This window comes from Paenisporosarcina sp. P4_D4 (assembly GCF_056401835.1).
The window spans coordinates 1-40,502 of record NZ_JBFUIO010000019.1 but is presented as its reverse complement, the minus strand read 5'-3'; the positions used below and the strand labels follow the sequence as shown (position 1 = coordinate 40,502).

The following is a 40,502-nucleotide window of genomic DNA, read 5'->3' as shown; positions in this document are numbered from 1 at the left end:
TTTTGTTTGTTCGTTACACAATACACACCCGCAATTGTCTTCTCTTCCTTCACTTGCTGCTTTAATTCTTTCTTCCGGTCAATATCCGCCCCTTCTTTTTCTTTTCTCCAATAAGCGGATCCATCCGTTTTTCTTGCCAAAAAGTGATACATCACTAAATATCTTCTTACAAATGTATGGTCATCAAACACTTCTTTAATAAGTGCGTTTACTTCTCTTTCCGTATAGATTTTTCCTATTTCAAACTTCTTTACGATTTCACATAAGACAATGAATCGATGCTTTTCCTGTAATTTAAATGTTCGTAACTTTCCATTCGACCAGTTCTTCTTCAATACTTCCTCGTATTCTTTTTCTGTTATTTCGAATGGTTCCTCAAATAATAGGGAATCTTCTTTATTTTGAGCGCTAAGTTTGTGTCCCTCTTCCATCAAGCTCATTAAGGTTAAATATACTTTCGCTTGCCGTTCTTTCTTTTTTAAAGAAAAACGGTGATTCCTAACTGTAGATGCACTCCCGATTTTCAAAGAATCTTGTATATCACGGTCTGATTTCCCTTCAAACAGAAGGTGAAGCACGGCCTTCTGCTGATCGGATAACCCTGTAATTTCTTTATTTTGTTCCATTAAATAGGAAAATACTGATACATGCTTTTCTCTAATATGTAATTGCATATACTTTGAAGCCTCGTAAAACTGTTCACCTACAGGGTATATCAGACCTTTCTCAATAGATTTGTGACACATTAGACACTTATATGATTCTTCAGTTTCTGTAAATCCATTTTTCATTTCATATAAATTTGCATCAATCAACGAATGCATATAAACACTTCCTTGTTTTGTTTTATTTATTATAGACAATAATACTTATTGTTTACACAGAATGCAAGTTGTATAATTCTTGAATTGTAATGAATAATAAGGTTTACGACAATCAAAGCTGAATGTTCACTTAAAATTTTTATGTTACGGGAATGTAAAGATTCTCAATCTTGAGTAAAAAGTGTTTAGATTTAGTATAGATTTTGATATGATGTTTGAGGTTATTTATATAACCTATCTTATTTAAAGTCCAGGAGGCTTTCTATGTTTAGTCCAAAAAAACAAGACCCATTCTTCGCTGCTTTACTCGGAATCGCAGAAACAGTAAGAGAAGCTACTCATTACGCGGATGATTTTAAAATTGTCAGTGTTTCGGATTTGAAAGAGCTTAGCATCAAGTTGAAAAACTATGAAACAGAAGGCGATAAATTAATACATGATTTGATTCTCAAGTTGAATAAATCTTTCATGACTCCAATTGAGCGAGAGGACATTCTTTATTTAGCTAATAAAATGGATGATATTTTAGATGGCGTGGAAGCTTTCGCAGCTTATTTGGAGATGTATTCTTTGATTGACATCGACGATTCAATGCGTACTTTCCTACATTACATTGTGAAAAGTACTGATGAAATCGTTAAAGCAATGGAGTTATTGGCAAACAAGAAACTGCTTCAAATGCGTGAGCATGCAATCTTGATCAAAGACTATGAACGCAAATGTGATGAAGTATTACGTACTTCAATCAAACAACTTTTCATAAACGAAAAAGATCCGATACGTATTATTCAGTTCAAGGATATTTACGAGCAGCTTGAAGACATCGCAGATTACTCTCAAAACGTGGCAAACACGATTGAGACAATCATCATGCGTAATGCATAGGAGCTGAAAAATACATGGATGCAGTACTCATATTAACAATACTAGTCGTCATTTTCGCACTGGGATTTGATTTTATAAATGGTTTTCATGATACAGCAAATGCGATTGCAACTTCAGTTTCTACACGGGCACTTTCGCCACGAGTTGCAGTAATACTAGCAGCTACCATGAACTTTATCGGCGCATTAACTTTCACTGGAGTTGCTAAGACGATCTCGAAAGATATCGTAGATCCGTTCACGCTTCAAAACGGCTCACTCATTATTCTAGCAGCACTATTGTCCGCAATTGCTTGGAACTTAATTACATGGTATTTTGGTATTCCTTCCAGCTCATCACATGCATTGATTGGTTCGATTGCGGGTGCGGCTGTTTCGGCTGCTGGTTTAGGTGTATTAAATTACGAAGGATTCATAAAAATTCTGCAAGCACTACTAATCTCACCATTCTTAGCTCTTGCTGTCGGATTCTTGATGATGTCGTTGTTTAAAGTATTATTCAAGAAAAACACTCTCTACAAAACGAACAAAGGCTTCCGTATTTTCCAAATCGGTACAGCGGCATTACAATCATTTACTCACGGTACAAATGATGCACAAAAAGCAATGGGTATCATTACGATGGCTTTAATCGCTGCTGATTTACAAACAACAGACGATATCCAAATGTGGGTACGTGTTTGTGCTGCACTTGCAATGGGACTTGGAACATCTATCGGTGGATACAAAATCATCAAAACTGTTGGTGGTAAAATCATGAAGATTCGTCCAGTTAACGGGGCGGCAGCTGATTTATCATCCGCATTAATTATTTTCGGAGCGACGACGATTCATTTGCCAGTTTCAACAACTCACGTTATTTCTTCTGCGATTATGGGTGTTGGTTCTGCTCAGCGTGTAAAAGGCGTTAAATGGGGCGTTGCACGAAAAATTGTATTAACTTGGGTTATTACACTTCCAATTTGCGCAGTCCTTGCCGGTATCTTTTACCAAATTCTTAACTTATTCTTTTAAACTTAAAAAGCTGTCCACTCAAGTTACGAGTGGACAGCTTTTAGTGTTTAACGATAAGACCTAGAGATTTTGCAAAACCGAGCGCTTGTTCAGTTGAAACGGTACAGCCCGATAATTTATCAACACTTACTGTTACTTGTTCGTATGTACACGTGCTGAGATCCACATCCGCTAAACTTGTATCAGTAAAATTAGCACCGTCCAATTGACAATCATTGAACAAAACCTTATCAAATGTACAATTAAAAAAGTCCGCTTTATTCAATGCGGTTTGTTGGAACTTCACTCGCTTCATTTTACTAAAACTAAATACTGTGTAGTTGGCTACACAGTTATTGATCACAGTATGTCCGAAGCGGCTTTCCGTGCACTGCACACCGACTAGTTTTGAATGATGAAATTCTACTCGATGAAATACCGAATCTCCAAAATCAACGTTGGATAAATCACATCTCTCGAACTTACAATCAATGAATTCCACTTGATCGAAACATACCCCTTCAAATGAAACATCCTTGAAATGCACTTGATCAAAACTAACTTTGCTCTCAGGTAATTCCGCTACATTCCAAGACGAAACCATTCCCCGGGAAATAAATCGTTCTTCTTCGACTTCAATTAAAGTTGCAATGTCTAATTGTTGTTCGAGTTGTTCAGGTATTTTTGGCTTATCAATTTTCATTCTTGCGCCACCTTTCATCAGGCTTAACATATAATTTTTACGCTTTAATGTTGAGACTCTTCATCCAGGATTCGAACACTATTAGCACTTGCTTTGCCAGGATAAGATTCCGACACATGGTTATATGAAATTCGAACTTTGTCGAACTCACTCACGTTTTTCACTTGATCAATCGATAATGAAAACCAAATGGCATCACTTGCACCTTCCACCATTTCTTCCTCAGTTAAACCTTTTAACTCAGTTTCATCTTTTCCGCTGACGACCAAAATACGTGCAGCTTCTTTTTTAGCTACTGTTCCTTCTATCCAAATAGCATTTTTGTTTTGCGTTTGATTACTTTGGAAAAACATGGTAATGGATATTACAACGGCTGCTATAGCTACGACCGCTGTCGTGCTAATTAATATGACGGCTTTCTTGCCTTTCATAACTTTATTCCTCCTGTTTATTAATGGCCAAGGTATAAATACGCCCTTTACGTTCCCCTTCAGCTACCAGTAAATTCTTTGTCACCATGTCACGCACGATTTGTGTCACACGAGATGGGGAAACGCCTAAGATTTGTTGAAAATCTACATTTTTCGCTTGGTTGTTTTCCAGCAAGTAATTCATGATTGCTTCTTCATGAGTCAACTCAAGATGTAACTTTGTTCGGTTGTTTACTTTTTCTATTTGTTCTATACGCGGAAGCTTAACGATTACACTATCTTTTTGGACAGAAACTTTTGGCTTCTCGTCTCCATCGTGATAAGTATCGAAAATACGACGGATTCCGTTGCCACGCCCATCCGTTAAACCCAAATCGACAAACATTGCATGCAAACGCGGATTTCTGCGAACAATTCGAGATCCTTTTTTTATAGACTCTATCGACAAGCCCTCAACTAGTGTTCCTGGTGAAGCTACTTCAATGCGGTTAGCAAACCGAACAATCGATACGTCACCCTCCATCGAGTAATCTCGATGAACGAATGCATTCACTACACTCTCCTGAAGTAATACATCTGGATAAGATGATTGAATTTCCCTCAGCCCGGCCATAATTCGACTGAATTGGGTTACAATCGACCCTGAAAAATCACTCGCTTGCTTGCAAAAAGAAGTAGATCGATCTCCACTGTATTGTAACAAGACGCCACGGGTTTGAGAAGAATCTGACAACCACGTACCCAATCGTGTTAAAACAAATTCACCATTATTCCAACGAATTGCATTGTACGAGGCCAATACATCTTCCAGGTTTTCTTCCACATTTTCAAATCTTGGCATTTTACTTTTCAAGGTTTGTACAAAATCGACAAATCCCAAAAAATCTTCACGTTGGAACTTGATAGTAGTTAGCGCATTTTCAGTTTCATCAAGTTGGCGCAAGAGTATAAAACGTTGCACTTCTTCTGCTGTTCTCAATAAGCGTTTTTTCGAACCATACCGAACATAAAGCTCCTCGAACAATGTAGATCGTTTACGATACACATGTTCAGTTGCTTTCACTGTTACCTCTAAAATTACTTTTCCATCTATAATTACGTGTTTGACATCAATCAACGGCAAAGGTTCGACCATTTTACTTAACTGATCATATAAGGCATTTTCCTCTGCTAAAGGATTTTCCAATCCCATGATGCTCATTTCGTCTTCCATTCCTATTTTCAGCGTACCACCGGTTCCATTGGCAAATGCGATAACTTCCCGATACAGCTTGTTCGTCACCTTGTCTTTATATTCAATATTCAACCTCGTACACCACCTATCGATAATTGTTTCTACTAGTATATCGATAAAAAATAAATACTTCCAAAGCAAAAAGAACCAGGAAATAAAATCCTAGTCCTCAAATGTGTAACATAGGCGAATCATATCGCGACACAACAAACCATTTTCAACTATCGGTTCATCATAATTACGTGTAAAATAATCGAAATCGATGCCGATTATACGAAATCCACATTGCTGATATAGCTTCAATTGGAGAATACTAGAATTGCCAGTCCCGATTTCAACTTGAGCGTATCCTCGTTTAGAAGCTTCACTTATTGCGTGAGAAATTAGTTGTTTGCCGTGTCCTCTTCCTTGGAAGTCTTCATGGACAGCAACATTCATAATTTCAACGACAATTTTCCCCGTCTCTTTCAGAACATATACAGCGATGGCTTTGCCTGACTCTTCGCCAACATAAACATTTCCACTCTTTACGTATTCTTCTACAACTGCACGGGAAGGATCCGCCAAAAGCAATAATGCCCACGGCGGCGTTTCCCCTTTTGTTATTTTTCGGATAATCATCATTTAGTCGATGTGCGGAATCCTTCACTCAATAAATACTCTTCTGCTTCTTCAAATGAACCGTAGCTTTCTTCCAGGTTGTGCGTGTGATAAATATTCCACAATGTATCTTCCTGAACAAGCTTCAATTCCTGTCCTTCGCGATTTTTCCATACTTGCTCTACGTTGAGTACTTCTTCTTCATAATGTTCTTCTTCAGATAAAATCCCAATGGAATCTGTAATCATTTCGCGTAACTCAGCTTCCGTCGCTTCACGAATGTTGATCATGCCTTTACTATCTGAATCATATTTTTTTAAATCCCCAACAAAAACAAAGCCGTTGCCGTTTGGGTGCAAGTGATATACGACCGTTTTTTTGTCATATAGGCTGTCTTCGAAATGATAGTTCAAACGTTTTAATGATACTTCTTTTTTTGTCAGCTCAGGGTACGATTCAATGATTTCTTGTTTTTGTTCAAATGTTAGCATAGTGCGCCTCTTTTCATAATGTTTCATTGGCTCATTATATCACATGAGCCCAAAATAAATTTGTTGACACTTTAAAACTTTACCCGATATAATCACAGAAATAGTTAAACAACGTTGAGAAGGACCAGTAAAGAAACGTGTGTTTTTTTAGAGAGGGAGTTGTACGGTGAAAGACTCCTAAAGACCACTTCTTGAACCTACCTTTGAGTTCGATTTCGAAAGATATTCGCGGCGACAGTCGTTAACATGTATGAGTGTGAAGCTTTGCTTCAAATGAGGGTGGTACCGCCATGGAGACATGGTCCCTCGTTTGTTGCAGAGCTTTTTTGTTTATTAGGCAACTTTTAATAATGATTTTCTTGTTGGCTCTTGTGGAATATGCAGCTAGCGCAAATGTACGATAAACAACAATAAAGGGGTGTTTTCAATGAAAAAAGAGTTTGTGCAAAGTGTGACGGCGATGGATGAAGACTTCGCTCAGTGGTTTACGGATGTTGTGACGAAAGCGGAACTGGCCGATTATTCAAGCGTGCGAGGTTCGATGATTATCCGTCCTTATGGTTACGCAATCTGGGACAATGTAAAAGAAGCGCTGGATGCACGTATTAAAGCAACCGGCCATGAAAATGTCTATATGCCACTGTTCATTCCAGAATCTTTATTGCAAAAAGAAAAAGACCATATAGAAGGATTTGCACCTGAGGTCGCATGGGTGACGCATGGTGGAGACGAGAAATTAGCTGAACGTTTATGTGTACGACCAACTTCAGAAGTATTATTTTGTGAGCATTTCAGCAATATCATTCATTCTTACCGTGACTTGCCTAAGCTATATAACCAATGGTCAAACGTTGTCCGTTGGGAGAAAACGACACGCCCGTTTTTACGCACGCTAGAGTTCTTATGGCAAGAAGGACATACTGCACACGCGACAGATGAGGATGCACAAGTTGAAACCATCCGCATGTTGGATGAATACGCACAGTTATGTGAAGAGTGGCTTGCTATCCCTGTCGTGAAAGGGCAGAAAACGGATAAAGAGAAATTTTCCGGAGCGAAATCCACGTATACGATTGAAACATTGATGCATGACGGAAAAGCTTTGCAATCCGGCACTTCACATCATTTCGGAGATGGCTTTGCCCGAGCATTCGATATCAAATATCTAGATAAAGAAGGCAAGCAACAATATGTCCACCAAACATCATGGGGATTCACTACTCGTATTATCGGGGCCATGATTATGGTGCACGGTGACGATCGCGGCCTTGTCATGCCTCCAAAAATTGCACCTACACAAGTGATGATTGTGCCGATTGCACAACATAAAGAAGGTGTATTGGATTATGCGTACGACCTAAAAGAGCGCTTATCTGGCAGTGCGCGAGTCGGTATAGATGCATCGGACAAAAAACCAGGTTGGAAATTCAATGAGTATGAAATGAAAGGAATTCCAATTCGCCTGGAAGTTGGACCAAAAGATATAGAGCAAGGTCAAGTCGTGCTGGTTAGACGTGACACTGGTGAGAAAATTGTGGTGTCTGCGGATGAGCTGGAAGCTAAACTGACGGGATTACTTGAAGACATTCAGAACAATTTGTTCAACAAAGCCTTGTCTCATAGGGAAGAACACACGTCTGTCGCGAAATCATTTGAAGATTTCAAGCGTGTGCTGGTTGAAAAACCAGGCTTCATCAAAGCCATGTGGTGTGGAGATGTGGCATGTGAAGAGTTCATTAAAGAAGAAACTTCCGCGACGTCACGTTGCATCCCATTTGAACAAGAAAAGTTAAGCGATACATGCGTTTGCTGCGAAAAACCAGCTGACAAGATGGTTTACTGGGCAAAAGCGTATTAAAAGTAGTGAAAAGCCTTCCCTGCTAGGTTGGGAAGGCTTTTTTCATGTCATCATTTGAAGTTATTGGGGCAACTTTTGGTGTTATAGGGGCAACTCTTGGTCATATTGGGGCAACTTTCCACCTTATAGGGGCAACTAACCAATTATCTCCTAATTCAACTTTCAGTCGCCTTAACCAGCAGTTCCTTCAAGAACGCCACGTCCTCGGGATAACTCATTTCTAACGAATCCAATTCATCGGCAGATTTCCAGGCTATCTCTAAAATAAAATCATCAGGGTCCTGCAAGGTCAACTCCCCACTTACTTGCTCCACCAAAAAGTATTGCAAATCATAAGAAATCCCATACTGTGCATTCACTCCGTTTTTGTCCTGAAGTTTCGACACAATTTCAACAGTCAAACCAGTTTCTTCTTCGAACTCTCGTATGCAAGCTTCCTCATACGTCTCCCTACCTTCGATTCCGCCTGAAGGAATCGTCCATTTCGGCTCTTCATCTGGTGCAGCTTGCAACACCATCAATATTTGATTGTTTTCATTGATGCACACACCCGCGGCACCTTTCCAATGAAACATAATAAACCTCCTCTTACATCCAACTTAATGTTCGTAAATCATTTTGCGCGTCATGCCACCATCCACAACCAAATTAATGCCTGTGACAAAATCGTTTTGAGGATCGGTTAAATACAGACATGCTTTGGCTATATCTGATGGCTTGCCCACTCTCCCAGAGAGATGCTGTTTGTGGTCAACATCTCGAAGTTCGTTGTAATCCCCTGTCTCTATCCAGCCTGGAGATATTGCGTTCACCGTTATATGATGCTCCGCAAGAGATGCTGCGAGCGCATGAGTGATAGCGACGATTCCACCTTTTGTTGCCGCATATGCTTCTGAATTCGGTTCGGACATGGTTGCGCGCGTAGAAGCGATATTGACGATTGAACCTCCACTTTCCTGCTGACGCATTTGCATTGCGGCTTCACGTGAACACAAAAAGACACTGCGTAAATTCGTGTTGATAACTTCATCCCACTCCGTTATCGATAAATCGAATAATGGTTTGAAGTTGCTCTTCCCTGCATTATTAATCAAAATATCGATACGACCGAATTTTTTTAATGTTTCTTGCATTAAATTTTTGATGTCGGCTTCTTTTCTTACATCTGTTTTAACAAAAACACTGCCAACAAGCTGTTTGCTCACTTCTTTACCTAGCTTCTCTTTCACATCAGCCAGAACTACTTGTGCACCTTTTGCCACATAAGCTTCCGCAATTCCGCGTCCAATGCCTTGTGAAGCGCCAGTTACAATAACGACTTGTGCTTGATTCATGATTGAAAACCTTCTTTCACACTATAATTCAACGAGTCCACCATTCCGTGAATACAACAATTCCTATGACCACGGCAAATGCTAATATGTAAAACCACTCGGGAACGCCACCAAAACTCATCATCGTCCACATCCTCTACTCATTCAAAAAATTCACACAATAGAACTATTTAAATATGATAACATGGTTTTAGTTAAAACTAGGAGGATGAGCCATGACGTGTATACATAGTGATTTACAACGCTTCAACCCCGTGACAGTAATTGGGGCAGGAACGATTGGACTTTCGTGGGCAACTTTATTTTTAGCACACGGATTGACGGTAAGATTATACGATCCTAGGCCAGATTTGAACGAAGTATCAGAACAGCATTTCAAGTCAATTGGCTCTACGTTAACTTTACTCAACCTGCCGGCAACAGGTTTCGAATCACGTTTGACTCTTACATCCAACTTACAACAAGCCGTAACGGGGGCAGCAGTGCTACAGGAGAATGGACCTGAAAAATTGGCTCTGAAACAGAAACTCTTCGCTGAAATCGAAAAATATGTGGAAGCACATACTTTGTTACTGTCTTCTTCTTCAACAATCCCTGCAAGTGATATTTCGGCATTCATGAAGGACAAGTGCCGCATGTTAATTGGCCATCCATTCAATCCTCCACTTGTAATGCCTTTAGTTGAAGTCGTACCAGGTCAATTCACATCAAATGAAGCAGTAGAAGATGCGCTCGTGTTTTACAAAACACTGGGCAAAGCCCCACAACATATCCAAAAAGAAGTTTTTGGTTTTGTAGCGAACCGATTGCAGTTTGCTATGCTGAGGGAAGCTATGTATTTAGTTGATGAAGGCGTAGTTGCAATGGAAGATGTGGACGAAATCGTCAAAGATTCAATCGGGTTAAGATGGGCAGCAACCGGACCGATGCTCGGCATGCATCTAGGTGGTGGTCAGGGTGGTATGGAATCATTCATGCGCCATCTCGGTCCGACTATGGAAAAGAGCTGGGATGCACAAGGAAATCTCAAAATGGACGAGGAAACCATTTCCCGTTTATCGACGAAATCACGCGAATCCTACGGCCGTTCAACCATTGATGAACTTGCGCAAATGCGTGACGAAAAGCAGATGGCCATATTAAAAACAAGAGATAAATAAGTAAAAGGCTGTCTCGAATTCATCGAGACAGCCTTTCTATTATTCCAATCCGGTTATCTTCATTTCTTTAACAGGCAAGAACATTTCGCCAGTATTCAAATAAGTCACGTTCACTTGATCTCCCTCTTTCAAGTAGACCGCCAAAGGCTCCACTTCTGTGGATACTAAGTAATTGGTACCGTCCGTTAACATGAACGAAACAAGTGTGAAATCTCCTACTCGTTCTTTGTAGACGCGCTCGACATTACCGGTAGTTGTAGCTTCCTCTGAACTAGAACTTCCATCTACACTGCTGCCACCACGTTGCAATGCTGTTTTATACAACTTCAATGCTTCGTTTGGTGTATTGGCAAAAGCGGAAATTTCGGGATTTGCCGCAGACACGATAAAGTAGTTTTGCAAAAATCCGTTGGCATCAAGAACCGGCGTCAACCAACTTGCTTCCCCGTAGAAATTGTACAGAATCGGCATCTCACCAAACCATTTTTTCTCGATGAATTTCTTTTCAACGATTTGAAGTGCACCATATGAATCCATATAGGACTCTTCCATATTACCTGTATAATAAGTGGCTTCGCCTGTTCGTGCATCCGTTAATGAATACCCAAGCATGGAATCCACGCCTTCTTTTGGACTTGTGAAATCAGTGAAGTAATACATTTCCCCATTCTCATTAAAAACAGGGCTGACATTCGCTTCTGTTCCTTCATCGGAAGGGAGCTTCACATCTTTTTTACCAAACTTACTGTTCCAGAATCCATGTACGTAGTTTCCGAAATAACTATTTTGCAAACTCACCACTTCTGGCGATACAGCTCCATCAATGAAGTCAGGGACTTCGTTCAATGCATACGTTTTGACGTCACCGGATTGTGGATTCACCACAGCTACTCCTGTCACTTCAAAACCATTACGTGCAGATACGAACTTCCCGAATGAACGGATATAATGTGGCTTTCCTTCGTCATCAATTTCAAGCTGCATATCACCATGGAAAATTGTTTCTGACAACTCCAGACGTAAATGGCGTGCAACATTTTTTTGGAAAAATGATGATGGTGTATACGACATTTCTGCTTTTACAAACTTCGGATTGTCCGTTGAATCGGTTGCACTCATCATGAAATATCCTGGGGTGGTGTCCCCATTCACCCATTTAAAGAAACCGGAAAACTCAACTGGTGCAATGTAAACAAAGGCATCATCCACTTTTTGAATTTGCAGTCTACCTAATTCGTAGTAACTCGTATTCGGTACTTGACCGAATGCTTTTTTCATTTTATTGCGTGCAAATTTTGGTGGAACACTTGCAGGCGTTTCCTTTTCATCAAAGGCTTCGATTTCAACTTCTTGCTTCATTTTTGCGGAATCGAATTTTTCATCTGCATTAAACAACTGAGCGCTTAACATGTAGCCCCCAAATACGAGGGCAGCAAGGAAAAGTACTCCTTTAACTTGACGTTCTTTACCTGTTGCTGAAAATACGCCAAGACCTGTCGCCAAAATGGCAAGCGGCCAAAGAGCAGATAGATTTCGATCAATATTCGTTACGTAATAGAATGTGAAGATAATAATTGCCAAGCCAATTGCAGTTCCAATAATACCAGCGGCAATTTCTTTGCGTTTTTCTTTAGGCAATGTCAGCGGCATGATTAGAACTGCAACAACGATTGCAATGATGATGCTATAAAGGAAAGTTAATCCCATTTGAATTCCTCGTTTCTTAGATGTTTTCTCCTCTTAATACGGGTGAAACTGTTAAAAGTTTCACCGCATGTGAATTTACATACAAAAAAGTGACTGCTAACTGGTAGCAATCACTTTTCGAATATAGTTTTTGAAATTGTTTGAGGTAATCCCCCGAACCTCTTCTTCCGTAAAATGTCCACTTAAAGTCTTAACCACATTTTGTGTATCACTCGCATCACACAAACCTTCGACAAACACACTAATGCCATCAAAATCTGAGCCAAGTCCCAAATGCTGAACACCTACTAACTTTGAGAAATGAGTAAGGTGTTGCATCAAGTGTTCAAGAGTAACTGGATTACCCTCGTTGTGGATAAACGGTGGATAATACACGACGTGGATGTGTCCTCCTTTATCGACCAATGCTTTGGCTTGTTCATCGGTTAAATTCCGCGGGTGGTCACAAAGGCTTCTTGCATTCGAATGACTGGCAATTGAGTGTTTCGCTTGTGCAACCACATCCCAAAATGACTGTTCGTTCAAATGGGATACATCGATTAAAACATTATGTTCATTCAACATTTCCACCACTTCGTACCCAAATGGCGTCAAGCCTAAATGGGATGGTTCATCCGCTCCATGCGCCAATGCATTCGCATGATTCCATGTAAGCCCTACAAGCTTCACCCCAGCATCCAGCAAAGCGCTCAACTTGCCAAGGTCTTCGCCAAATGCATCTGCACCTTCAAGTGTCAGCACAGCACCGATTTCATTCTCTCCGAGATGTTCAATCTGGGTCCAATCTGTAATGTGGACAATTTCTGGATTCGGTGCGAGCACGTGTGTATGGAACAATTCAACCTGACGAAGGGCAGCCATGAACTTTTCATTCTGAGGCACTTCAGGAGAAATGAATATGGCAAAAAACTGCACTTGGACTTCTCCAGCAATCAATCTATTTTTATTCGCTTGCAGACAGTCTGCAATTTCATATGGAGGTAATTCATCCATTATCGACAATTTATACAGAACATCACAATGTAAATCGATTACTTTCATATTATGCCTCCTTTATTGGATTGCCTTCAAGACTTGCTTCATATAGTCACCGCCGTGAGGTACGAAGTCTTCAAGTGACACCTTGATTTCTAATCGATCTTTATTAATTGATAGTATGCACCCCAAAGATATTTGATCAACTTCACGCTCGTATAACCTTACCACTTCAGAAATAGGTGCTGAATAAATGGCACTGACTTCTTCTTCCTGTAAATGGAAGGAAGGACTACCGCCTACCATCATGTAGACATACGTGTGTGCAAATTCATTATCAATAAAATTCCTTTGCACAATGCTGTCTTTCAAAATGCCGATGGGTCGAAGGTCTTCCATACTAAGATTAACACCGAGCTCTTCTTTCACCTCTCGGATTCCTTCGTTTACCGTTTCAGTAGCAAGGAGATGCCCAGCAGCTGTTATGTCAAAATGGCCTGGGAAATCTTTTTTGGCATTACTTCTTTGTTGAAAATAGAGGTGCGGCAGGCCATTAATCTGTTGGACAAACCAGCAATGAAATGTCACATGCCATAGCCCCTCTTGATGAATAAAAGCTCTCGTGTTTTCCCCGACCTTTTGATGCTTTTCATTAAAGACTGTCAGAAGTTCATGTTCCAAGTCATATCACCAAGTTTTATTTAATTTGTCTTTATAGAAACGAATGGCATTTACATATCGTTCGATGTCTTTATCTCGAGTTGTGGTTGATACCACGCATAGCAATGTTTCCATAGCAAGGTCATATTCTTTTAAATTATGTAACGTCATAGCAAAAAACACCGGCATTGCTTTATTTTCCGGAAATTCAGCCATTCCTTTTTCAAATACGTTCCGTGATTTAGCGTATTCTCCAATCACGCGATAAGTACTACCAAGTCCAACAAAAGCTCCTTCTCTCTCGTGTCCTGTCAATCCATTATCAAGTGCTTGTTCATAATAGGGAACCGCTTCTCTTTCCATGCCTTGGACGTCGCAAGCCCATGCACATTGGTAGAGAATAGCTGGATTATTTGAGTCATTCAATAATAAACTCTTTAATATAACCAATGCTTCCAGAGCATGCCCATTTTCTCTTAACTGAATAGCCCGTTCTAAATTAGTCACTTTAATCACCTACCACTCCAGGCTCATATACAATTTGTCCACATACTTATGACCCGCTTTCATTGCATGATGCTCGTGACCGAAAGTTTTAAAACCGACTTTTTCATACAACCGAATCGCAGAATCATTTGTTGATACAACCGTTAAATTCATTTTTTCTACCCCCTGCCATGTCTTGGCATGTTCAATCGTTGCTTCCAATAACGCCTTTCCGATTTGCTTACCACGTACTCGGGGTGTCACATAGACGGCAAACAAGTTCACTCGGTGGCGTAATTTGGAAGCGCCTTCACCTGATACGGTCATCACACCAACCAATTCATTATCGATAAATGCTCCTAGTGTCGAACTTCCTTCTGCATCTAGATTGTTTGCTACTCGCTCCACTGGATTTTTACGGGCGATTGCATCTTCGTAAGTCGTTGCAAAAGCATCAGGATCTTGCTGCAATGCTTCCAATCTTAACTCCCAATATTTAAACGCATCTTCACCTGTCAATTTACGAATTTCCATTTGGTTTCCCCTTTATTTATCCACACTCATTTTTTTCTCCATCCATTTTGCAATGGCTTTTTCATCAGACTTATTTGTTTCCCGAAGCGCTTCAACTACGCGCTCCACACGAGCTGTTGGATGATTTTGACTTAGTTTTGCTTTCCCTTTGATATTATCGATAGAAATCGTAAAACCCATTACTCCTTTCGATAAAGAAGAAATATAGGAGGGGTCCACACCCATTAAATTGTATGTGCTAGTAGGCTCCTCGTACTTTTCTGTTAAAGCAACCATAGATTGCCATAATCGCGAATCGCCTTCTTTTAGGAGTTTCACTTTTCCTGTAATCTCAACCGTTACATAATTCCATGTCGGGACTGTATTTTGCGTCTCATACCATGATGGTGAAATATAACAATGTGGGCCCTGGAACAAAACCAATACTTGCTGATTCTCAATATCTACCCATTGTTTATTTCCTTTTGCAAAGTGCCCAATGAGCTCCGTTTTATCCTCACTCAATAACAGCGGCAGTTGTGAAGCCGTCAATGAACCTTCATGAATTGAGGTAAGTGTCGCAAATCCATAGGTCTCTATTACTTCATTTATTTCTTGTCGATCAATCATTTCAAAATATGATGGAATGTAAATAATTTGTCCCTACCTTCTTTTAGCAGTGCCCACTATTTCACACCTAAATAGTGAGTGGTTAAAATTGCTTCTTTTTCTTTGTCTACTCGATACCCTTTAGCATGAACACGTGAGCTTACAATTTTATGCAATTCTTCATCGATATAGTGTAAAGCAACCCCATCATCGGCAGCATAACCACTACCGATTTTCCCTTCCAGGATAAATTTCTGATAAGCTGATCGTCTATCTTCTTCCCCGTCATAATGTGGACAGTGACTACCTCGCAGAATACCTAAACAGGAGATCGGTTCCAGTCCTGAACCATAGGAATCGGTGATCCCATCTTCAAACCAGCAAAGAGACCCCGCACTCAAACCGGCAAGAATCGTCCCTTTGTCATAAGCTTGTCGAATGGTAACATCAAGTTCCCACTCGCGCCACAATGCCATTAGATTTTTGGTATTGCCTCCGCCAACATACAAGATATCTTGATTCATTATGAAGTCATTAATATCGCGTGTATGTGGTTTGAACAAGGACAAATGATTAGGTTCACACTCTTCCATGCGGAAAAAATTATAAAATCGTTCGACATATCCTTCCGCATCACCACTGGCTGTTCCAATAAAACAAATTTTCGGATTCTCTTTTGGACTTTGTTCAAGAATGTATCGATCCAACAAAGGGTTTTCCGGCTCCATTGAAAAGCCTCCGCCACCTAAAGCAATTACCTGTCTCATAACGACATCCCCCATCCTGCAAGTTGGTTGTTTCTACGATTTGGTGCTTTGGCAAAAAACAGTAGAAATCAATTCTTCAATCGACCCTTCGCAAATCTGAACGTCTGCCAAATGGTAAAACGTACTGGTCGTATCCATATCCATGGCTTCTAAGTTCGGCGAATACAAGAAGGTTTTCTTTTGCCAGGCAATGGCCAGTCCAAGTTCGATATGACTCCCTTTTCCACCAGGTAAAATCACAATCACCACATCGGAATCAGCGACTGCCTGTTTTTCAAGAATTCCTATTCGCTTTAAGTCTTCGAGTGAACAAGCTCGTTCGTTTTGTGTCCAATCATAGGTGTGATGCCACCCCAGCATCGTGAGTTTTCCGCTCACTGCCCTTACAATCTCCTTGTTTTGAAAACTGGATGCTACATAAAATTTCATACTAACTTATCTGAAGATAAAATATCGCACACTCTACCAACTTGACCATCTTCTAAACGGACTTTAATGCCGTGAGGATGATGGGCAGAATTGGTTAGCAAATTCTTCACAATCCCTTTTGTTTTCACTCCTGTACGTTGATCTTTTTTCAAAATAACGTTCACTTCTAACCCAGGTTTTACATCTGCACGATTTTGACCATTTGCCATGAGTCATCACCCTTTCTTTTGATTTATTTTATCATAAAAAGAGACATGCACTCCGACAATTCAGAATTGTCAAAGTGCATGTTCTTTTAGATAAACCACAGTTTAGTCTACAAACGGCGGACATCATTTGGTGGGTACGTATCCTGTTTTTTCTACCAACTCTTGTCCTTCATCCGAAAGAATCCAATCAATGAAGGCTTGAGCATGTGGGTTGCTGTTCCAGCAGTAATTGCGTAGAATTCCGCTGTTATCGGATATGTCCCTGAGCGAATGGATTCTTTATCCGGATAGACCCCATCCCCCTCCAGCAATCGTATTTTCTCATTTTTCACCATTTCTGTAGAGAAAAAGCGGAACGTATAACCGATAGCATTTTTGTGATTTTTATATTCGGCCACTTCATTGAAAACATCGCCCATGCCCGATTCAACATCTTGGGTGAGAGCTTCCATTTTAAACTTATATCTGTAAAAAAGTACAAAAAACTGCCCTTGAACAATTCGATATTGTTCAAAGGGCAGTGTTATCCTTCTTATTCGAAATGTTTCTCCAAATCATCCAACATCAACTGGGCAGCTAAGTAACCACCAGCTGTATTCCAAATTGTATCGTCCACTTTGAATACTTTATTTGCTTTCGCAACTTCAAGGTTTTGGAACAATGGATCATTAATCCATTCTTCTTCTAATTTTGTTGCTTCTTTGTCACCAGTTTCATACGTAAAATAGAACAAGATATCTCCATCCATTGCAGGGATTCGCTCTTTTGTTACTCCTCTTTCAGCGAAATCAGCAACATCTTGCTCAGCAGGACGTGCAAATCCAAGCTGTTCCAAAATGACACCCGAGAAAGTATCTTTATGGTAAATACGCACATCGCCAGCCATAAAACGAACCATTGATACTTCTTGTTGTGTTTTATCGCCTAAAGATGCTTTCATGTCTTCAATCCGATTATTATAAGCGTCCAATTTTTCTTGGCCAACTTCTTCTTTATTGATTGCTTTTGAGTAGAGTTTGAAATTTTCCTGCCAGTCGCCACGCAACGTTTCCGCAAAAACAGTTGGCGCAATTTTGCTTAACTGCTCGTATACTTTTTCATGGCGCATTTTATTACCGATAATCAAATCAGGTTTAAGTGCTGCAATCGCTTCAAGAGAAGGTTCAGACTCCTTACCTACTGGCTTCGTGTCTTTTAATTGTTCAGCTGTGTGTTCATACCAAGTATCTCCAGTGTACGCTTCGACAGCTCCTACAGGCGTGACGCCCATTGCAAGTAAAGCTTCCACACCTTCGTTAGTTAAAACAACAATACGTTTCGGTTCGCCTTTAATTGTTGTTTCACCCATTGCATGAGTCACAGTGTAGCTTTCTTCTTTTACCTTATCTTTGTCTTCACCACTAGTTGGTGTTTTTTCCTCTTTATTGCCACATGCAGCTAAAATGACTAGCATGAACGCTATTAATAAAAGACCTAATTTTTTCATGTTTTTTTCTCCTTTTATCATTCAATTGAGAATGAAAATCATTTACAACTAGTACTTTATCTGTTACGATTTTATTTGTCAACCAGTGTTTTTAAATAAAAATTTCAGGGGTCTTTTATGATACATACAAATAGTAAACGTGGATGGGGAATTGCAATTGGCGTTTTTACCATTCTTTTTCTCATGAGCGCCAGTCTGGTTTATGGCTATACCGATACGACCTGGCGGGATGCATACCTTTCTTTTTTCAATCCAAATGGTTCAAATGAACATCTTATTATTAAGGATGTTCGTTTTCCACGTTCATTAATCGCCGCATTCGTCGGTGCATGTCTTGGTGTTTCTGGTGCCATCATGCAATCAATCACACGAAACCCACTATCCTCACCGAGTATTCTTGGTGTGAATGCAGGTGCAAGTTTCTTTGTAGTTGTGGGCGTTGTGTTTTTCTCCGTGCAAAGTCTGCAGTCCTATATGTGGCTAAGTTTTGCCGGTGCAAGTTTTGCTTTTATTCTAGTGTTCGTTTTGAGCAGCGCAGGTCGTGAAGGCCTGACACCGCTTAAATTGACATTAGCAGGTTCCGCCATTACCGCTTTATTTGCTTCCTTTACACAAGGACTATTGGTATTAAATGAGACTGCACTTGATCAAGTATTATTTTGGCTTGCCGGTTCCGTGGCAAATCGACCAATCGAATTGCTAATCACTGCATTGCCCTATATGGCTATCGCTTTGGCAGCAACTTTCTTGCGTGCCAAAGAACTTAATGTATTGAGTATTGGAGACGATGTGGCAGTCGGGCTTGGTCAACGGACTATTTGGATTAAATTTTTCTTTGGTGCTTGTGCTGTGGTTTTGGCAGGGTGCGCCGTTGCTGTCGCTGGGCCTATTGGCTTTGTCGGCATTATTATTCCCCATTTAATCCGTTCTTTAGTCGGACTTGACCATCGCTGGATTCTTCCTTATTCAGCCATAGGGGGAGCCATACTTCTATTGTTGGCGGATATAGGAAGTCGCTATGTACTCATGCCTCAGGAACTACCAGTTGGTGTCATGACGGCTCTAATTGGTGTGCCGTTCTTTATTTTTGTGGCTCGCAGAAAGCTGGGGATTTAACAAATGAAAATTTTCAATCGAATAGATTTTACACGTCATCCTGTGATTGCCACTATCCTTGTGTTTGCTGCAGTTATTATGGTAATGCTGCTTTCTGCGGGGTCTGGGGAATTCCCACTATCTCCGAGCAAAGTACTTGCTGCTTTATTCGGTTATGGAGAAGAGTTCGACCGCATCATATTGATAGATTTTAGATTACCTCGTATTATGATGGCCCTTTTTGTAGGTATGGCACTGGCAGTATCTGGCGCAATCCTGCAGGGCATCACGAAAAACCCACTGGCATCTCCTGATTTAATAGGAGTAACAGCCGGAGCTTCATTCGCTGTAGTTTTATTTCTATCTCTATTTTCAGATGAAAATAATGCCCTCACCGTCAGTATTCAGTGGTTACCCTTATTCGCCTTTTTAGGTGCTACGCTAACCGCACTGATTGTCTTTGCACTATCATGGAAAAACGGCATCGCGCCGTTCCGACTTCTTTTGATCGGGATTGCAGTTGCTGCTTTTATGCAAGCAGGGACAACCATCTGGATTTTGATGGGTCCTATTTATCAAGCTAGTCAAGCAACGATTTGGACTACAGGCAGTATTTATGGAGCCAATTGGTCTCAAGTTTCGGTGTTGATGCCATGGGCTCTTTTATTGATATTGATTTCTCTCTTACTTCGTCGACAAATGAACATTTTGGAACTCGGCGATGATATTGCAACGGGGGTAGGGTCGAAGGTTAACCGAAATCGAGTCGTTTTGTTACTGATAAGTACCGGATTGACCGGTGTGGCAGTTGCGTTTGCTGGAGGAATCGGATTTGTTGGATTGCTTGCTCCCCATATTGCCAGAAGAATCGTGGGACCTAAATTTCAGTCGATGGTGTTATTTTCAGCGGGTGTTGGCGCATTGCTTGTCCTCATTGCAGACTGGATTGCACGTGTTGCATTTGCCCCAATTGAAGTGCCCGCAGGTGTTTGGACTGCAGCTGTAGGTGCACCGTATTTCATTTTCTTATTAATGACCCAACGGAAAAAAGGTAGCGCATAATGAAGAACCTCATAACGAAAGACCTGGCATCCAGTTTCCGATGGCATATGGACGAAGACGCATTGTATACACTGACCTTTGATCAATTATTTGATTCACAAGTCCGTGAGCACCTTTTTTCACGTTTAATGAGTGAATATGGAAGTCCTTCAAGAGGGCATGCCGCTTCGATGACAGCAAAACGAATCGGTTATATGGCAGCTCTCATGATTTATGCCCGTATTAAATATGGGGTTGTAGTTGAGGCAAACGAATGCCGATTTATTACCATTGAGGATAATTCCAAAAATTCTAGTTGGCTGCCAGTTTATTCGTTTCCAATCAATACTACTGAACCACTTCATACAACCGTTCAGTGGATTTCAAAAAATCTATATGCATCTTTATTGGTTCCGATGGTTGAGATGCTTGCAAAAGAAAAAGGCATTTCCCGTGTCGTATTGTTCGAAAATATCTTTACCTATGTAAAATGGATTTTGGAAACCGTACTCAAAGATCACGATACATTTCAGCGGTTAATCGATTTACCAGCCGAGGAATACGGGATGAGCAAACAACATCCCATCTCTTTATACGCATGTCATCAAGGGACAACACGCAAAACATGTTGTCTGTATTACCAAACGGAAGGTGCCAGCAAACCGTGTAAAAGCTGTCCACTGTAAATACCAAAAAAGCTTGGGCATTTTTCTGTCCAGGCTTTTTTCGTTCTAAGTTGCTTTTCATACGTCAATGTTGTGTTTTCAGAAGAAATGTCCGATATCCTATCGTCCCATGTCATTGCATAAAAAAAGATGAGTACAAGACTCATCTTTTCTAACACTATTAATCTAAGATTTTAATTTTGACTGTTTTACGACCCCAAGTTACTGCATCTTGCTCTTTAGCCATGAACAGATCAATAGTTTGACCTTTAATTGCACCACCAGTATCGCCGGCGATTGCTTCCCCATAACCTTCAACCCATACACGTGATCCCAATGGAATGACAGATGGATCTACCGCGATAACTTTTTGGTTCGGATTTGCACGCAAGTCAATACCCGTTGCTGTAGTACCAGAACATCCCGAGCAATAAGCGGTGTATGCTGTTGCTGTTACTGTCATCTCTTTAACTGAAGCTGAAGTTTGTACGGCAGCTGGTGCCGGAGCAGATGCTTTAGCAGTTGATTGAGATTGAGCTGGAGCTTTTGCTTTATTAGAAGCAGGTTTAGCCGTTGTATGCGCAGAAGCAACTTTTGTTCCTTCCAATACTAACTGGTCACCTGGGAAGATTAAATCACCAGAAATATTATTCCAAGTTTTTAATTCCTTAACTGTTAAGTTGTGCTTTTTAGCGATTTTGAAAAGTGAATCACCTTTTACAACAACATGTTTGTTTACTTTGTCTGCTACTATAAGTTCATCTGATGGATATATAAGAGTAGACTCTAAGTCGTTCCAATCTTGTAAATCTTGTACGCTAACATTGTTGTCCTGGGAAATAGACCACAATGTATCTCCTGATTGTACCGTATGGACGCTAGATGCAGATGCTTGTGCTGCCGTCCCTACTGATAGTGCTGCAATTGCAGTTAGTGCAACGATTTGCTTTTTCATAAATGAATTTCCTCCTTTTCACTAACGAAAACAAGCATACCACCCCCGCATTGCAGATCAATTGCAAAGCCGTGTGTAGAAGTTATCAATTGCGTGACAGGATTCGACACCTTGTTATATTTGTAATATATACGTTTATGTCCATATTTTATGGATAACATCCAACATCATCTATTTTTTCTTAAAAATACGTTTTCACATAAAGTCTCTGTAAAAATTGCGATTTCCTTCTATATAAAGAAAAAACATCTTTCCATGTGGAAAGATGTTCAGACTGTAGACAAACAATAATATGAGTATATACCTGTTTACTATTGAAAAAGATCGGATGCAAGAAAATGTTGATTTCCATTGCGGCGGGCACGGCTTCAGTCTCCTCGTCATTAGAAAAACCGGTGCTCCTGCATCGCTTTGCTAGCTTCGTCGCAAACGAATAGTGCAAACTTACATTTGCACTATTCGTTTCCTGCTATTTTCGTTAAATTCCTTTACACTGAAAAAAACAACATCAAGGAGGAAGTTCATCATGGCACTTCATTCATTTCATTTAACCGCAAATTGGCCCGGTCTCCGTAATGACGTAGGCACTATTGATACCGCAAACTTACATACCGTAGTTTCGATTCCACCAGAAATGGATGGACCAGGTATTGGAACAAATCCCGATGAAATGTTATTGGGTGCAGCCGCTACTTGCTACATTATTACACTCGCAGCTATGCTCGAACGAAGCAATATTGAAAAAGAAAGTTTGACGATGACGTCTGAAGGCATCGTTGATATTACAAATGGAATCATCACATATAAAAAAATCATTCATCGTCCCCATCTTATTTTATGTTCCGAAAAGGATTTGGATTTAGCTCGGAAACTGTCGCAGAAAGCCGAAAGCTCATGTATGATCAGTCGAGCATTAAAAGGAAATGTGGAAATCGAATTAGAAGCAAACCTGGAAGTTAATTAAACTCTATTAGAGAAGAGGGATCAGATGGATTTACAGTTACAAGATAAAATTGTTCTCGTGACCGCATCGAGTAAAGGTTTGGGAAAAGCAACGGCTTTGGAATTTGCAAAAGAAGGCGCAACCGTCCTATTATCGAGCCGTAATGTAGAGACATTGGATAGCACTGTTAAAGAAATCCAGCAGCTGACAAATAATCCGAAAGTCTATTACAAGAAATGTGACATGTCTTCTGTAGAAGACCTACATGCTCTTTTTTCATGGGTATCAAAAGAATTCAATGGTGTGGATATTTTAGTTAACAATACAGGTGGACCAACAGCTGGAGGATTCAAAGATGTAACAGACTCGGATTGGATGGCGGCATTTGAGAAAAACTTACTGAGTTATATCCGTACGACTCGTGCTGTTTTGCCTCACATGCAATCAAATGATTTTGGACGCATCATCAATATTGCTTCTTCTTCAACAAAAGAAGTGATTGATGGATTGATTCTCTCCAATACGTTCCGTTCCGGAATGGTCGGAATGACGAAAAGTCTGGCCCGTGAATATGCAAAGTATAATATTTTAGTGAACACGATTGGTCCTGGACGCATCGCTACTGACCGTGTGGCAGAACTTGACCATCTGGCAGCCAGTCGCCAGAATGTCTCTATAGAAGACATTGTCAAATACAGTGAGAGTCTTATTCCTATGGGGCGTTATGGACAGCCAGAGGAATTTGCCAAAATCGTATTATTCTTGTCTTCCCCCTTAAATACATATTTGACTGGTCAATCTCTGGTGATTGACGGCGGTATGTTAAAAGCGTTATAACTTTTCGCACCAGTCTTTCATGGATTGGTGCTTTTTTCAATTAATAAAAAAAATCCATTCTCTGAATAGAACGGAAGGATGACAAGAATTTTATGATAGACCCTTTCCGCCTAGTGGGGAAAACGTATTCATCGTATTCATTCCCTTAATAAGAGGGCGGCCTTTTTGTATCAACATTTTTACTGCATCAAGTGATAGAGAAGCTTTATGTGCTTCTGCGTTTTGCCAAACTTCAGTAACCCAAATCCCATCTGGTACTTCTTCTTTTACACTAACGATATAAAGCTCACATTCTTCCAGTGTGTTCATCGCCTCTGCAGCTTCCAACAATATACCGACCAATTCATCACGTTTACCTTCAATGGTCGTGATTTCTCCAAACATACCAAATCTGCTCATCATATTCTCCTTTACATACCAACCGGATATTGAGGTAATTTCAGGTGGAATGTGGTTCCTTGATCAATCACACTGTTCACAGTCATTTGTCCACCGTGATCATTAATTGTGGTAAATACTTGTGTTAACCCTAAGCCAGTGCCATCACTTTTACTTGAATAGAAAGGAGTTCCAAGCAAGTTTAGTTTATCTTTCGGAATACCCACTCCCGTATCACTGATTTTCACATGGACTAGGTCATCTTGAAAGTAATGCTCTATTCTGAGCTTTCCTTTTGATGGCATCGATTCGATTGCATTTTTTATCAAATTAAAAAACGCTTTCAAATATAGATTTTTCTTGCCATAAATATGTTTCCTACAATTCCTTATATCCATTTCAAGTTCTATATTATATAGCTTGTCCTGAAATAAGAAGACGATTGAATTCAACTCTTTACATATGTCGATCTCGACTAGCTGTTCTTCGTAAAGGTTCGGCCTAGATACTTGAAGTAAATTTTGCAATGTGTCGATGGCCTTCTCTAGTTCGCTTTCCATCGTGAATAAATAAGGATGTGAATTATGTTCTTTCAATAATTGCAGGAAACCTTTTACTGATGTAAGAGGATTTTTTACTTCATGTGCGATTCCAGCAGCAATCTGCCCAATTGAAGCCAATTTTTGTCGGTCATTTAACATTTTTTCAGTTTCTTTTCGAACTGTGATATCCCGCAATACGGTTTGAACGGCTCTTCTGTCACCGAATTGTACCGGATGACAGTATAGCTCGACATCGACCAGCGTCCCATCAAAACGCGTAATTGTTTGTTCGATCATGCGAGTCGGTTCATTTCCAATCATGGTTTTTTGAATTTTTTCCCGAATCATGTCCTTCATGTCGTCCTGAAAAATGTTTAAGAAATCCTTGCCAATGAACTCATCTTTTGAACCTCTTAGAAAATTCGAGCCGGATTGGTTAATATAAAGAACTTCTTGATTAACATGAATAATGATGGTTTCTACAGAGTATTCAATTATCTGACTGTACATTATTTCGCTATTTACTTTCGATTCCATAGACTCTAACACTTGATTCATGATTCGGCTCCATTCTACATTGGACTGGGCAAATATGTGAAGGATATCTAAAAAAACCGTTACAAATTGATAGTTACTCCAATGAAATATCTAATTAATATGAATTTTCTCTTAATTATATATATTGTAACTGATAATTTCATGAATGAAAACATATATTTACCATTTTTAATGAAAATATCAATGATTTTTAAGAGTTTCATCTAAAATAATTAGTATTATGTTCTTCATTGCAAAAAAAATCATATTTTCTTCTCGATTTTTCTATCTTTTTACCTAGCATAAAAAATTCTATTATTACTTAATAGAAATCCAAAATCTTCTCTTCATCACGCCTTCTTCCGTGATGAATAAATCGTCCTCTATTCCTCCGTTATTCATAATCACTTTAGCAGAACCTACATTGTCTTCATCACAGGTGATTAGAACTTGATCAATCTGTAGCTCTTTACATTTTGTTAAAACTTCTTTTAACAAGTAGGTTGCGTACCCTTTTACGTTCACTTGGAAGAATACCATATCCGATATGTCCTCCGATATTCCGCAAAAATTCGTTCAGTTCATGACGAATATCAACCATGCCGATTATTTGATCTTTACCGTCTATTAAAAAATAATGGGAACTTGGAACCCATGGATGTTCTCCCTTCGCACGTAAGTCCAATGCGAATAAAAACTCTTCATATGTATCAAATCCCGATAAATCCATACTACTCGGAACCATTCGATCGGAACCCCACTTCACCATGAAATTTTCATGTTGTTGTTTCCACTCAAGTGATGGTTTGACTAATCTCGTTCATGTTCCTCCAAATCAATTAAACGTTTAATCAAAAAAATAGTTACAGATACTTTTCAGGATAATTTAAATATTCTCATTTCTCTCATTATATGTGAAAAGCACCACTTTTGAATAGAGTCCAATTTGTTTGCGATTGAACAAAATAAAAACGAGGATTCTCTAGGAATCCTCGCGTGCATTTATTTTTTGTAAAAGTTTTTTTGATCGCTTTTCACTGCATCCTGCGGTGAATCAGAAGAACCGAAATTCTTAACATCATCAAAGCTATCTTCGTAATCTCGGACGCCACCTGTATCTTTTATTGGGTGTTCCGTCGAAGAACCAAGAATGTCTTCTTCCGGTGGTCTACCATCCGTGCCAAAATCATGATTTGCATGTTCAATGCACGTACGTGCAGTCGGCAATGCTTCCAGTCGTTCAAACGGAATATCTTCCCCACATACGGTGCAAATACCATATGTTCCATTTTCGATAGCCTGCAAAGCTGATTCTATTTGTTCGACTTCCTCTTCTTTATGGTGTTCAATTGCCATTTCTGTATTTTGATCAGTTAAATCCGTCGCGTTATCAGCCGGATGATTATCATAATTGGATAACTCCGTTGTTTCTAAATGATGGTCTTCATGAAGACGGTTTTTCACATCTTCCAGATCTTGAGTAAGTTGGACTTTTAGTTGTTTCAATTGTTGATCATTCATAAATAGTTCCTCCAAGTTCTTTTCGCTTTCCCTATCTATTTCCTTTATTGTGGAAATCAAACCTTCTTTTGAAATTTTGAATGAAAGGCGTATGATTATAGAAGAAAACTGGAGGAGGAATTCGCCTTGTCTAAAAATCCTTATTTACTTGTTACCGGAGGCGTTTTTGCTTTGTTTATTGCCATGAGTATCGGCCGCTTTGCCTACACGCCAATTCTACCTTTTATGCAACATGAAAGTGGCTTCTCTACCCGATTTGCCGGATATTTGGCATCATGTAATTATGCTGGTTATTTGGTAGGTGCCGTGATTGCAAGCGTCGTTCCTTTAAAGCGCAACCGGGCCATTTTTTTGCGTATTTCTATTGTCATCAGTATTTTATTAACGTTAGTCATGGGACTTACATATAATCATACCGCATGGATGGTCTGGCGATTCCTGTCCGGCATTACAAGTGCACTCGTCTTCGTCCTTGCTTCCAGTTTGATATTGGATCAGTTGGCCAAACAAAGTAAACTCGGTCTGGTCGGTGTCATGTATGGAGGGGTTGGTCTAGGAATTTTCGTATCAGGCATGCTTGTTCCACTATTAATAAACAAGTTTCAGTATGAAGGTGCCTGGATAGGACTTGCGTGTTTGGCAGCAGTATTAAGTATCGTAGTCTTCTCAACTGTTAAAGAAGACCACGCTGAACCGGCTATTAGTTCAGCTGTGAACATCTCAACCCCATCCAAAACACCAAAATGGCTACTATGGTTACTCGTAGCGTATGGGTTGGAAGGATTAGGTTATATCGTAACAGGCACATTTATTGTAGCCATCGCAGAAATGACTCCCGCTTTCAGTGGAAACGCTACAAGTGTCTGGGTATTAGTCGGTTTGGCTGCAATTCCTTCGTGTATCATATGGGCTTATTTTGGCAGTAAATTTGGCTACATGTTGTCACTGATGATTTTATTGATTATCCAGTCAATTGGTATCGCTTTGCCAGCCCTGTCTGAATCTTCTACAAGCTTTTATGTGAGTGCTATTTTATTTGGAGCTACTTTTATGGGGGTTACCACTCTTGCCACAGCATATGCTCGTAACAAAAATCCCCATGGCAGTGCGAGAGTTATCGCAATCATGACCACTATTTATGCACTGGGACAAATGTTCGGTCCCTCTATAGCAGGAGTTTTAACTGCCGAGACCGAAAGTTATGCATTAGCAATTTCTTGTGCAGCATCTGTAGTGTTTATCGGTGCACTCTTCTTATTGCCTTTAATCAAGCATGAAAGGTTGGAAACTAAAAATGATGTTAATTAAACAAATCGACCATATTCAATTGGCTGCTCCAATAGGAAGTGAAGAGACAGCACGCTCTTTTTATCGGGACGTTCTTTCTTTAGAAGAAGTCGAAAAGCCTGAAAGCCTGAAACAGAATGGCGGAGTTTGGTTTTCAAATGGGAGTGTTCATATTCATATAGGCGTAGAACAATCTTTTGTTCCTGCAAAAAAAGCGCATCCTGCATTCGAAGTAAGTGAACTCGAAGCATTGGCAGATCATATTCGCAGTAAAGGCATATCGGTCCTGACGGATGATAGATTACCAGGAGCCAACCGCTTTTATGTTAATGACCCTTTCGGAAACCGTTTAGAATTTTTGGAGTGGGTGGAAAAATGAAATCATGATTTAAAATGAAAACGTGACACCTGAGTTCAAGCGTCACGTTTTTGTCAGTTCATTTTTTATAGGCTCTGTTAAAAAAATGAGGGAATTTGCTCCCTTTCCGCGGACGAACAGGCAAGCCAACTCTGGCCAACCTTAAAATAAAAAGGTGTTAGTCAATTCCTACAAGCGTGCTGCGTCTTTCCAATACCGTATTGTCACGCCAGACCCCGTCCATCTTACCCATTCGCTCATGAGATCCGACTTCCCGAAAACCGCAGGACAAATGAAGTTTGAGGCTCGCTACATTTTCAGGGAAAATGACTGCTTTTAATGTCCAAAAACCCTTTTGTTCAGATGTTTTGATTAGTTCATGTAGTAAACGCTTGCCTACACCTCTACCTTTCGATTCTGGATGTACGTAGATACTGACTTCACCCACCCCTGCATAAACAGGACGTGCCGAAGTATACAGCACCTTCGCCCAAGCCAACACGCGATTATTTTCTACTGCAACCAAGTGACACTCGGGATGAGAGGTTTCCATCCATTTTTCATACGTTGGTGACTGTGTTTCAAAAGTGGCATTTTTCGATTTGATGCCCTCTTCGTAAATCTCCTTTACCTCTTGCCAGTCAGTTGCAAGCATGGGACGAATTTTTACGGACATTTTCATACCTTCTTTATCAATTTAATTTTATTTTAGTTTTTAGTTGCATCTTGCAAACAATTAACATATAACTATATTAAAGAGGTGAATCATGGAAAACAAACGTGAGTTATTTCAAGTATTGACCCGCCGCTTCGGCCTTTTGAATAAAAATTGTTGCGCCATTGGTGGCATTGATATTTCAGCTGTGCATAGTCATATTCTATACGAAATTGATAAACACCATGAACCAACCATGCAACAAATTGCAGAGCTTTTGGCAATTGATGTAACGACATTCAGTAGACAGATTCAAACATTAACCAAAATGGGACTGGTCACAAAATCCCCTTCCCTTGATGATAAAAGGTATTACATTTTATCCTTAACTACTCAAGGCAAATTCATGGCTACTGCCATTGAAACTTCCATGAATAATTACTTGGATGAAATTTTTTCACATATGAATGAATTTGAACAAGAAACAGTCTTGAGATCTATTAAATTATTGAACAATGCTATGGCAAAATCAAGTGTGTGCTGTACGCCTATTATATGAGCAAGAGAAATCTTGCTTATTTATTCACTATATAGTTGCATTATGCAAATAAAGGAAAGAGGAACTAACGATGAACAATGAAAAAATGAGTTTTAACATTTTGACGAATTGCTGTAGTTCTCCTGAATCTATACTTGAGGAATCGAATTTGCCAACGGTAATCGTCGGAGCAGGGCCAGTCGGCTTGGCTGCAGCTGCGCATCTGGCAGCTAAAAACGAACAGTTTTTGATAATCGAAGCCGGACCCACAGTAGGACATAATATTTTAAAATGGGGTCACGTCCGATTATTTTCCCCTTGGCAATATAATATCGACAAAGTGGCTTTGAAGCTATTGGAAGAAAGCCACTGGAAGGCACCTGTCATGAAGAGATTACCTTTTGGTAAAGATCTTGTGGAAGACTATTTAATCCCTTTAGCCAATCTGCCTCAAATTAACCCATTCATCAAATTAAATGCAAAAGTAGTGGCAATCAGTAAACAGGGAATGGACAAAATGAAAGATGCCAACAGAGATGGACAGTCTTTCATCCTGTATATCGAAGAAGAAGGCACAACTGAAAGAATTGAAGCAAAAGCAGTCATAGATGCTACTGGTACTTGGGCACAACCAAATCCTGTGAATGCAGATAACGTGTGGACAAAAGGGGAAGAATTGCTTTCACCTCATATCACATACGGCATTCCAAATATAAAAGAATCAGAACGTATTAAATTTGAACAAAAACGTGTGGCTGTTGTAGGTGGTGGTCATTCTGCAATCAATACAATCTTGGAATTAGCTGAATTGGAAGGAACGGAAATCGCGTGGATTTTGCGTAAGAATCGTGTCGAGGAAGTTTATGGTGGAGAATCCCGGGATGCACTTCCAGCAAGAGGTCAATTAGGTTCACGTATTCATCAACTGGTGGACAGCGGCAAAATTAGCGTTCATACCCCTTTCCTGGTAAACGAAATCTCTAAAGAGAATGGCAAGTTAACCATTCATGGTACTATGAAAAACGAGAGATACTCAATTGATAATATCGATGAAATCATTGCAAACACTGGCACTCGACCTGATTTCAGTTTCCTGCGTGAAATTAGACTCGACATTGATTCTGCTATCGAGAGTGTATCTGCCTTGGCACCACTTATTGACCCGAATATTCACAGCTGCGGGACCGTTCGTCCTCACGGAGAAGCTGAACTTCGGCAACCAGAAAAGAACTTTTATCTTGTGGGCATGAAGAGTTACGGGCGTGCGCCAACATTTTTAATGGCCACTGGCTACGAACAAGTCCGTTCCATTGTTGCCCACTTAACAGGTGATCAGGATGCGGCAAAACGTGTGGAACTGGATTTACCTGAAACAGGTGTTTGCAGTACAAATACCGGAGGGAAGAGTTCATGTTGTTAACAATATGGAGGGTTTAAAATGGTTGTAAACAATGGCGGGAATTTATCAATAGCTTATTTTATCGCTTATCTGAATTTAATTATCCAAGCGAAGCAATGCTCCGTTATCTGTGCACAACAATACATGCTCGAAAAATTCTTTAAAGGAAATCCGAACCACTTTGGTCCAGTAACCTATCAGTCATTTATACAGGCAACTGGTGTAATTAATAAGTGATGAATTTTGGCATAGTTACCTTGAAATTTAGGTAACTATGCCTTCTTTTTACTGTTTTTTTCATTGCCATGTTTAAAGTTTCCTGTGATTTTCGCAAGAGCCAACTGGATTTCTTTATCTGATTCAGCCGCTTGAATTTTTGAAATCAACCTCTCTGCTTCCTTGCCTTTTACAATTTTGATTTCTTTCCCCTTAAAGTCAATAAAGACCGAATTATTTTTACTCACTCGATAACTAAAAACCTCTTCATCCAGACGATTTCGTTTATCTATATTACTCATCTTTTAAAACATCCTTTGTAGTTAGTTAATTCCATTCAGGTAATGTTTTACGGAATCCATAAAAAGGTCTGAAGCCATGTTGTTCATAATAAGTATGTGACGTCGAGCTTGCCAACATTTCCATTCTGGTTGTTGGGTATTGGTTTTGTACAAACTTGAGCAACTGTTGCCCAACTCCCTGACCGCGTACCTGTTCACTGACGAGGATTTCACAAATATAAAGGGTGATTGCTTGATCGGTCATTCCCCTCACATAGGCAACTATTACTTCATTGATTGTTGCAACATACGCAATATTGGAATGATCCCATGCTTTTTTTGTGTCTTCTTCTTTTTCTACGAGATTATTCCATCCTTCCAGCTGGTTCAATTGCTTGATGAATGGATAGTCACTCGGTTTGTATGGGCGGATTAGTATGGAAGGCTTCATGTTATTACCTCAATTTTATATATGTTTATTTTTTACATTGTTGTATGATTTATCTATACGCTTTAATGAGGGTGGTGCAACCGATGTTTAAGAATGAAAAGCTGACTATCGGCGTATTTCTTCTAGCAATTTCTGAAGGAATTTATTATACATTCAAGGCAAGGGATTATGTTTATATGGAAGACTACATGATTCACATTTCACTTTTAACCATGGTCATTTTTCAAACGTTTTTTTTGCACGTTTTTCTGATAGAGCCTACTCAACAAAAACGCAAGAATCGGGTACTTTTATTTCTATACGGGATATTGATTGGTTTACCGATTTACTACTTCATCATACATCCTCAATATACATTTCATGATGCTCAATTGTTAATTGAACAAAAAGAACAAGTAGAGCTGCCGAACAAAGACAATGTTGAGAAATTCAATGTTGATGATTTTGGATGGAAACATACAAAAAAAGTTCCTACACACGGCAACAAAGAACTTTATTTTATCGCGGCTATTAAAGATGCAAAGATCTTATACTACACTTTCAATCCAAGAACAGGTGAATATTTCCTCTTCCATGAAACTAACCCTGAGTAAAATGAGCTCCTCAAGGCTTTAAAGTTGTGAGTCCTTTTCTAATCAAATTTGCAGATACCGGTTTTTTCCCTAACTCACGAGACCAAACTGATAACTGTCCTATATGGTGGATTTCGTGCGCTATGGTGTGGCGCATCACTTCTCCCCATGTGAGAATTTCGATGCTTCCATCCTGTCTGGTTTCTTGTAATTCGTTCATTTCCATATGGTTATCCCATGCATGGACAAACTCTCTTACGTCTTGTTGAAAGAGCGCATCCAATTCCTTCACCCGCTCCAGACTTTGATACTCTTCAAAACTCTCTTGGAAATCAGGCTTGCCTTGCAAGACACGAATCCAGCTCCACTCCACATCGATAATATGGAATAATGTGTGCAAAATCCCCCCCACTCCACCTGTCCGGACTTTTAATAATTCCTCCTGAGGTACGCCTTCACACCATTTGTACCATTCTTCTCTTACGATCCAGTTGTACTGAAAAAATGTTTTCATCTGTATTCTCCTTTCTCTTCCACTTAAATAAGTAATTCGCCAATCAATCGATAATTTCCTATCGTATGAGCATTATTGTTTTTTTTTGCATAGGCTAGAAAGATGCAAATGAAGAGTTTTTGAGTTAGAAGGGATGAGAATCAATGTGTGGAATTACAGGATGGGTTCACTTTGAACGCGACTTGCGAACACAAGCATCTGTAGTTGAAAACATGACAAAAACATTGGCCAAACGCGGACCAGATGATGAAAATGTATGGTTGGAAACACATGCAGTATTTGGGCACCGACGATTGACAGTTGTTGATCCTATAGGTGGCAGGCAGCCAATGACGAAAGTACATCATGATACCCGCTATACACTTTGCTATAACGGAGAATTATATAACACGGAAGATCTTCGGAAGGAATTACTGCGAAAAGGCTATACCTTCTCTGGACACTCCGATACAGAAGTACTACTGACTTCCTACATTGAATGGAAAGAACAGTGTGTGGAATATTTCAATGGCATATTTGCCTTTGCCATTTGGGATGAAAAGGATCAAAAAGTGTTTATTGCTCGCGATCGTTTAGGCGTAAAACCGCTGTTTTATACTGAACATGGCGGGGGCTTGCTTTTCGCTTCAGAAATTAAAGCTCTTCTTGCCCATCCAGATATGAAAACGCAACTGTCTCGCGAAGGATTAGCAGAAGTGCTGGCTGTGGGGCCATCCCGAAAACCCGGTTCCGGGGTATTCCATGGAGTGAAGGAATTGCGACCTGCTTACGCATTAACCGTTTCACGCCAAGGTCTTCGAATTTGGCGCTACTGGAACGTCAAAAGTGAACATCACACAGATTCAGTGGATGAAACGGCAGAAAAAGTTCGTTTCCTCGTAACGGATGCCGTCGAACGACAACTTGTATCAGACGTGCCACTCTGTTCCTTTTTATCAGGCGGGGTTGATTCCAGTGCCATTACGGCCATAGCAGCCAATCGTTACAAACATGAAGCAAAAGGACCTCTTCATACTTATTCCATTGACTATGAAGATAATGCCAAGTTTTTTAAAGCGAATGAATTTCAGCCGAATGCCGATGGACCTTGGATTGATAAGGTCGTCAATACATTCGGAACCGTGCATCACTCTTCCATCATTACGCAAGATCAATTAATAGATCATCTGACTGAAGCTGTGCATGTCCGTGATTTACCTGGTATGGCGGATGTCGACTCCTCCTTGTTATGGTTTTGCAGAGAAATAAAAGAGGATTTCACAGTTGGTTTGTCTGGAGAGTGTGCGGATGAAATTTTTGGTGGTTATCCATGGTTTCACAATGCTAATGATTTAAATGGCACTGGTTTTCCGTGGATGCGCTCCACAACCGAGCGAGTCTCCTTATTAAAAGATGATTGGCGCAAAAAACTCAAACTCGAAGATTACGCACGTCAGGCCTATGAACAGAGTGTTGCTGAAACTCCTCGTCTCGATGGCGAATCAAGTCTTGAAGCAAAACGGCGAGAAATGTTTTATCTGAATATGGTTTGGTTCATGACAACACTTCTTGATCGTAAAGACCGTATGAGTATGGGAGCAAGCTTGGAAGTACGCGTACCATTTGCAGATCACCGGCTTGTCGAATATGCCTGGAATATTCCTTGGGAAATAAAGATGGCGGGAAATCGGGAAAAAGGTATCTTGCGAAAAGCATTAGAGGGCATGTTACCTGACGAAGTCCTTTACCGCAAAAAAAGCCCTTATCCTAAAACCCATAATCCGTATTACACCGACCGTGTCCAAGGCTGGCTGAAAGACATTCTGATAGACAAAAATTCGATTCTGCATGAACTATTTGACCGTGACCGGTTGAATGAATTGGTTGAGTCGAAAGGAACTGCATTCAAAGTTCCATGGTTTGGTCAATTGATGTCTGGGCCACAGCTTCTTGCCCATCTCGCTCAAATGCACGTTTGGTATAAAGATAACAATATTCAATTGATTGATTGATTATTTCAACGAAAGAAAGAGCAGATTGAAGTCGAATTGACTCAATCTGCTCTTTTGTTATGACTTCATACCGGTAAAAATTTGAATGGCATCATTGAAGAATGCAGCCGTTCCAGGCTGTTCTTTATCATAGTAGGCAGTAAAGCGTTCATCATCCACATACATCTGCCCAAGTCCTGCATGTGCTTCCTTGCTATACTTTGGCCAATAGTACATAAGCCATTGTTTATGCAGTTCAGCGGCTTTTTGGGCTTTCTCACTTGCGGGATCTCCCGTCTTGAAAGCTTCCGCTAAAGTCATGGCAATTTCATTGGCAAGCTTTGTTACTTCATCATGCTGTGCCTGCGTCATGTTCATTACTTTGCTATTTGATTTATCGACCGTGTCATCTCCATATTTCGCCCGAATTTCCTTGCCGTATTGTTGTTCATTATCATCTACCATTTTTTGTTTGAAGCCTTCAAATTTCTCATCGTTCGTCATGGTACTTCTCCCTTCTGTTGAAGAAATCGTTTTTTCCACGTTGGCAATCAGTAGATCGAGCTGCTTTCGTTTGTCGAGGAGTTGTGAACGATGATCATTCAAGGCTTTCACACCATCAAATGAAGGATTGTTCACGATTTGTTTGATGTGTTCGAGACTCAAACCCAGTTCTCTATAAAACAAGATTTGCTGTAACTTATTGACTTCCGCTTGGCCATATATCCGATATCCTGATGAATTGATTCTCGCCGGCTTGAGAAGATTCATCTCGTCATAGTATCGCAATGTGCGTGAACTGATTCCCGACAATTTCCCTAATTTTTGAACTGTGTATTCCATCTCGTCACCTCCTCTTGATTTCATCGTACACCTTGACGTTGCGTCAATGTCAATTGGAAAATCTAAAAAACTTGCAATAAGCTGAACTTTCGTACACTACTATAGTAAATCATTTCAATTGACTAATCATTTAAACGTATCTATATTAGTACAGTGAATAAATATAGCCCTCATCAGCTTAAGATGAGGTAGAGATCGCGATAAATAATAGTTACTTGAAAGAAAGTCAGAGAACTGAACTTGCTGATTTCAAGCGAAAGAATTTTTCGCAGAAGCACTGTGTCGCTCTGATTACTAATGCTGGGACTGGCACTGAATAAGTGCAGAACTGTCATAGTGATTGACCATGAAAACTATCTTTTTGTCTGATTCGGTTTTTGCACACCGTTTCTGATTGCGTTTTATGTACATTTATTTTACAAATCATGTTTTTTGGGTAGATAGAAAATGAACTGAAAGGAGCATATGCTTATGAACACGAACAAAAAACTAGGTTTATGGATTTTAACTGCGTTAGTAGTTGGAAATATGGTGGGATCCGGCATTTTTATGCTCCCCCGCACTTTGAGTGAAGTTGCAAGCCCTGCCGGCGTATTATCCGCTTGGTTGATTACGGGATTTGGAGTGTTGATGATTGCACTCGTGTTTGGCAATCTTGCATTGAGAAAACCTAATTTAACTGGTGGTCCACAGATTTATGCAAAGGAATTGTTTAAGCCGGGCAGTAACGCTTCCACGTTGTCAGGATTTATGTCTTCTTGGGGATATTGGATTGGGAATGTTGCTGGTAATGTTGCCATCATCACCACTTTTGCAGGTTATTTGTCCACGTTCTTCCCTATTTTAGTTAATCAGGCTGAACTGTTTACCATTGGTAACTTCACTTTAAAAATGGGGAATGCACTTACCTTTACAGTTTGTACATTATTGTTATGGGGTGTGCATTATATCATCCTAAACGGTCTAGAAAATGCCGGGAAGATAAATTTTGTTGCCACTGCCACGAAAGTAATTGGATTCATATTATTTATTGTAATTGGTCTATTTGCATTTCAAAAAGCAAACATTCTTCCTTTTGTAGCGCCGAGATATGATGAGCTTGGACAATCTATTGGTCTTTTGGGGCAAGTTAATGGTGCAGCAGTAGCAACTCTTTGGGCATTCGTTGGTGTTGAATCTGCCGTAGTATTTGCATCTCGTGCTAAAAAACCAATCGATGTTAAGCGTGCAACGACGATTGGACTACTTATTGCTCTAACCATTTATGTAGGGATCAGCACGCTAGTTTTAGGAATGTTAAGCCATGAAGCACTAATCGCTTCTGATAAACCACTTATCGATGCCATTTCAACTGTGTTGGGACCAGTCGGTGGAAAAATTCTTGCCGCCATCGGTCTGGTCAGTTTATTTGGTTCCACAATTGGTTGGGTTATGCTGAGTGCTGAAATTCCTTACCAGGCAGCAAAACAAGGTTTATTTCTCCCTTCATTCGCAAAAGTGAATAAGAATGGGATACCTGTCTTTTCTTTAGTCATCACTAATTTAGTTGCACAGGTGTTCATATTCTCCACGGTATCAAATACGATAGCAGCCGCTTTTGATTTCATCATTATCGTCGCAACGCTGTCATATTTAGTTCCTTATTTCATTTCTTCTGCTTTCCAGTTGAAGCTGGTCTTTACTGGTGAAACATATAAAAATGGAAGAGGTAGAATTACGGATGGGATTATAGGAGTTCTTGCTACCCTTTACTCCATTTGGGTTATTTATGCAGGTACAGCCGACCTCAAGACTTTTACATTTGGTGTAATCCTATTAGCCAGCGGGATTCTGTTTTACAGTCGAGTTAAAAAAGCAAACAACAACATTTAATACCCAAAACGCCCACTTCATCTATGAAATGAAGTGGGCGTTTTTATGTGTTTAAGCTTCAATCATAGTCATACATCCTTCTTCCATTCCATCCTGAAGAAGTGCGTTGGCAATTTCGATAGCTTTCTTGCGGACAGTCGTGTCCAGGTTTTTCAATGAATCCGGATAATCATTGTTGTTCCAAGGCATGAAAAAAACTCCTTTTTTTATGTAACTGTTCCCGTAGATCATTTAATCAAAACAACATATGCTGAAACTTTTCAAAAGGGATTTATTTTTTTGTGCAACCTGGAATATGATTCTGTCTACCTGGAGTGTCAATCTGTCTACCTGGAACCTTAAACTGTCTACCTGGAGTTATGCTATTTGAAAATACCCCAAACCTTTCGTAACTATGAAGGGGAAATAGTATTTTATACAACCTGGAATGCGACTCTGTCTACCTGGAACCACAAACTGTCTACCTAGGCCACATTCTGTTTCCCCAGAAGTAGCGAAGGTGGAGCAATATTCGAGTTTCATTAAAAAAGAGTGCTGTTTAGGCACTCCTTAAATCAGTCGGTATTTTTTAGGGGAAATTCGAGTGTATATAACCATCTTACTTTCGAGAGAATTTCCTATTTTACTAGCATTTTCTATGGTGGAAAGATGCACCGATGATAATTAGTAAAATGAAAAGAACTACAATTATTGCAAAAGTACTCCCGCCTCTACGAGAGCAGTGGTCGTATTGACCACCACATGGTCCATAGCCACCACATTGACCGTAACCGCCGCCGTAATAATCCATGATAAAGTCCCCCTTTCCTTCAAAGATTCTTATATGATATGAAGGGGATGATGAAGGACCTAGGGATTTAGCGGAGTAAATGAGCTTTTTTGTTTACTGAAATGATGATTCCTTTTACAATTTATAGGATATTCTTTGACAAAGACCATTGTGTGTGTAATAATAGTCAAGTTAACATGTAAGGTAACAATTAAGTTTTGAAATTCTGGCATCTACTCGATGTTTTTGATTAAACTTATTCACACTGGCGCGACTATAGGGTCGCAAGGACGTAAAAGAAGGTAGGGTTTACGTTGCTTAAGGAAGACACCCAGTGGACAAATGACCGCGGCACGGAAAGCAAGGAACACTTTCTTAGGAAATTATTCCCCGAATATTCGGGATGAAAAATTATCATTCAGACTTTATGTTATCTTATCTATATAAGGGACATGCCCAATTGGGTATGTCCCTTTTCCAATTTTAATTTGAAATCACAATAAAAGCCGTACCTACTGCCAGGTTCCCCTGGACTCGGTGCGGCTTTCTATTATTTATTCACCTAAGTCCACGTTATGGTAGACTTGTTGAACGTCTTCTAGGTCTTCAATCGCATCAATCATTTTCTCGAATTGCGCTTGTGCATCTTGTTCAAGCGTGATGTCATTTTGTGCTAGCATCGTCAGTTCAGCAACTGTAAATTCAGTAATTCCTACGTTCTTGAATGCTTCTTGCACAGCATGGAACTGATCAGGCTCAGCATATACAATCACTGATTCCTCTTCTTCTAATACGTCACGCACATCAACGTCCGCTTCTACTAAAAGTTCAAATACTTCGTCTGCTGATTTGCCTTCAATCCCAATGACAGCCGTTGCGTCAAACATGTAGGCAACCGATCCACTTACACCCATGTTGCCACCATTTTTACCAAATGCCGCGCGTACATCAGAAGCTGTACGGTTTACGTTGTTCGTCAGTGTTTCAACGATAACCATCGATCCGCTTGGACCAAAACCTTCATAACGAAGTTCATCGTAGTTTTCTTCCGAACCGCCTTTTGCTTTTTCAATCGCACGATCAATAATAGTTTTTGGCACACTGTACGTTTTCGCACGCTCAAGTACGACTTTAAGTGCACGGTTTGATTCTGGATCCGGCTCACCTTGTTTAGCTGCCACATAAATTTCGCGACCAAACTTTGCATAAATCCGACTTGTATTTGAATCCTTTGAAGCTTTCTTTTCTTTAATATTATTCCACTTACGTCCCATATCGTTTCACTCTCTTTCACTTATATGTATCTATATCATACTATTACTAAAATGGCCGCTTATGCACTTGCCTACTGTTGCATTATACACCAAGAGACATAAAAGTTTCGAGTGAAATCTCATTCCGGTGACAACAGAAATACCAACAAAAAACGAACCCCATCAGAGCCCGCCTTTTGTTTTAGAGACCTTCAGTACTGATACGTGGTTGTGTGACCACAGTCTCCGTATTTTCATTTTTTTCTTCCGATACATCATTTGAGGAAAGTTTTACATTCTTTTTCTCAGTTTCCTTATGTGTCATGATTCTTTCATCTTGTTTATCTTTGTTCATGGGTTCAAACATAGGTACACCTCCTCAATATGTTTGTTTAGATATAGGTATACCCGCAATTTACTTTTATCACACCCTTCAAGTACTAGCGGAGATTCTTTTCCAAGGATCACAATAAAACCATTTTATTTTCATACGTATGCAATTCCGAAAAGACGAATGTTTTTTAATGTTATTATTAAAATTGTTCGATTTTTAACTTAATATTCACTTGAATCTATGAATTTTGTAAGTTAGTATTGTCAAATATAGATTTAAGTGAATCAATTTGCGAATTCCCATTCACACAAAATATTTACAAG

The 40,502-nt window shown here is 39.9% G+C and carries 50 protein-coding genes, 1 pseudogene, 1 riboswitch and 1 other annotated feature; of the genes and pseudogenes, 17 read left to right on the top strand and 34 right to left on the bottom strand.

All coding sequences use genetic code 11. From position 1 onward, the window contains the following. Positions 1-824: DUF2087 domain-containing protein (locus AC1DSL_RS07290; RefSeq protein WP_477531731.1), on the bottom strand; the 824-nt coding region annotated here is incomplete at its 3' end. A 264-nt stretch (positions 825-1,088) separates the two neighbouring features. Between AC1DSL_RS07290 and AC1DSL_RS07285 the strand changes: the two genes are divergently transcribed. Further along, positions 1,089-1,709 (top strand): DUF47 domain-containing protein, encoded by a 621-nt coding sequence (locus tag AC1DSL_RS07285; RefSeq protein ID WP_016429632.1) that lies wholly within the window; start codon positions 1,089-1,091, stop codon positions 1,707-1,709. Between the two features lie 14 nt (positions 1,710-1,723). After that, a complete protein-coding gene (locus AC1DSL_RS07280; protein ID WP_016429631.1) occupies positions 1,724-2,722 on the top strand; it encodes an inorganic phosphate transporter in 999 nt (332 codons plus the stop codon). A 40-nt stretch (positions 2,723-2,762) separates the two neighbouring features. Here AC1DSL_RS07280 and AC1DSL_RS07275 read toward each other — a convergent pair whose 3' ends face one another. From AC1DSL_RS07275 to AC1DSL_RS07255, 5 genes are all read right to left on the bottom strand, one after another. After that, positions 2,763-3,404, bottom strand: coding sequence for a pentapeptide repeat-containing protein (locus AC1DSL_RS07275; protein WP_016429630.1), 642 nt, complete (start codon positions 3,402-3,404; stop codon positions 2,763-2,765). A gap of 44 nt (positions 3,405-3,448) precedes the next feature. Then, positions 3,449-3,835 carry a YobA family protein gene (locus AC1DSL_RS07270; RefSeq protein WP_016429629.1) on the bottom strand — a complete coding sequence of 129 codons (387 nt, stop codon included), beginning with the start codon at positions 3,833-3,835 and terminating at the stop codon, positions 3,449-3,451. Positions 3,836-3,839: 4 nt separating this feature from the next. Next, the gene (locus AC1DSL_RS07265) at positions 3,840-5,141 is read right to left on the bottom strand and encodes an RNA-binding domain-containing protein (RefSeq protein WP_016429628.1); all 1,302 of its coding nucleotides are present in this window, start codon (positions 5,139-5,141) and stop codon (positions 3,840-3,842) included. A 90-nt stretch (positions 5,142-5,231) separates the two neighbouring features. Then, positions 5,232-5,693 carry a GNAT family N-acetyltransferase gene (locus AC1DSL_RS07260; protein WP_016429627.1) on the bottom strand — a complete coding sequence of 154 codons (462 nt, stop codon included), beginning with the start codon at positions 5,691-5,693 and terminating at the stop codon, positions 5,232-5,234. Beyond that, a complete protein-coding gene (locus AC1DSL_RS07255; protein ID WP_342542814.1) occupies positions 5,690-6,160 on the bottom strand; it encodes a hypothetical protein in 471 nt (156 codons plus the stop codon). The genes AC1DSL_RS07260 and AC1DSL_RS07255 overlap by 4 nt, the downstream gene beginning before the upstream one ends. Before the next feature lie 105 nt (positions 6,161-6,265). Beyond that, positions 6,266-6,470, top strand: a binding site (T-box leader). Between the two features lie 108 nt (positions 6,471-6,578). Between AC1DSL_RS07255 and proS the strand changes: the two genes are divergently transcribed. After that, entirely contained in the window at positions 6,579-8,018 is a 1,440-nt protein-coding gene (proS, locus tag AC1DSL_RS07250) for a proline--tRNA ligase (protein ID WP_369758155.1), read from the top strand. A gap of 155 nt (positions 8,019-8,173) precedes the next feature. Here proS and AC1DSL_RS07245 read toward each other — a convergent pair whose 3' ends face one another. Both AC1DSL_RS07245 and AC1DSL_RS07240 read right to left on the bottom strand, forming a co-directional pair. Then, the gene (locus AC1DSL_RS07245) at positions 8,174-8,593 is read right to left on the bottom strand and encodes an NUDIX hydrolase (RefSeq protein ID WP_016429623.1); all 420 of its coding nucleotides are present in this window, start codon (positions 8,591-8,593) and stop codon (positions 8,174-8,176) included. Between the two features lie 24 nt (positions 8,594-8,617). Next, positions 8,618-9,352 carry an SDR family NAD(P)-dependent oxidoreductase gene (locus AC1DSL_RS07240; protein ID WP_016429622.1) on the bottom strand — a complete coding sequence of 245 codons (735 nt, stop codon included), beginning with the start codon at positions 9,350-9,352 and terminating at the stop codon, positions 8,618-8,620. A gap of 215 nt (positions 9,353-9,567) precedes the next feature. Between AC1DSL_RS07240 and AC1DSL_RS07235 the strand changes: the two genes are divergently transcribed. Beyond that, a complete protein-coding gene (locus AC1DSL_RS07235; protein ID WP_477531730.1) occupies positions 9,568-10,512 on the top strand; it encodes a 3-hydroxyacyl-CoA dehydrogenase NAD-binding domain-containing protein in 945 nt (314 codons plus the stop codon). Positions 10,513-10,551: 39 nt separating this feature from the next. Here AC1DSL_RS07235 and AC1DSL_RS07230 read toward each other — a convergent pair whose 3' ends face one another. The 11 genes from AC1DSL_RS07230 to AC1DSL_RS07180 all read right to left on the bottom strand — a co-directional run bounded on the left by AC1DSL_RS07230 (position 10,552) and on the right by AC1DSL_RS07180 (position 18,353). Further along, positions 10,552-12,219: a hypothetical protein gene (locus tag AC1DSL_RS07230; RefSeq protein WP_477531729.1), complete on the bottom strand. Its 1,668-nt coding sequence runs from the start codon at positions 12,217-12,219 to the stop codon at positions 10,552-10,554. 96 nt (positions 12,220-12,315) lie between these two features. Next, positions 12,316-13,260, bottom strand: coding sequence for a dipeptidase (locus AC1DSL_RS07225; protein ID WP_477531728.1), 945 nt, complete (start codon positions 13,258-13,260; stop codon positions 12,316-12,318). Between the two features lie 12 nt (positions 13,261-13,272). Next, positions 13,273-13,875 (bottom strand): NUDIX hydrolase, encoded by a 603-nt coding sequence (locus AC1DSL_RS07220; RefSeq protein WP_477531727.1) that lies wholly within the window; start codon positions 13,873-13,875, stop codon positions 13,273-13,275. Between the two features lie 6 nt (positions 13,876-13,881). Further along, positions 13,882-14,361 carry a tetratricopeptide repeat protein gene (locus tag AC1DSL_RS07215; RefSeq protein WP_477531726.1) on the bottom strand — a complete coding sequence of 160 codons (480 nt, stop codon included), beginning with the start codon at positions 14,359-14,361 and terminating at the stop codon, positions 13,882-13,884. Positions 14,362-14,370: 9 nt separating this feature from the next. Next, entirely contained in the window at positions 14,371-14,874 is a 504-nt protein-coding gene (locus AC1DSL_RS07210; protein ID WP_477531725.1) for an N-acetyltransferase family protein, read from the bottom strand. 12 nt (positions 14,875-14,886) lie between these two features. Continuing rightward, positions 14,887-15,507 (bottom strand): FMN-binding negative transcriptional regulator, encoded by a 621-nt coding sequence (locus AC1DSL_RS07205; protein ID WP_477531732.1) that lies wholly within the window; start codon positions 15,505-15,507, stop codon positions 14,887-14,889. Positions 15,508-15,539: 32 nt separating this feature from the next. Then, positions 15,540-16,229, bottom strand: a complete 690-nt coding sequence (locus tag AC1DSL_RS07200; RefSeq protein ID WP_477531724.1) for a Type 1 glutamine amidotransferase-like domain-containing protein — start codon at positions 16,227-16,229, stop codon at positions 15,540-15,542. Between the two features lie 33 nt (positions 16,230-16,262). Then, a complete protein-coding gene (locus AC1DSL_RS07195; RefSeq protein ID WP_477531723.1) occupies positions 16,263-16,658 on the bottom strand; it encodes a group-specific protein in 396 nt (131 codons plus the stop codon). Beyond that, on the bottom strand, positions 16,655-16,867 hold the full coding sequence (locus AC1DSL_RS07190; protein ID WP_477531722.1) for a YwbE family protein: 213 nt from the start codon (positions 16,865-16,867) through the stop codon (positions 16,655-16,657). Before AC1DSL_RS07190 ends, AC1DSL_RS07195 begins: the two co-directional genes overlap by 4 nt. A 152-nt stretch (positions 16,868-17,019) precedes the next feature. Further along, complete coding sequence (locus AC1DSL_RS07185) at positions 17,020-17,319, bottom strand: hypothetical protein (protein WP_477531721.1); 300 nt, start codon at positions 17,317-17,319, stop codon at positions 17,020-17,022. Between the two features lie 80 nt (positions 17,320-17,399). Beyond that, the gene (locus AC1DSL_RS07180) at positions 17,400-18,353 is read right to left on the bottom strand and encodes an ABC transporter substrate-binding protein (RefSeq protein WP_477531720.1); all 954 of its coding nucleotides are present in this window, start codon (positions 18,351-18,353) and stop codon (positions 17,400-17,402) included. Positions 18,354-18,470: 117 nt separating this feature from the next. On the opposite strand from AC1DSL_RS07180, the gene AC1DSL_RS07175 reads away from it, so the two are divergent. From AC1DSL_RS07175 to AC1DSL_RS07165, 3 genes are read left to right on the top strand one after another with little or no spacing between them, the layout of a single operon-like run. Next, the gene (locus AC1DSL_RS07175) at positions 18,471-19,469 is read left to right on the top strand and encodes a FecCD family ABC transporter permease (protein ID WP_477531719.1); all 999 of its coding nucleotides are present in this window, start codon (positions 18,471-18,473) and stop codon (positions 19,467-19,469) included. Positions 19,470-19,472: 3 nt separating this feature from the next. Beyond that, on the top strand, positions 19,473-20,510 hold the full coding sequence (locus AC1DSL_RS07170; protein WP_477531718.1) for a FecCD family ABC transporter permease: 1,038 nt from the start codon (positions 19,473-19,475) through the stop codon (positions 20,508-20,510). Then, positions 20,510-21,175 (top strand): (2Fe-2S)-binding protein, encoded by a 666-nt coding sequence (locus AC1DSL_RS07165; RefSeq protein ID WP_477531717.1) that lies wholly within the window; start codon positions 20,510-20,512, stop codon positions 21,173-21,175. The genes AC1DSL_RS07170 and AC1DSL_RS07165 overlap by 1 nt, the downstream gene beginning before the upstream one ends. A gap of 160 nt (positions 21,176-21,335) precedes the next feature. Here AC1DSL_RS07165 and AC1DSL_RS07160 read toward each other — a convergent pair whose 3' ends face one another. Further along, positions 21,336-22,109 (bottom strand): 3D domain-containing protein, encoded by a 774-nt coding sequence (locus AC1DSL_RS07160; RefSeq protein ID WP_477531716.1) that lies wholly within the window; start codon positions 22,107-22,109, stop codon positions 21,336-21,338. 526 nt (positions 22,110-22,635) lie between these two features. Between AC1DSL_RS07160 and AC1DSL_RS07155 the strand changes: the two genes are divergently transcribed. Further along, on the top strand, positions 22,636-23,073 hold the full coding sequence (locus AC1DSL_RS07155) for an OsmC family protein (RefSeq protein ID WP_477531715.1): 438 nt from the start codon (positions 22,636-22,638) through the stop codon (positions 23,071-23,073). Positions 23,074-23,097: 24 nt separating this feature from the next. Continuing rightward, the gene (locus AC1DSL_RS07150; RefSeq protein WP_477531714.1) at positions 23,098-23,889 is read left to right on the top strand and encodes an SDR family oxidoreductase; all 792 of its coding nucleotides are present in this window, start codon (positions 23,098-23,100) and stop codon (positions 23,887-23,889) included. 90 nt (positions 23,890-23,979) lie between these two features. Here AC1DSL_RS07150 and AC1DSL_RS07145 read toward each other — a convergent pair whose 3' ends face one another. The 5 genes from AC1DSL_RS07145 to AC1DSL_RS07125 all read right to left on the bottom strand — a co-directional run bounded on the left by AC1DSL_RS07145 (position 23,980) and on the right by AC1DSL_RS07125 (position 26,867). After that, positions 23,980-24,291 (bottom strand): putative quinol monooxygenase, encoded by a 312-nt coding sequence (locus AC1DSL_RS07145; protein ID WP_477531713.1) that lies wholly within the window; start codon positions 24,289-24,291, stop codon positions 23,980-23,982. Positions 24,292-24,299: 8 nt separating this feature from the next. Beyond that, the gene (locus tag AC1DSL_RS07140) at positions 24,300-25,367 is read right to left on the bottom strand and encodes a two-component system sensor histidine kinase NtrB (protein WP_477531712.1); all 1,068 of its coding nucleotides are present in this window, start codon (positions 25,365-25,367) and stop codon (positions 24,300-24,302) included. Between the two features lie 297 nt (positions 25,368-25,664). Then, positions 25,665-25,886, bottom strand: a complete 222-nt coding sequence (locus tag AC1DSL_RS07135) for a GNAT family N-acetyltransferase (RefSeq protein WP_477531711.1) — start codon at positions 25,884-25,886, stop codon at positions 25,665-25,667. Next, positions 25,816-26,091 (bottom strand): GNAT family N-acetyltransferase, encoded by a 276-nt coding sequence (locus AC1DSL_RS07130; protein WP_477531733.1) that lies wholly within the window; start codon positions 26,089-26,091, stop codon positions 25,816-25,818. The genes AC1DSL_RS07135 and AC1DSL_RS07130 overlap by 71 nt, the downstream gene beginning before the upstream one ends. Positions 26,092-26,348: 257 nt before the next feature. Continuing rightward, a complete protein-coding gene (locus AC1DSL_RS07125; protein ID WP_477531710.1) occupies positions 26,349-26,867 on the bottom strand; it encodes a TraR/DksA C4-type zinc finger protein in 519 nt (172 codons plus the stop codon). Positions 26,868-26,993: 126 nt separating this feature from the next. Between AC1DSL_RS07125 and AC1DSL_RS07120 the strand changes: the two genes are divergently transcribed. Together AC1DSL_RS07120 and AC1DSL_RS07115 are read left to right on the top strand one after the other, a co-directional pair. Beyond that, positions 26,994-28,175: a YbfB/YjiJ family MFS transporter gene (locus AC1DSL_RS07120; protein WP_477531709.1), complete on the top strand. Its 1,182-nt coding sequence runs from the start codon at positions 26,994-26,996 to the stop codon at positions 28,173-28,175. After that, complete coding sequence (locus AC1DSL_RS07115) at positions 28,162-28,533, top strand: VOC family protein (protein ID WP_477531708.1); 372 nt, start codon at positions 28,162-28,164, stop codon at positions 28,531-28,533. The genes AC1DSL_RS07120 and AC1DSL_RS07115 overlap by 14 nt, the downstream gene beginning before the upstream one ends. Before the next feature lie 157 nt (positions 28,534-28,690). On the opposite strand, the gene AC1DSL_RS07110 is transcribed toward AC1DSL_RS07115, so the two are convergent. Continuing rightward, entirely contained in the window at positions 28,691-29,188 is a 498-nt protein-coding gene (locus tag AC1DSL_RS07110) for an N-acetyltransferase family protein (RefSeq protein ID WP_477531707.1), read from the bottom strand. 91 nt (positions 29,189-29,279) lie between these two features. Between AC1DSL_RS07110 and AC1DSL_RS07105 the strand changes: the two genes are divergently transcribed. The 3 genes from AC1DSL_RS07105 (at position 29,280) to AC1DSL_RS07095 (ending at position 31,341) form a co-directional block, all read left to right on the top strand. After that, positions 29,280-29,726, top strand: a complete 447-nt coding sequence (locus tag AC1DSL_RS07105; RefSeq protein WP_477531706.1) for a MarR family winged helix-turn-helix transcriptional regulator — start codon at positions 29,280-29,282, stop codon at positions 29,724-29,726. A 70-nt stretch (positions 29,727-29,796) separates the two neighbouring features. Further along, entirely contained in the window at positions 29,797-31,125 is a 1,329-nt protein-coding gene (locus AC1DSL_RS07100) for an NAD(P)-binding domain-containing protein (RefSeq protein WP_477531705.1), read from the top strand. A gap of 18 nt (positions 31,126-31,143) precedes the next feature. Continuing rightward, positions 31,144-31,341, top strand: a complete 198-nt coding sequence (locus AC1DSL_RS07095; RefSeq protein ID WP_016429595.1) for a hypothetical protein — start codon at positions 31,144-31,146, stop codon at positions 31,339-31,341. A gap of 35 nt (positions 31,342-31,376) precedes the next feature. On the opposite strand, the gene AC1DSL_RS07090 is transcribed toward AC1DSL_RS07095, so the two are convergent. Together AC1DSL_RS07090 and AC1DSL_RS07085 are read right to left on the bottom strand one after the other, a co-directional pair. Continuing rightward, positions 31,377-31,622, bottom strand: coding sequence for a hypothetical protein (locus AC1DSL_RS07090; protein WP_477531704.1), 246 nt, complete (start codon positions 31,620-31,622; stop codon positions 31,377-31,379). 25 nt (positions 31,623-31,647) lie between these two features. Further along, a complete protein-coding gene (locus tag AC1DSL_RS07085; protein ID WP_477531703.1) occupies positions 31,648-32,052 on the bottom strand; it encodes a GNAT family N-acetyltransferase in 405 nt (134 codons plus the stop codon). A gap of 83 nt (positions 32,053-32,135) precedes the next feature. Here AC1DSL_RS07085 and AC1DSL_RS07080 point away from each other — a divergent pair, with 83 nt between their 5' ends. Beyond that, entirely contained in the window at positions 32,136-32,645 is a 510-nt protein-coding gene (locus AC1DSL_RS07080; RefSeq protein ID WP_477531702.1) for a hypothetical protein, read from the top strand. A 10-nt stretch (positions 32,646-32,655) separates the two neighbouring features. Here the strand turns inward: AC1DSL_RS07080 and AC1DSL_RS07075 are convergent, their stop codons facing one another. Further along, the gene (locus tag AC1DSL_RS07075; RefSeq protein ID WP_477531701.1) at positions 32,656-33,138 is read right to left on the bottom strand and encodes a DinB family protein; all 483 of its coding nucleotides are present in this window, start codon (positions 33,136-33,138) and stop codon (positions 32,656-32,658) included. Positions 33,139-33,281: 143 nt separating this feature from the next. Here AC1DSL_RS07075 and asnB point away from each other — a divergent pair, with 143 nt between their 5' ends. After that, positions 33,282-35,129 (top strand): asparagine synthase (glutamine-hydrolyzing), encoded by a 1,848-nt coding sequence (gene asnB, locus AC1DSL_RS07070; protein ID WP_477531700.1) that lies wholly within the window; start codon positions 33,282-33,284, stop codon positions 35,127-35,129. Between the two features lie 57 nt (positions 35,130-35,186). Here the strand turns inward: asnB and AC1DSL_RS07065 are convergent, their stop codons facing one another. Further along, a complete protein-coding gene (locus tag AC1DSL_RS07065; protein ID WP_477531699.1) occupies positions 35,187-35,951 on the bottom strand; it encodes a MerR family transcriptional regulator in 765 nt (254 codons plus the stop codon). A gap of 181 nt (positions 35,952-36,132) precedes the next feature. Continuing rightward, positions 36,133-36,315: riboswitch (Lysine riboswitch) on the top strand. 107 nt (positions 36,316-36,422) lie between these two features. Between AC1DSL_RS07065 and AC1DSL_RS07060 the strand changes: the two genes are divergently transcribed. Next, positions 36,423-37,823, top strand: coding sequence for an amino acid permease (locus AC1DSL_RS07060; protein ID WP_342542792.1), 1,401 nt, complete (start codon positions 36,423-36,425; stop codon positions 37,821-37,823). A 75-nt stretch (positions 37,824-37,898) separates the two neighbouring features. Here the strand turns inward: AC1DSL_RS07060 and AC1DSL_RS07055 are convergent. From AC1DSL_RS07055 to AC1DSL_RS07040, 4 genes and pseudogenes are all read right to left on the bottom strand, one after another. Next, a pseudogene (locus tag AC1DSL_RS07055) lies at positions 37,899-38,012 on the bottom strand (DUF2188 domain-containing protein); the annotation flags it as partial. A 436-nt stretch (positions 38,013-38,448) separates the two neighbouring features. Continuing rightward, entirely contained in the window at positions 38,449-38,613 is a 165-nt protein-coding gene (locus AC1DSL_RS07050; RefSeq protein ID WP_016429586.1) for a YjcZ family sporulation protein, read from the bottom strand. Positions 38,614-39,146: 533 nt separating this feature from the next. Next, the gene (locus AC1DSL_RS07045; RefSeq protein ID WP_016429585.1) at positions 39,147-39,866 is read right to left on the bottom strand and encodes a YebC/PmpR family DNA-binding transcriptional regulator; all 720 of its coding nucleotides are present in this window, start codon (positions 39,864-39,866) and stop codon (positions 39,147-39,149) included. 181 nt (positions 39,867-40,047) lie between these two features. Beyond that, positions 40,048-40,212 (bottom strand): hypothetical protein, encoded by a 165-nt coding sequence (locus AC1DSL_RS07040; RefSeq protein WP_477531698.1) that lies wholly within the window; start codon positions 40,210-40,212, stop codon positions 40,048-40,050. Positions 40,213-40,502: the final 290 nt, after the last annotated feature.

Excerpts from the sequence above, each read along its gene's own strand:
- AC1DSL_RS07180 (WP_477531720.1), bottom strand. The coding sequence starts at position 18,353 with ATGAAAAAATTAGGTCTTTTATTAATAGCGTTCATGCTAGTCATTTTA.
- AC1DSL_RS07275 (WP_016429630.1), bottom strand. The coding sequence starts at position 3,404 with ATGAAAATTGATAAGCCAAAAATACCTGAACAACTCGAACAACAATTA.
- AC1DSL_RS07085 (WP_477531703.1), bottom strand. The coding sequence starts at position 32,052 with ATGAAGCCTTCCATACTAATCCGCCCATACAAACCGAGTGACTATCCA.
- AC1DSL_RS07195 (WP_477531723.1), bottom strand. The coding sequence starts at position 16,658 with ATGAAATTTTATGTAGCATCCAGTTTTCAAAACAAGGAGATTGTAAGG.
- AC1DSL_RS07050 (WP_016429586.1), bottom strand. The coding sequence starts at position 38,613 with ATGGATTATTACGGCGGCGGTTACGGTCAATGTGGTGGCTATGGACCA.
- AC1DSL_RS07230 (WP_477531729.1), bottom strand. The coding sequence starts at position 12,219 with ATGGGATTAACTTTCCTTTATAGCATCATCATTGCAATCGTTGTTGCA.
- AC1DSL_RS07155 (WP_477531715.1), top strand. The coding sequence starts at position 22,636 with ATGGCACTTCATTCATTTCATTTAACCGCAAATTGGCCCGGTCTCCGT.
- AC1DSL_RS07110 (WP_477531707.1), bottom strand. The coding sequence starts at position 29,188 with ATGTCCGTAAAAATTCGTCCCATGCTTGCAACTGACTGGCAAGAGGTA.
- AC1DSL_RS07095 (WP_016429595.1), top strand. The coding sequence starts at position 31,144 with ATGGTTGTAAACAATGGCGGGAATTTATCAATAGCTTATTTTATCGCT.
- AC1DSL_RS07225 (WP_477531728.1), bottom strand. The coding sequence starts at position 13,260 with ATGAAAGTAATCGATTTACATTGTGATGTTCTGTATAAATTGTCGATA.
- AC1DSL_RS07200 (WP_477531724.1), bottom strand. The coding sequence starts at position 16,229 with ATGAGACAGGTAATTGCTTTAGGTGGCGGAGGCTTTTCAATGGAGCCG.
- AC1DSL_RS07240 (WP_016429622.1), bottom strand. The coding sequence starts at position 9,352 with ATGAATCAAGCACAAGTCGTTATTGTAACTGGCGCTTCACAAGGCATT.
- AC1DSL_RS07140 (WP_477531712.1), bottom strand. The coding sequence starts at position 25,367 with ATGAATCAAGTGTTAGAGTCTATGGAATCGAAAGTAAATAGCGAAATA.
- AC1DSL_RS07185 (WP_477531721.1), bottom strand. The coding sequence starts at position 17,319 with ATGGAAGCTCTCACCCAAGATGTTGAATCGGGCATGGGCGATGTTTTC.
- AC1DSL_RS07165 (WP_477531717.1), top strand. The coding sequence starts at position 20,510 with ATGAAGAACCTCATAACGAAAGACCTGGCATCCAGTTTCCGATGGCAT.
- AC1DSL_RS07125 (WP_477531710.1), bottom strand. The coding sequence starts at position 26,867 with ATGAATGATCAACAATTGAAACAACTAAAAGTCCAACTTACTCAAGAT.
- AC1DSL_RS07100 (WP_477531705.1), top strand. The coding sequence starts at position 29,797 with ATGAACAATGAAAAAATGAGTTTTAACATTTTGACGAATTGCTGTAGT.
- AC1DSL_RS07270 (WP_016429629.1), bottom strand. The coding sequence starts at position 3,835 with ATGAAAGGCAAGAAAGCCGTCATATTAATTAGCACGACAGCGGTCGTA.
- asnB (WP_477531700.1), top strand. The coding sequence starts at position 33,282 with ATGTGTGGAATTACAGGATGGGTTCACTTTGAACGCGACTTGCGAACA.
- AC1DSL_RS07280 (WP_016429631.1), top strand. The coding sequence starts at position 1,724 with ATGGATGCAGTACTCATATTAACAATACTAGTCGTCATTTTCGCACTG.
- AC1DSL_RS07235 (WP_477531730.1), top strand. The coding sequence starts at position 9,568 with ATGACGTGTATACATAGTGATTTACAACGCTTCAACCCCGTGACAGTA.
- AC1DSL_RS07130 (WP_477531733.1), bottom strand. The coding sequence starts at position 26,091 with ATGGTTCCGAGTAGTATGGATTTATCGGGATTTGATACATATGAAGAG.
- AC1DSL_RS07105 (WP_477531706.1), top strand. The coding sequence starts at position 29,280 with ATGGAAAACAAACGTGAGTTATTTCAAGTATTGACCCGCCGCTTCGGC.
- AC1DSL_RS07045 (WP_016429585.1), bottom strand. The coding sequence starts at position 39,866 with ATGGGACGTAAGTGGAATAATATTAAAGAAAAGAAAGCTTCAAAGGAT.
- AC1DSL_RS07090 (WP_477531704.1), bottom strand. The coding sequence starts at position 31,622 with ATGAGTAATATAGATAAACGAAATCGTCTGGATGAAGAGGTTTTTAGT.
- AC1DSL_RS07080 (WP_477531702.1), top strand. The coding sequence starts at position 32,136 with ATGTTTAAGAATGAAAAGCTGACTATCGGCGTATTTCTTCTAGCAATT.
- AC1DSL_RS07170 (WP_477531718.1), top strand. The coding sequence starts at position 19,473 with ATGAAAATTTTCAATCGAATAGATTTTACACGTCATCCTGTGATTGCC.
- AC1DSL_RS07065 (WP_477531699.1), bottom strand. The coding sequence starts at position 35,951 with ATGGAATACACAGTTCAAAAATTAGGGAAATTGTCGGGAATCAGTTCA.
- AC1DSL_RS07210 (WP_477531725.1), bottom strand. The coding sequence starts at position 14,874 with ATGGAAATTCGTAAATTGACAGGTGAAGATGCGTTTAAATATTGGGAG.
- AC1DSL_RS07160 (WP_477531716.1), bottom strand. The coding sequence starts at position 22,109 with ATGAAAAAGCAAATCGTTGCACTAACTGCAATTGCAGCACTATCAGTA.
- AC1DSL_RS07150 (WP_477531714.1), top strand. The coding sequence starts at position 23,098 with ATGGATTTACAGTTACAAGATAAAATTGTTCTCGTGACCGCATCGAGT.
- AC1DSL_RS07255 (WP_342542814.1), bottom strand. The coding sequence starts at position 6,160 with ATGCTAACATTTGAACAAAAACAAGAAATCATTGAATCGTACCCTGAG.
- AC1DSL_RS07175 (WP_477531719.1), top strand. The coding sequence starts at position 18,471 with ATGATACATACAAATAGTAAACGTGGATGGGGAATTGCAATTGGCGTT.
- AC1DSL_RS07285 (WP_016429632.1), top strand. The coding sequence starts at position 1,089 with ATGTTTAGTCCAAAAAAACAAGACCCATTCTTCGCTGCTTTACTCGGA.
- AC1DSL_RS07075 (WP_477531701.1), bottom strand. The coding sequence starts at position 33,138 with ATGAAAACATTTTTTCAGTACAACTGGATCGTAAGAGAAGAATGGTAC.
- AC1DSL_RS07040 (WP_477531698.1), bottom strand. The coding sequence starts at position 40,212 with ATGTTTGAACCCATGAACAAAGATAAACAAGATGAAAGAATCATGACA.
- AC1DSL_RS07190 (WP_477531722.1), bottom strand. The coding sequence starts at position 16,867 with ATGGCAAATGGTCAAAATCGTGCAGATGTAAAACCTGGGTTAGAAGTG.
- AC1DSL_RS07145 (WP_477531713.1), bottom strand. The coding sequence starts at position 24,291 with ATGATGAGCAGATTTGGTATGTTTGGAGAAATCACGACCATTGAAGGT.
- AC1DSL_RS07245 (WP_016429623.1), bottom strand. The coding sequence starts at position 8,593 with ATGTTTCATTGGAAAGGTGCCGCGGGTGTGTGCATCAATGAAAACAAT.
- AC1DSL_RS07060 (WP_342542792.1), top strand. The coding sequence starts at position 36,423 with ATGAACACGAACAAAAAACTAGGTTTATGGATTTTAACTGCGTTAGTA.
- AC1DSL_RS07115 (WP_477531708.1), top strand. The coding sequence starts at position 28,162 with ATGATGTTAATTAAACAAATCGACCATATTCAATTGGCTGCTCCAATA.
- AC1DSL_RS07260 (WP_016429627.1), bottom strand. The coding sequence starts at position 5,693 with ATGATGATTATCCGAAAAATAACAAAAGGGGAAACGCCGCCGTGGGCA.
- AC1DSL_RS07135 (WP_477531711.1), bottom strand. The coding sequence starts at position 25,886 with ATGGTATTCTTCCAAGTGAACGTAAAAGGGTACGCAACCTACTTGTTA.